Source organism: Lawsonibacter hominis (assembly GCF_014287895.1).
GTDB classification, from domain to species: Bacteria; Bacillota; Clostridia; order Oscillospirales; family Oscillospiraceae; genus Lawsonibacter_A; species Lawsonibacter_A hominis.
Genome location: NZ_JACOPP010000019.1, coordinates 1 through 57,241, shown reverse-complemented (window position 1 = coordinate 57,241; position 57,241 = coordinate 1). Strand labels below are relative to the sequence as shown.

The window sequence follows — 57,241 nt, the reverse complement described above, 5'->3', positions numbered from 1 at the left end:
TCACGGTCGCTTGGCATAAATGTACTCCCTTCCACGGGAGCGCTTCCGTATTTTTGAGCTCTGGTTAATTTTACCTCAATACCAGTAATGTTGTCACTGGAAATATTTTCTCCCATCGCATCCGCCTTCCTCCGCGCCACGGCTCCCTTGTCAGTGACATCAGTATAGAACGCACGTTCTAATATATCAAGTTGGAAATTTAGCCAAAAAACGTACCACTTTTTCTAAATACAATCACTTTTGTAGGGTTTAATAGGGCGGATTATAGGACAGGTCGCTTGTTATCGTACCAATGCCGCCGGATGGCGGTAAAAATAAGAAGATGGGATGTACAAATGAAAAGGCAATGGAAAGGCTTCGTGTCGGGCATTATGGTTACGCTGCTGCTGGTTGGCCTTATCGGGACAGCTGTGGCAGCCGGGTATCAAAAGCAAGCCACTCTGGACTACACCGGCATTAAAATTACGCTCGACGGGAAAGAAATCACTCCAACAGACGCCAACGGTGCCGCGGTAGAACCGTTTGCAATCAGCGGCACTACGTACTTGCCGGTCCGCGCCGTGGCGAACGCTTTTGGCTTGGAAGTCGGATGGGATCAGGACACATCAACGGTTACGCTTGATACCCCACAGATTAAAAAGCCAACCTACATCACCAGAACCGGGTCGAAATACCACAACGATCCGACCTGTAACGGAGGCACTTATTGGGAGGTCCCATATTCTACCGCAGTTGGGATGGGCCTTGAGCCATGCGATAAGTGCGTACATTAATGGAGGGTTCTGTAATGAGTTTTGGCGGTTTTAGCTGGAAGCGCGCCTTCGGCGTTACAAAGGCAAAACGCAAGATCGCAAAGGCAACGGGAATCCCGACAACAAAAGCAGGTCGGAAGCGGAAGGCGCAAAGCCTATTGTGGAAATCCTTGTTTGGGAAATAAAATCCGCCCCCGGTGTGCGGATACCGGAGGCGGCTAGGGGAAAGACAGTAAGTTTGAGCGCCTACTGCTCCTCTAGTTTACCAAAGATTGGGGGAATGTGCAAGATGAAAAAGAAACTTCCGACGCCGCAATTGCTTCCATCCGGGCAATACAGATGCCAGGTGATGGTGGAAGGGAAGCGGGTCAGCGTAGTGGACGGCGACCCGGACGTGGCCCAGGCAAAAGCTGTGGCGCTAAAAAACGGATTGCTCCATGAGGCCAAGCGGCCCGAGTCGCTTACAGTTGGGGAGGCAATCGACAGGTATATCGAAAGCAAGGATTCTGTCCTGTCTCCCTCTACGATATACGGGTACAAAAAGCTCCGGAAGAACACCATGCAGGGTATCATGAAAACGACGCTTTCCGCCTTGACGCAGGAGAAGGTACAGCGCGAGATGAATAGCATGTCCAGGACGCTGTCTCCTAAGACCGTCCGGAACGCTCACGGCCTGCTTAGCGCGGCGCTGGCCGAATATCATCCCGCGATGACACTGCGTACCACCTTGCCTCAAAAGCGGAAATACGAGGCGGGGATACCGACGGCAGAGGATATCGCCAGGATCATTGAGGCCGCGAAGGGTACTCCGGTAGAGTTGCCAATCCTGCTGGCCGTGTGGCTCGGCTTAAGGGCGTCAGAAATCAGAGGCTTAACATGGGACTGCATCGCAGACGACATGCTGCACATCCGGCAGGCCATTGTTAACGGAGAGGACGGTCCGAAGCTTAAGGGCACAAAGACCTACAGCGGGGATCGAAGGATAAGAATCCCAACCTATATCAAATCCTTAATCGAGGATCAACCGCACACAGATGACTATATAATACATCTAAGCGGGCAAGCCATGTATAAGCGGTTTTCCAGGCTTTGCGAAGGAGCCGGGCTGCCACATTACCGGTTTCACGATCTGCGTCACCCGTATGTCAAGCACACGACAAAAATTTTTAGCTTGCGCTTGATGGGTTTTCAAGCACAGGCTTATCCTGATGCTCGGCGAAAAACTCGCGGAGCTTGTCAGCTTCATCGGGGAGGACAAAGCCGAAGCCCTGTCCGTCCACTCTGCAATAGAAAGCGATTTTCATGTCTGCCACCTCAAGCGAAAATGTCTTGGATTTTATATGCAATCTCAATGCGCTTATCAGGGTACACCAGCACCCGGTCGATTAGCAGCTCGGCCAGCTCGGTGGTCAGCGTGTCCGCATCGAAAATCGCCTTGGACGCTTTCTTGCGGCTGTCCTGCCGTGCCTGTTCGTCTTGCTTCTGCTTCGCCTGTGCCAATACTGCGGCATAGGCATTTTTCGTTTTCAAAAGCAGCTCGTCACACGCGCCCTTTTCTGCTTTGTAGGTATTCAGGTCGATCTCGTCCATGAGATAGCGTTCGTAAAGTGTGCGCTTGCCGTCTTGCAGCGCCTCGATCTGCTGCTCATATTCGGCGCGTTCCGGTACGGAAGCATCTACCCGGAGCGTACCGCCAGGGGCAAGCGGTGCGGCGGCTTCCATCTGCTTTTTCAGAGTCAGGAATACCGTCTGTTCCAGCTCTGCGGCGTTCAGACGCATCTTGTGGCAGCGGCTTTCTACGTCCGCCTCGGAATGGCGGCAGTGATAGTATGAGGTTTTCTGCATGGTGCGGGACAGCGCATGACCGCAGCAGCCACAGAAGGCTTTGCCTTTCAGCGGGTAGTCCCGCTTTTTCTTGTTTGGCTGGGAAAATCGGAGCTGGCTGGCCTGCACGGTATCAAACACAGCTTTCTCAACGATGGCCGGGTGATGGTCGGGGATGATGTACCACGATTCTCTGTCCTTCAGGCGGCTTCTGGTGCCGCCTACTTCGAGAACCGCCCGCTTGCCGATTACATACACGCCGGTGTAGCGTTCGTCCTCCAAAATGCGGAGAATAGTGGATGTACTCCAAATCCCGTGACAGCGGGAAATATCGTGGGTGTGATTGCCGTGCGCCGCTTTGTACTGGCCGGGGGTAGGGATGTTCCTGCGGAACAGCTCCCGCGTGATGGCGGTGGCGTTGATGCCCTCGGCGGCAAGCTGGAAGATGAGCTGCACAACGGCAGCGGCCTCCTGGTCAGGCTCCATTCTGCCATCGGCGCTTTTGCGGTAGCCGTAGGGACAGATTTTACTCTGATACTCGCCGCGCTGCATCTTGGCGTACTTGGCACTCTTGGTCTTGATGGACATATCGCGGCTGTAATATTCGCTGATGAGATACTTGAATGCTACGTCCATGCCGCCGGTGTCGCCCTTGAATTTGCTGCTGTCAAAATCGTCGCTGATGGAAATGAAGCGGGTATGGAACAGCGGGAACACACGCTCGATGAAATAGCCGGTTTCAATGCTGTTTCGCCCGAAGCGGGAAAAATCCTTGACGATGATGCAGTCGATCTGATTGGCCCGCACCAGCTCAATGAGCTTCTGTACCTGCGGACGCTCAAAATTTGTGCCGCTGTACCCGTTGTCGATGAACTCCATAATCTCCGCGTTCAGAGCTTCCGGCATGGAAGCCGCGTACTCGTGGAGGACGAGACTCTGGTTTTCAATGCTCAGGCTGTCGTACTTGTAATCCTCGATGGAGAGGCGGATGTAGAGGGCGATCACATATTTCTGCATTGTTCCAGCACCTCCGCATAGGTTTCAAACTCGCTCTGGAAGCGATAGCGCACCGTGATCTGCTTATCGTGGGATACCTCGATGCGGTCGATCAGTCGCTCGATAAGAGCGCCGGTCAGCGCACGGTCGGTCTTGATCTGCGCGGCGTCCTGCTCCAGCGCCCGGTGCTGCTCAATCTGTGTATCCATCGTCCGCAGGCCGTCCTCCAACTGCTCCATTTCCACGGCGAGATCGGCAATGCGGCTTTCGTACTTCTCCTTGTAGTCGAAGTATTCATCCTTGGTAAGAACACCTTGGACGAGGGTTTCATATAAACTCCGCACGATACCGCGAAGCCGCTGGATTTCCTGCTTGCGGCTGGTGATCTTCTCCCGCAGCTCAGCGCGGTCAGCGGCCTGCCGGGGCAGCTCCGCAAGCGACAGGCGGTAGTCGCCCAAAGCGGTGTTGAGCGCTTCCTGAAGCATATCCGCCAGCATATCCAGCAGCGCATCCTCGCGGATGGTCACGCCGGGGCAGGCATCCTTGCTGATTCGGCTCTGGCTCAGACAATGGTAGAAGTACACATCGTCGGACTTCTTGCGGATATTCCGCTGCCGGTGCAGGCTGCCGCCGCAATGGGCGCAGAACACCTTGCCTTTGAGCAAATTCGGCGTGTAGGCTTTGACCTCCCGTGCCTTGGCGCGGCTGGCGGTCTGATTGAGAATTTCCTGCACCGCCGCGAACTGTTCCCGGCTGATGATGGCCTCATGGGTGTCCCGCACCACCGTCCATTCCTCGGCATCGGCCTTGACCTGCCGGTGATCCACGGTTTTGGTTTGCCCCTGCACCAAATCGCCGGTGTAGACCTCGGAGCGGAGAATGACGCCGACTGTTCGGGTCTGCCATCTGCCGCTGCCGAGCAAATTTTCGTGGGTGATTTTGCTCTGCATCTTCTTGTAGTGGCTGGGGGTGAGGATGCCAGCCTCGTTCAGCCGCACGGCGATGGTATTGAGGCCAGCGCCCTCGGAAGCCCATCGGAACATTCGCTGTACCACAATGGCGGCAACGGGGTCGATGATAAGCTGGTGGCAATCATCCTCCGCTTTCAGATAACCGTAGGGAGTACGCGCACCGATGAACTTTCCGTCCTTCATGGCCTGCCGCTGCTGCGCCCTGATCTTGCGCCCAATGTCCAAAGCGTAGGCTTCGTTTATCATGTTCCGCAGCGGGATGATGATACCAGAATGGGCATCTTCCGGGTTGGCGGTGTCGAAGTTTTCATTGACCGCAATGAAGCGGATGCTGCGGATGCGGAAATACTGCTCGATGTAGTAGCCGGTGTCGATGGTGTTCCTCCCCAAACGGGAGAGGTCTTTCACAATGACGCAGTTGACATGACCGGCTTCAATATCCGAGAGCATCTGCTGAAAGCCCGGACGGTGGAAGTTTGTCCCGGTCGCGCCGTTGTCGATATAGGTATCGTATACGCTGATCTCCGGGTACTGCTCCAGATAGCGGGCAATAATCATCTGCTGGGTTTCAATGGATACGCTGTGCGTGTGGGTATCCTCCACAGAAAGGCGGACGTAGATCGCGGCGCGGCAAGCGGCGTCGGCCTCCTGCACGACTACCGCAGCCGTTTCTTTTCTGCTTTTTCTCGCCATGCTCACCCCACCTTTCTCTGTTCGTAATCTTTCTGCTGCGCTGCCAGCGCCAAAAGCTGCAACGCCTTTTTGTATTCGTCCTCATGGGTAAAGGTAATATCCAGCTCCTTTTTGCCTCGGACGCGGATGCTCTGTACCATGTGAATGAGCGCCCTGCGGTCTAAGGTTTCCAGCGTGGAGAACTGCGTAAACTGCGAAATCCAGCGGTTGCGCTCACTCCGGTTTTCCAAAACCTCCGTGAGTTTTTCCTTGAGAACGCGGATGCTCTCGCGAATGTCCTCGGCCTGCTTGGTGTACTTTGCCTTATAGGAAGCGTATTCTTCCTTGGTAAGCATACCTCCCACAAGGCTCTCATAAAGCCGTGCCTTGAACTCCAGCACCTGCTCCAACCGGCGCTCGTTGTCGGTGATGTGGTCGCTGTATTCCTTGGCAAGCGCCTGATTGATGCTGGTCTGGTCAATGCCGGTCAGCAGTGCCTCCAGAGAAGCAATATTGCCGATATAGGATTTCAGGCTGTCCCGCACACAGTCGATCAGGCTGCTTTCTTTCAGCATGACCGGATGGCTGCAACCCTTTTTCTTGCCGGTGGGACAATAATAGTAGTGGTACTCCTTGCTGTTTGCACGGTTGGTCTTGCGGGTCATGCGGCTTCCGCAGCACCCGCAGATCAGAATACCGGAGAACAGGTACACCGTGTCCTCGTTGGGAGAAGTGCGGGTGTCCAGTCCCTTAATGCGCTGCACCAGCTCAAAATCCTGACGGGCGATCAATGCTTCGTGGGCATCCGGGACACGCACCCACTCGGAGGCGGGACGCTGCTCCATCTGCTTGATCTTGTAGTGTGGCGTACCCTGTTTGCCCTGTACCAGCGTTCCGGTATAGGTTTCGTCCTGCAAGATGCGGATGATGGTGGTTGCCGACCACTTGCAGTCGGCCTTGTCCGCATACCCCTTTTTCGCGTAGGGCAGGCCGTTGTTCTTCTTGTACGCCAGCGGGGAAAGGATACCCAGCCGGTTCAGCTCTGATGCGATCTTGGAGGCGCTTGCGCCCTCCAGCCGCATACGGAAGATGTCGCAGACAACGCGGGCGGCGTAGGGGTCAGGGACGAGCAAATTCTTGTTGTCCTCGGCTTTCATGTAGCCGTACACCGGGAACGCGCCGACGAAATCGCCGTTGCGCCGCTTCACGTCCAGAGAAGAACGGGTCTTGATGGAAATGTCCCGGCAATAGGCTTCGTTCATAATGTTCTTGACCGATACGGTCAGATCATCGCCGCTGTCGTGGGCGGTGTCGATGCTGTCGGTGATGGCAATGAAGCGCACCCCATAGGCCGGAAATACCCGGCGCAGATAGCGGCCGGTTTCAATGTACTCGCGCCCCAGCCGGGAGAGGTCTTTTACAATGACGCAGTTGATGTTGCCATCGGTGACATCCTGCATCATTTCCTTGAATGCGGGACGGTCAAAGATGATGCCGCTATAACCATCGTCGATCTTTTCGGAAACGACCTCAATATCCGGGTTGCGCTCCACAAAGTTCTCAATGAGCTTGCGCTGATTGGAAACGCTGTCGCTTTCGCTGGAATGATCGTCGGTGTAGGACAGGCGGATGTAAGCGGTAGCTTTGTATTTAGGCATGAAAAAGCACTCCTTTCTCCCGGACTGCTCCCGCATGAAAAGAGTGGTTATCTGGCTATTTGGTTTTCATCCTTTTCCACACCGATCATAGCACTCTCTGCGGAAAAAAGCGAGGATGTCGCTCAGCGCAAAATGCCTTGCAGACATTCCTCCAACGTAACGCCGTTCCCGGCGAAGCAGGCGTTTACCACGAAATCGCCGCAGCGGAAGCGGTAAGGATTTTTGATCTGGCGGATAAAGGCGGCAATGCGTTCTTCCTTGGGAAGATTTTTGTCTACGGATACTTCCCGGATGTCCACCAGTTCATCCGTGTGGGTTCGGGTTTCGTTTGGCGTTGGCTGCATCATGGCGATCTCCTTTCTCGGTTTGGTGGGTTTCCTCAAGGTCACATGAATGCGCTGACGGGCTTTCCCGTCAGCGCATGGTATCTGACTTTGAGAGGCGGCTGCGCGGGTAGAATTTGAGCCACATAACATAATGGCGAATACCGGCGCAGCCGCTCTGCTTGTCCATTTGAGAAGATCCATCCTATTTGCCACGCGCCCCGGATAGTGGGCATGATGCAGGCCGCCCTTGGCAGGGCTGTCATAACTCCACGATACCGCTGCACCAAAGGGCTGGCGCATACCGCAGGGTTCCCCCTCAAGTCTGTGGGAGGGCGTGAGCAAGTTTCATTATCCGCCGCGCTGTCATCGCGCCCGATTTGCCGAATCGGGTCTAAGGCTGCGTAGATCGCTCGGATGGCTTTTCCGGAATCACCTCCTTGAAGCCATCGTCGTGGCGGCGCACCTTATGCCGCTATCACGCGGGTTTTGTGCCTGCATCATGGTCTATTCAGTTTTCAACGTTCAACGAAAGGCTTCGTGGAGAATGTCCCTTCACCTATCATCTTTTTTAGGGCATTTTTGCACCCTGTTTTTGAGCTTACGGGAAAAATTTTTTGATTTTCTTCATTGCGGAGCCAATGCTTTTGGAAATGTTCTGGTGTCTGATGCCCTCAATCCGCCCAATTTCATCAACGGTCATTCCGCCAACGTAGTACATCCAAAGTCTGCGGAACTGTGTTTCCGTCAGCTTGTCCCTGATCTGAGAAACCATCGTGGAAGCCATTCTGCACCGCTCAGATTTTTCGTGCTGGCGCTCCATAACCACATCAATGGCAGGAATGGAAAGTGCGGCTTCGGACAGGTCATCAATGGACGTATTGTGTTTCCCCTCTACCACATCCTGATTGTCCTCAGTGTGGTAGTTTCCATCCGACCAAGATTTCCATTTCAGAAACTCTTCCTCGCTGGCAAAGTCCTCGCGGGTCAGGCGGATGATGACTTCATTGGCATCCATATAAACGATGGCATCGGAGTCTTTCTTATTCAGCGCATAGATGCTTTTTCTATTAAACATTTTGTTCCTCCGTTTCGGTGTTGGGTGGTTGGTGAGCCAAGCCAACACCGGCGGAGAACGACAGCCGACAGAAAAACGAAAAAAGGCGCTCGCACGGACATCATTGCCCGCACGAGCGCCTTGATTGTGCGCGAAAGCGCAAGGGAATACTGCTGCCCCCGGAGGAGCTAAATCACGGATGAACCATACTGCATAAAAAGAGAGCTGCAACTCACTTCTGTGAGTGCAGCTCGTCTGCGGGATCGCCGCGCGCTTTTTTGCGTGGGTGGCTACTCTGTACTTATGCTTTTTTACATGGCCGCGAGCGGTCTTAGCGCCATCTCCTGTTCATCCGTGTTCTCATAAAATAATCTTCAGTTCTTTGAATGTGATTTATAGCTCATCCAATATGAGTTACATGTAGATTTAAGTGAAGCGAAGCTCACTCTACAATATAGTAGAGGTGATTTCCAATGAACTTTCTTGACCTTTTTGCCCTCAAACTTCGGGAGAAGCGAATCCAGCAGAAGATAACACAGCGTGGACTGGCTGAAAAACTGAACATGTGTACGCGCACGATTATTGAGATTGAAAACTGCAAAAGCAATCCGAAGTTTGAAACCGTGGCTCTCATTTCCAAGGAGATGAGAATCAGCCTTGACGCCGTGGTGTTTCACGACGAAAACCCGCGTGAAATTCCAAAAGTTGTGGCAGATTTCTTTGCCGGAAAGAGTGATGCAGAAGCGGAGCGGTATATTGCATTGTGCCAAAGCGCAGAGAATTTGAGAGACGATAAATAAACACTGCCCCGCGTAGTCGGAATTCTCTGGATACAGTAAAAGCGGTCATCCTGCACGGATGGCCGCTCTTACTCTCGAATGACCGGCAGGTATGGGGATATAAACTTTACCGCCGACTACCTTTTGGCTACTAGTGTGAAGCGACGGTAGAATTTAAGTTTTACCTCTCCTGTTCGTGTGCACGCCGGATTTTTTCAAAGCTGTCCTGACTGATAGTGTGTTCAATCCGGCAGGCGTCGGCCTCCGCAGTTTTGGGATCAACGCCTGCGGCGATAAGCTGCTCGGTAAAGAAACGGTGGCGTTCATAGATTCTTTCAGCCACCTCGCGGCCCACATCGGTCAAATGGAGAAAGTGATCTTCGTCCATCATAAGAAAGCCGCCGTCCCGCAAGGTAGCCACTGCATGGCACACGCTGGGCTTTGACACCTCCATGTGCCGGGCCACATCTACGGAGCGCACCATACCGCGTTTCTTTTGGAGAACAAGGATGGTTTCCAGGTAGTCCTCCCCGGACGCATGAAGTTTCATCTGAACCTCCTTTACTGAGCCAGCTTCCAGCCGATGGCCTCCTGTCTGGCCGATACAAAATCGGCATACAGGCCCTTTTGCTGGATTAGCTCCGCATGAGTGCCGCGCTGGACGATATGAGCGTTGTCCAGTACAAGGATCTGATCGGCGTTGCGGACGGTTTTCAGACGGTGGGCAATCATGATGATAGTCTTGTCATGGGTCAATGCCTCGATAGCCCGCTGCAATTCATCCTCATTCTCCGGGTCAACGCTGCTTGTTGCCTCGTCCAAAATGATGATAGGTGCGTCCTTCAGCATGGCGCGGGCGATGGAAATCCGCTGTTTCTCGCCGCCGGACAAAGTACCGCCTCCCTCGCCAATCACGGTGTCATAGCCATCCGGCAGGGCAGAAATAAAGTTATGGCAGCAAGCCTTTTTCGCCGCTTCAACCACTTGTTCATGGGTAGCATCCGGGCAGCCAAACTTGATATTGTTCTCAATCGTATCTGCAAATAGGTACACGCTCTGGAACACCATCGAGATATTCTTCATCAGGCTGTCCAGCTTGAAATCTCGTACATCCGTACCGCCTATGGTAATCTTCCCGGCATTCACATCCCAAAAACGGGCAATCAGGTTGCACATCGTTGTCTTTCCTGCCCCGGAAGGGCCGACAATGGCCGTAGTCGTTTTTTCGGGAATGGTAAAGCTGACCTGATCTAATATCTTACGGTCTGCGTAGGAAAAATCCACCTTGTTAAACACGATCTCGCTGGACTTCGGCGTAATATCAGCGCCTTTCTCGTCCATTACCGGCGTGTCATCAATGGAGTTTGCCGTATCCATCGAGGCCGCCAGCATTTGCAGCAAAGAGGCCATATTCCCGGCGTTCTCCAAATCGTTGAACACCATGAAAGAAGCAATTACCAAAATCAGGCCATAGGCCAGCGGCAGGGAGCCGTCCAGCCAGAACCAGACCGAGGCCAAAAGCAACAGGACGCTGAACACTCGGACAACAGCCTGTTTGATAGCGTCATAGGGAACGCTGGCCTTTGTCAATTTCAGGTTATCCCGGCAGCTCGCCTTAATTGCACTGCCGATAGACTGCGTGCTGTCCCGTTCCAATCCAAATGCTTTGACAATCCCCATCCCCTGAATGTACTCCAACACAGACTCCACAAGGGACTCCTGTGTGTGCTGGCGTACCCCGCTGAGCGCGGCAGATTTGCGAAGCGCCAGTTCCGCCGCCGCAAGGTAAATCAGGACACCGGCAGCGGCCACAAGACCGATCCGCCAGTCAAATACCAACAGGACAATGACGAGGGCAACCGAGTTGAAAAAACCGCCCAGCACTGACACCAGGACACGGGCTGCTGAGTTCTCTACATCACCCAAAGTTGTTGTGACAATGGCGGTAATATTCCCGATACTATTCTTGTTGAAGTAGCCCATCGGGATGTAGCGCAGCCGATCTCCGATGTGGATACGCTTTTCCGCCACCATGCAATAGCCGGTTTCTGTCTGCTCCATCGTGGAGAAATAGGTCATGATGATACGCCCAATGAGGGAAACGGCCATAATTCCCAGCGAAATGCAGATAAACTTTCCGTCCCGGTTGTCAGATACTAACGCGCCGATCACTACAAAGAGGGCGGCAAACTGCATGGCTGAAAACAGCCCGGACAGGAATGAGAATAACAGGGATTTTTTTAGAAGCCCCTTTTTGCTGCCTGCAAAAGCAAAGATTTTTTTCAATGTTCCATACATCTGACAACACCCCCTTACATCTGGTCTTTCGCGCCGATGTGCGCCTGCCACATATCCCGGTAGAGGGGGCAGGTTTCCAGCAGCTTCTCATGCGTGCCCTGTGCGTGGATGGTTCCATCCTTCACCACAACGATGTTATCTGCGCCAACAATGGTAGACAGCCGGTGTGCGATCACAATCAGGGTCTTGCCGACAGTTAAAGTGGAAATGGCTTTCTGCACCAGCGCCTCATTCTCTGGGTCGATATAGGCAGTTGCCTCGTCCAAAATGACAACCGGTGCATTTTTCAGCATGGCGCGGGCGATGGCAATCCGCTGGCGTTCACCGCCGGAAAGATGGGAACCGGCGCTGCCGACAACCGTATCATAGCCATTATCCAGCTTGCGGATAAAGGCGTCGCAGCCGCTTTGTTTGGCTGCCTGCTCCACCTCTGCGTCCGTGGCACTGGGTCTTCCCATGCGGATATTCTCCCGGATACTGCGGTTAAACAGGTAGTTGTCCTGAGATACATAGGAAATCTGGTCTGCAATTTCAGACAGCGGCATATCCTTCAGCTCATGGCCGCCGAGGGTAGTGCTGCCGGATGTAACATCCCAATACCCGGCAATCAGCTTCGCCACCGTAGACTTGCCGGAGCCGGACGGCCCTACAAGGGCGGTCATGGTTCCGGGGTGGATGGCGAGATTCACATCATGCAAAACCTCTGTTGTCCCGTCATAGGAAAACGACACAGACCTAAGAGAAATGCCGGTATCTTCCAGCTTGATCGGCGTTTCTTTATGGTTCAGTTCTTCGGCGTTCAGAAGCTGGCTGATTTCTTCCACATTTGTCCCCAGTACAGCCAAATCGTCCGTAAAGGTAAAGGCCGCAATAATCGGCCCAACAAGGCCCAGAGAGAAAATCACAATGGACAGGAAGGTGGAAAGTTCCAGGCTTCCGGAGAGCCAGAACGAAAAGCCGCAGGGCAGTACGCAGATCAGCACCGAGGGCAGGATGGCGTTATAGGCGCTCATGGTTTTCTGATTTTCCCGCATCCAGTCCACATAGTAGTTGGCGTTGTAATTCACCGCGTCAGAATATTTTTTGTAGGAACCGGCGGATTGGCTGAACGCTTTCACCACCTCAATGCCTCCGATATATTCCACGATGGCGTCTGTCATCTGCTTGCCTGCCTTGACAGCACCCTCCCACTTGACGGGATAGTTTTTCATACCGGCGGACATAACCACAAGGCCCACCACGAGAGTGACAAGGGACAAAAGCGCCATACGCCAGTCCAGAATAAGCAGGTACACGACAATCACAATGGGAACCAGCACATTTGCGGTCATTTCCGGGATCAGGTGTGCAAAGGTCGGCTCCATTCCCTCCACCCGGTCAACAATCGTTGTTTTGTACTGGCCGGACGGAGTATCTAAAATCGTCCCCATCGGGACGCGGGCCAGCTTTGCGGTGATATTCTCTCGCAGATCGCGCAGCGTGTAATAGGTCGCCGTGTGGGAAATGACTGTTGAAAGATTGACGAAAACAACCTTTCCCAAATAACCGCACAATGCAACGATACAGGCCGTCATATAACTGGAAAAATCCTGCTCTCCCGACAGCATCAGTGTGACAATATGCGCCACGCAGAAATAGGGCACCATCTGGCAGGCCACGCCTAATACCGCAAGGATAATACTGCCGATGAATTTCCCGTGATAGGGCTTGCCCCATCCCCATAAGACGCCTATGGGCGACTCTTTCTTTTCTTCCTTCATTTTGTAGGCACCCCCTTTATAAAATAGTTTCGGATTTTTTCAAGACCGGCCTCATCCATTTGAAATTTGTCGATGATGGAACCGTCCTCAAAATGGACAATATCCGTACAACAATCTAAAAGCAGCTCAAGATCATGGGTAATGACATACAAGGTAATGCCTGCATCCCTGACTTGTTTCAAGACATTGGCAACCTCTTTCATGTGTTTGTAATCAAGACCGCTGGTCGGTTCGTCAAAAAATAAGATAGAACGCTGGGATGCGATTGCCGAGGCAATTGCTACCCGCTGCTTTTGGCCGCCGGAAAGGGACATAGGGTGTCTGTCTTTGAAGCCGATTAAATCTAACTCGGCAAGGATTTCCTCAGCCCACTCCTGATTTTCCTCCTCCATACTGATCAGGACTTCATCCAGCACAGTTTCCGTGAAAAGCTGGTGATTGACTTCCTGCATCACCATGTAGCAGGTATTTAGTCTGTCTTTAGGCCGATAAGTTCTGCCGTTCCAGATCACCTCACCGCAACGCTTTTCAAGGCCGCAGAAACACCGGGAGAAGGTGGACTTTCCAGCTCCATTATTCCCGATGATCCCGACAATACGATTTGCGGGGATTTTACTTTCCCGGATGTGCAGCGTTTCCGGTTCGTTTTTGTAGGCAAAGCAGAAATTGCGAAGTTCCATTTGCTGACCGGCCTTGGGCAATGCTTTCGGCGGCAACAAATCTTCAAGAATAAAGGTACGCAGCCCCAACTTGGCTCTCTGTTGCTCCGTCAGGCTCTCAAACTCCGCTGCGGAGTAATCTTTTTCCACCTTTCCGCCGGTAATATAGATAAAACGATCCGCAAGACCGCGCAGATAGTAGAGCCGATGCTCTGACACTATAATTGTTTTCCCCTGCGACTTCCAAAACGCAAGTATTGCTCTCAGATCCAGGATAGAGGAAGCATCCAGGTTGGATGACGGCTCATCCATAACCAGCACATCCGGCTCCATGATGGATACCCCGGCACAGGCAATTTTTTGCTTTTCCCCGCCGGAGAGATGAAAGATATTGCGTCCCATCAATTTCTCCAGACGTAAATCCCGGATGGTCTTATCTAATCGTTCCCGAATACTTTGCTCCGGCTGGCCGAGATTTTCACACCCGAATGTGATTTCGCTGGTTGTGTCCACATTGAAAAATTGTGAGCGGGGGTTTTGAAACACGCTGCCAACCGTTTTCGCGGTATCATAAAGAGGCTGTTCCGAAACCTTTGCCCCATTTACCCACACTTCTCCATTCATTTTTCCTTCATAGTAATGGGGAATCAGACCGTTGATCAGCCTGGTAATTGTCGTTTTTCCACTGCCGCTTTCGCCGCAAAGTACGACGCATTGACCGTCCTCTACGGTCAGATTTATATCATGGACTCCACCAGCGTTCTCGTTTTCTTCTCCATAAGAGAAAGTCACATGGTCAATCCGTATCATAGGTTCACCCCCTCCCGTCAAAAAGAAATCTGCTGCTGAAACAAAAACAAGGCAAAACAGATAACGCAAAACAGAATCGCAATCAAATCTTGAACATGGAAACCGATCTGGCACACGTTTGTACGTTTAACGGGGGCTCCAAGCCCCCGTGTCAACGCAGCAGCAGAAAGTTCATCACCAATCTTCACAACGGACACCATCAAAGGAACAAGGCGATATTCCAACATCAGGAAAGGATTTTTCCCGCCGAATCGTATGCCCCGCATTTTCATTGCATCCCGGATGGCCTGATATTCTTCGCTGATGGTTGGGAAAAAGCGAAAAATGACAGACATTGGAATCACGATTTTTTCCGTGATGTGCATACGCTCCATTGCGCCGATAAACTCACTGATCGAAGTGGATGAGATCAGATAGGCACCTGTCATAATGCCGGGCGCAAACCGCGTCATGATAGATGTCACTGCCAGCACGATGAACGAGAGTAATCCACTCAAACTCGTAAGGGCAATCCGTTCCAGTATAAAGCAAACCGCATATAGCACCAGATATTTTCCTGCTGTTTTGAAACGGCGTTCCGACAAAATCAGAGCAAAGGGGACAAGGCTTAGACACGGCTTGACGATGTTCATAATTCCTTCGTTACTGGTACTGAACATCAGTGTTGTAATCGTCAGCAGCAGAATGAGCTTTGTCCGGGGATCAAGCAGGATTCCTTTTCTTTTTTCGGTTGTTGCTGAAAATGATAGCCCGTTCATCACACAATGCCCGCTTTAGCAAAATGCTTTTTCAGAAGCGCCTTACCTAAAAGTCCGCCCAGGATCGCAAAAATGAAGATTCCGGCGATTACCAGAATAATGCTCCACATAGGCATAACAGCCATTACCCTGTCAGCGTATTCCTTACCAAAGCTGGCCGCAAAACTGGCCCAGGAATCCTCAACCATGAAATACATGGGGATATATGTACCAACCATCCAAAGGCTGAACACCGCATACCCAATCAGGATCTTCTTGGCGCTTTTATAACCGCCGGATTTCAAGATCAAATCTCCCAGCAGACCAAAAATCGCGCCCATCGGTACGCCCCAAAATCCCATGCCAGTCAGCCCCATCAGCAGGCCGCTTAAAATTCCCATAATTGTAACCATGCCGAATTTTTTAACTCTGGTCAGGAACAGCATGAACGGGATGCCGGTAATCAAAGACCACAATGCTCCGAGGATCGGCAAAAAGATAGGTACAAAGCCGATGGGAATGGCGACACAGCAGCCAATCACAAAGTAGAGAACGGTGAACAGGCCGAGGTTAATCAGGTCTTTTGCTTGTAACTTGTTACTCATAACGAATACCTCCATTCATTTGCTGGTTAGCGTCTTCTAACCCCTCTATAAGATACCATAGTTAGCAGTAGCTCTCTACAACCAATCATCTTTTTAGCTCCAAACAGCAACGAGTTTTTTTATTGACTGACTTCGCTTACAATTCTATAATATGATTAAAATCAAGGGCAATGAGCCAGACAAATCGACAGGAGTTAAAAATGAAGATTGATGATATTTTTAGAAAATGTATTGAAATTCCCGGCGTTTCAATAAAACGTAGCGAGTTCAACGCAGAACTACTTATGAAAACTAAGGAGGGAAAAGGGTCTATGACGTTTTTTCAACTTTTCCCCGGACTTACTATTGCGTATATTTTTATAAATTCTCCGACATGGGCAGCTCCAAATTTGGGTGAAGATAGTTTCATTAAAAAAGGGCCTTTGCTCCTAAACTATTGCGTGACTGGTCGTTGCGAGATTATCTTGAATAACGGAAACTTTGTATATGTGAAAGATGGAGATATTTCTCTCACGGAGTGTTTTGCCCAAAAGCAATATGTCTATCCTCGCCGTATCTATGAGGGAATGGAGCTTTTTGTTGATACTAATACACTGGCAACAGAGAGTACATGGATGCAAAAAGAGTTTGGCATAGACATCCCTAAAATCATTGAACTTTTTTGCCCAAACGATAACACTTATATCTCAGCAGTTACTCCTGAAGTTGAAGAAATATTGATTAAGCTCTGGGAGCTTTTTGATATTGCGCCTCCGTTTTCGATTTCTCAAATGAAGATCTATGTTCTGGCTCTATTTTCATTACTGCAAAATCTTAACAATATCCCCCCATCGCAAGCCTGCACATTTTTTACTGAAACACAGGTAGATATAGCAAAACGTGTTGAAAAAATTATCACTTCCGATTTGCGGCAACATCATCCTGCATGGGAATTGGCAGCTCAGTTTTCTGTCAGCGAAACCAGCTTAAAAAACTATTTTCGTGGCGTTTTTGGTCAAAATATTTCCATCTATCTACGGGAAGTCCGAATGAAAAAAGCTGCAGAGTTACTGACTTCTACAAGATTGTCCGTTGCAGAAATAGCCGAGTTGGTCGGCTATATGAATCAAAGCAAATTTGCATCAGTTTTCAAAAAACAATTCGGCCTATCGCCATTGGAATACCGGCGGTCAAAAAAACTGGAAAATATATAAGATAAAGCCGGGATTGCTTGCTGGCTTGCAAAATCCCGGCTTCATCTATGCCCAAAATCTGATATAAACTAATTCCTGCAACAGCACTTCCTCCACCTGCGCTTTCAGCGTGTTCATCAGCCCCGCCCAGCGCATGGGGTTGCGGGCTTTCAGTTCCTCGGTGACGCCTGCCGCCCCCATCATGCGGAATAGCGAGAAAGGTGGTTATTCCAAAATTATCTTGAATTCGGGGATAATACTGGCAAGCAATGCAAAGCGGTACCCACTTTGCGAAAACAGGCGGATTCCGTTTACACGGAACCCGCCTGTTTCATGCTTGTTGGGGCGTTGCCCCAATCCCCTCAGAACACAAAAACTGTGTTCTGGAACGATGGATAAATCCATCGGCTGCGCGATTTTGCAAATCGCTTATGGGCGGGCAGCTCAGCGCTGCTCTGCCTCTTTTTCCCGTCGTTCATTCGCTTCCTCCTGCTCCTTATCCAACTCCAGAATACGGTCGATATTGGCCTTGGCCGTCAGCAGCTCTTTCATTTCCTCACGGGCTTTTCGGTAGTCGGCGTAGGCCGCTTTCTTCTCCGCCAGCAGCTCGGCGTACTCGGTATTCAGCGCCTTGATGGTGGGCAGCTTCTTGAAGCCCAGTCCATCAAAATAGTTCTTTGCGGCCTTGTGGATCGTGATCTCGCTTTCATGCTCTGCAAGAAATTTCTTAGAGTACCCGGCCTTGCGATAGGCAACGTAGGTATCGTGGGTCTTGGCGTAATTGACAATATGCTCCCGCAGCACCGCAATCTCGGCCATGCGTGTTTCCGCAGATTTGATCCTTGCGGAAAGCTCGTTGAAGTGAGCGGACGCTGCCGCCGCTTTCTCTGAGAGAACGGCGTAATCTAAAAGCTCATGGTCTTGCAGATAGGCCACCGTCTGTGCCATCTGCTTCAAATTGAACAACGTCGCCCAACGCGTATAACCGGCACCCTTGCCAGCGCGTAATTTTGCCTGAATGTCCACCAGCAGATTCCCGCTGCGCTTTTCCGGTTTGACCGGCGCGGCGGCGTTCTTTCGCGGCGTATGCGCCTTTTCACCTGCAATCACCGCGCGGAGATCTGCGGGAGTATAACCGTCACCGAGGGTATCCATGCGAATGGACTTTTTCTGTTCGCCGCCCAACAGGGACGGGACTTTCTTGCCCTTGACCTCATACCCGGCCTGCCGCAGCAGCTCCAGCAGCGCTTCAAAGCTGTCGGGCTTTTGCGCCAGTGCATCGTCAATGGCTGCGCAGATTCGCTCCCGGTGGGAGGGCTTCTTTTTGTCACCCAGCCACTTGTTGTAGCTCTTGCCGTGGCACTTTGGATTCTCCACGATGGAGCAGCCGTTCTCGATGCAGATGGTATCGTTGAGCCGCCGCACGGCGCGGCTGCTGCCCCAAAAGTTTCGGAATTTTCGGGTCTGGCTGAGCGCGGTGGAGTTCCAAATCACATGATTGTGAATATGGGCTTTGTCAATATGGGTGCAGACGATGTAGGCGTGATTGCCCTTGGTGAAGCGCTTGGCCAGCTCACAGCCCAAACGGTTCGCGTCCTCCGGTGTGATCTCTCCGGGAACAAAGGATTGCCGCAGATGGTAGGCGATCACATCATCCTCGCCGCGCACTCTGCCGGTCTTTTGGGTGTATTGATTTTTGGCGAAAAGGAACTCGGCATCGGCGATCCTGCTGTCGCACTGCCAGCTTGTTATCAGCCTGCCGCCGTCTGTCTTTTGCGGATTTTCGGTGTAGTCGATGATAGCGCTGATGGCCTGTCCCACTGTGCGGCCTTTGCCGGTGTGCAGAGGCATCAGGCGCGTGGTTGCCATGATGGACACCTCCTTGAAAAGTAAAACGGCCTGCCGTAGCAGACCGTTTGAAGTGTATGATGTGCAACATGAAAGGTGAGATGAAATTTTTAATACTGCTTATTTTATCAGTTCATGAATGGCCTTCACAATCGTAAGTCCATAGTCAACAAGGAAGGTCTTTTGCTCTTCGGAATATGTCTTCCTTTCTGCTATTGCTTCGTCTGTGCAATGTCTGAAACACTGCATTTGCTTTCTGTAGTTTTTTACTATCGTATCGTCAATGAACCCACAACACACTTTTTCATATTCTGGCGTAATAAATTTTCCATCTTGCTTCAACATATTTTCAATAAGATTTGCAATCTCAGCAATTTTCTCGTCTGTATGCATACAGTTGAAAGACGCCTGTCTGGTAGAGATTTCGATGAATTTTTGGTTTATAGAATCGCTCACCTCAATGTTGCAAGACTTTTGCATAAATGTCAGCTCCGCAACAAAGGCTCTTCTGGTTGCATAGCGGACGGTTCCATTATCGTCTCCACCCAGCGCGATAATTCGGTTCCTAATTTCTCCGTATGTGAAGTCAGCCGGTTCAGCAGGTGGTCTTGCTAATATTCTGGGAAATTCTTTTATCTCATAGCCAAGTGTATTCAGATAATATGTTATTAGATAAAACCAACATTTGTTTTCCGGTGAAAAATTAACATCAGGCTGGCACAGCTCTTTGAATTTGGTGATTGCTTCTTCGACATCATAAATCTCGAATTGGTAATCCTGAGTTTCTTCTTCACCTGTGAAGAGGTTGTATGTATAGTTCACTTTTTTTACGGAATTCAGAAAGCGATGATGATATTCAGATTCCTTTATATTTTGAAAATAGAACTCTTTTAAGTCCATCAAAGCATCCCCTTATCTTCAAAGATTTCAATTTGCTGAATGTTTGCTACTGCGCCAGCCGATAAAGGCTGCGGATGGATTCCATGACCGTATGCCACGACAGGTCGGCAGCATAGGAAAACTTCTTCTGATAAGCCCGCCACAGCTTTTCCATGTTTGGGTCGGCCTCAACTTCATCAAAGGCCGCAGGCGCATCGGCAAGATACTTCTCTGTACCGCGTTTCCTGGCCGTCGCAATGAGCGCCGCACGGAGATCGGCTGGGACGATGCTCTGGCCGTGGAGCTGGCTCAGAATGTGCAGATCATAGAAATCTCTCATGCGGGTGTTGGTGGTGGCGCGGGACACGACGGTTTCCAGCTTCTCGGCCAGAACGGTTTCAAGATTGTATGCCCAAATTTCGATGGAGCGATCCTCTAGCATCAGCTTGAAGCTGTAACGCACCTCGCGGGGCGTGATGGCGTCGCCGGTGGAAATGTCGATCTTGAGCGGCGTTATTACGCCGTCAAACTCCGTTTCCATGCTGACGCGGATGCCCGGATACTCGGCCTCGTCCATGATCTCGGAAACGCACTTCACCCGGAACGTCACGCCATCGTCCACCAGCACGGAGGTGATGGAGGCAATCATATTCTCCACTTCCTCGATGCCGACCGTCGCACCCTTTACGGTCGCGTCAATGTCCATCGTGGAGCGGGCGTCAAGGCCGACCATTGCAGCCACCAGCATCCCACCTTTGAGGATGAACTTGTCCCGATATTCCGAAAGAGAAATGCGCTCCAGAAAGCGCTCCATCATGTAATTGCGCATCAGGATTTGCGCATCTGCGGATTTGTCCTTGGAGAGATTGCGTATCAGGTCTTTGAGCTGCCGTGCAGTCTTTATCATAAGAGTACCTCCAAATACTGCCGAAGGAGTTTTTCAACACGGAACATCTGTGCATAGCGCATCAGCTTCCGTAAGTCCTTGTCTTTTCGTTTTGCGTATTGCTTGAGTGCATCCTGAAAGGTCTGCATCTCGATCCCACTGCGGCTGCGGATCAGATCGCAGATGGTGCGATCCATATCATAGACGGGAACGGGATTCCCGAACGGCGTGTTCATCGTGACGATCCCCACATCATGCAATTCCTTCTTGATGGTGTAGACCTTGATGCCATCCGCTTGCAGGCTGGCAGGATTGTAGCCGGTCTTGACGGTGATGGAATACGGACTCGGCTCCCGGTCGGTCAGGTCATGGAAAAACAATGCGCTTTCATGGGAGAATACGGCCTGCGCACAGCGAAGGTGCAGCAGGTACATGGCGTCCGTCCATGCGTCGGGCGAAACATAAACGCCGTGCGCTACCTGCTCCACGCCGCGCTGCTTGGCATAAGCGTAAAACGTGGACTTGGCAATACCGATTTCCAAAACCTGCGCGGTTTTGACGATCCCATTGTTTTGCTGAAAAAGCAGGTCAAGCCGTTCATAGGCGGTCATGTTATCACTTCCTTCTTGCTAATATTATATTCGATATTAGCAAGAAAGTAAACAACGATTTTAGAAAAGCAAGCCGAGGCGTTCGCCCCGGCTTGCGCTTTTAACTATGGATGAAATTTTTCATGGCGGTGTTCACGTCTTGCAGCTTGCCAAGTCCCTGCACAGCCAGCAGCGGAAGTCCCATCGGGCTGATCAGAAACGCCAGCACAAGGAGGATGATGCCGTTCTTTGCGGAGTAGGTAATCAGCACGGCGAAAGCCAGCAAGGAGAGCAGTCCGCTTGCCAGCTTGAACACGAAGCCGGAACAGGACAGCAGCCCCGCGCACAGCCAAACGAACAGGGACAGGATAAGGGACAACGGCGCAAAGAGAATTTTCAGGATGAACATTTTGCGGCCTCCTTTTCACAAAGTGCGGTCAGCGCGTCACGCTCTTTGGCGAGCTTTGCTTCTTCCTTTTCGGTCAGATCACGATCTCCACCCGTAATCTCCATCATGCGGAAATTCTCATAGGCATCCAGCAGAGAATCCAACAAATCTTCGGGCATAGGGCAAAAGTCCACGGTGTTCCAGTCCTGCCGGTAGCAGTCAAAGCCCATGACCGTGTAGCCTCTGCTGGTTAGGACAACTTCAAAATCCGTATCGCGGTTGAGGTAGTCGGAAAATACCTTCAGCACAATTTCGTTTGTCAGCATACGTTCCGCAGCTCCTTTCCAAGCGGTCAAATCTTTTTCTGATATTAGAATACTTTGCTCATTGGTGTTTTGCAAGGATGCGGCAAAGTCATACGAATAGTTTTCGCCTTTTGCCCGACATCTAACCATATCACAGAATCTCGCTTTAGTACAGCTACCTGAACTAATTTTCTCCAGATGGGAAATATAATGTTGGTACAGTTACAGGGACGGGAGGTGTGGTACTTGCAGTTGAATGAAGCCGTCAGCAGGCGTTTGGTTGAGCTGATGCAGGAGCGGGGCATGACGCAGTATCAGCTTTATATGAAAAGCGGCGTGCCGAAGTCCACCATCGGTAATCTTGTGAACTGCGCATACCCGTCTATGAAGCTGCGGATCATCCACGAGCTTTGTCAGGGATTGGAGATCGACCTGAGCAGCTTTTTTGCCTCGCCGTTATTCGATGAAAATAATCTGGAACCGTAGAAGCTCCGATGCTGTTTTGCGTCGGAGCTTTTGCTTTTGTATAGACAGGGGCGGCGGTTATTCCGCCGCCCCTGCGACTTATTTCAGCGCCGCCAGCGAGGAAACGATTTTCTCCGCCGCCGTCCATATCCGTTCCTGACTTTGCTGAATGTCCTCCAGATCGGTTTCGTAGATACGGCCTGTTTCGTGGGCGCGGCGGGTGAGCTGGTTGAGGTTGTTGCTGGAATACCGAAGCAGGGACACCAGCTCCCGCAGCTCCGGAAGGTCGAGCTTCACCACATATCCGTCAATCGCCATCTTGCGGAGATACGCCGCCATGTTGGTGGTGCCGAACTGCGCCATCTTTGTTTCGATCATTTCCCGTTCCTGCGGCGTGACGCGGAATTTAAGCTGAATATCCCGCTTGCGTTTTGCCATCGCTCAGCGCTCCGGGGCTTTGGACTTCGCCGAAATTTTCGGCGAAGTTGTTTCAGGCGGCTTTTTCAGCTTATCCCGGACAGAGGTTTTCTGCCGCTCCTGCGCGTAGGCTTTGCGGGTCTGGCTGAGAAACAGATCGACCAGACCGGGATGGCTGTTGACGGCCAGATAGCAGTTGCGGTCAGTACCCCATGTGTCGGGATTGGCGGGGATGGACATGGCGTTTGCCCATGCCCGGTTGTCGGGTGAATACCGTCTGTCCCAATCCGCTTGACAGACGGTGATGGCAAGGACATGGAACGTGCGGTCATAGCCGAACTGCTGCACCACCTGATCGACCGCCGCTGCATCCAGCCGGTTATCCCGGTAGTGGTCACGGATGGCGGCTTCAATCGCTTCCTTGCAGGCCGTGTTCGCTTGATTGGAAGCGCGGTAGGCCGCAAGCTCGTCATGCTCTCTGGCGTAGGCTGCCGGGTGCTTGTAAACGGGGAGATTTTTCATTATCGTGCCTCCATTTCTTTTTTGTGGGGCTTTTCCGGTGCGCCATGAACAGGCGACGCTTTCAGCCTATCCAGAACGGAAGGCCGCGCAGATTTTGCAATCGCCTGCTCAGGCTGCGGCTGTCCCTTGCCGTCCAGATTCAGCTCCATATCCAACTCAATGAGCCGCGCAGTTTTTGCGGCCAGCTCCTGCTCCTGCGGGAACGGCTTACCGACCTCGGCCTTTGCCGCTGCCTGCTGGTTATAGAGGTTTTCAAGCTGCTCCTGAACGCTGCGCAAACGCTCCGGCATTTTATCCAGCGCGTTCTCAATGCGGACAAGGTTGCCTCTGGCATCCGAACCGAGTTCAACGCGATGGGTCATCTGGCCTTTCAGCGTCAGAGTGTACGTTTTCCACATGGAATCAAAAGCAACGGACATGGTAAAGCCGCGATAGCTGCCGATCTGTACCGGGTCTTTGCCCTTGACCTCCTTGCAGGTATCCAGCAACGCGGCACCGGCGTTTTCCTTATCAGTGAGCCGGTCGCCGCGAATCTCCATGCCGACAAAGCCCTCTGCCGGGAGCGGATGCGCCGCGAGGGTCTGCATATCCGCCTCCAGCCCACGAACAAAGCCCTTGTGTTCCTCTATCTTTTCCGGGAAGTATTTCAGCAGACTGTCCTCCAAGCGGAATTGCTTGCTGTTGTGGTCTGCTTTCATAATTTTGAGCTTGGACACCTCAATGTCCAAATCCATGCGCTCTTTGATGCGGGGATCACCGGCGCATAGCGCTTTGATCTCCGCAAAGGACAGCGCCGTAGCGTCCACGTCCTCACAGGAGCGAACCGGAGATTTTGAGGTCATGATCTGAGAGATGAATTTCTGTTTATTCTCCACCGTTTGCCAGAGGTAGGCGTCAAACGTCCCCTCGGTCACATAGCGGCAGACATGAACGAGCTTGTTCTGATTGCCCTGACGCTCGATGCGGCCTTTTCGCTGTGTGAGATCACGGGGACGCCACGGGCAATCCAAATCGTGAAGTGCGACCAAACGATCCTGCACGTTGGTGCCCGCGCCCATCTTGGCCGTGCTGCCAATCAGGACGCGCACCTGACCGCTGCGTACCTTTGCGAACAGTTCCCGCTTTTTGACCTCCGTATTGGCATCGTGGATGAACGCGATCTGTTCCGGGGGCATACCGGCGTCAATGAGCTTTTGGCGCACATCCTCATAGACCGTGAACGGCGTTTCCGCGCTTTCCTCCAATGAAATCGCGCTCTCCAGCGCATGGATTTCCGGGCTGTCCAGCGTACCGGGGGAAGCCTTTGCCGCCCGCTGCGAGGGCGTGGCCTTTGGCGTAGAAATGTCGCAGAACACAAGCTGTGTCAGTTTTTCCTCCTCGCCGTCGCGCCAGTATTGGAGAATGTTCGCCACGCACTGATTGACCTTGGTGGTTTCCTCGTCGGGGAGCATAGGATTGATGATGCGCTGGTCAAGCCCCAGCTTGCGTCCGTCCGAGGTGATTTTGAGCATATTGTCCACATCCGGGCTGACCGCACCGCTATGTACCTTGGACGCTCGTTCCGAGAGGGCTTTCACCATGTCCTGCTGGATCTGCGTGGGTTTGGTGGCGATGGTGTGGTACGCGACCTCCGGCGTGGGTAAGTGGAGCTGATCCGCCGTTTTGATGTCGGCGACCTCTTTGAACAGGTTCATCAATTCGGGCAAGTTGAAAAACTTTGCAAAGCGTGTCCTTGCCCGGTAGCCGGTTCCCTCCGGGGCAAGCTCCAGCGCGGTGGTGGTTTCACCAAAGCGGCTTGCCCAGCAATCGAAGTGGCCCATACCCATCTCTCGCAGCCGGTCATGCTGCAAATAGCGCTGGATGGTGTAAAGCTCCGTCATGGAGTTGGAAACCGGGGTGCCGGTGGCAAATACCACGCCGCGCCCGCCGGTCAGCTCATCCATGTAGCGGCACTTGGAGAACATATCCGAGGATTTCTGCGCATCGGTGGTGGAAAGCCCTGCCACATTGCGCATCTTCGTATAGAGGAAAAGATTTTTATAATTGTCCGACTCGTCCACAAACATCCGGTCTACGCCAAGTTGTTCAAAGTAAATCACATCATCCTTGCGGTCGCTGGCTTGCAGCTTTTTCAGCCGTGCCTCCAGTCCCTTTTTCGTGCGCTCCAAACTCTTGATGGTGAAGCTGTTGCCGCCTGCGAGCTTGGTATCCTGAATACCATCGGTGATTTCCTCAATCTGCTGGTGAAGGAGCCGTTCCTGCCGCTCCGGACTGATGGGGATACGCTCAAACTGGCTGTGGCCGATGATAACGGCGTCATAGTCGCCGGTGGCGATACGGGCGCAGAATTTCTTGCGGTTGTGGGTTTCAAAGTCCTTCTTGGTAGTGACAAGGATGTTGGCCGAAGGGTAGAGCCGCAGAAACTCGGATGCCCACTGTTCCGTCAGATGGTTCGGCACGACAAAAATGGATTTCTGGCACAGTCCCAACCTCTTAGATTCCATCGCAGAGGCTACCATTTCAAAGGATAGCGATAGGTAGTCCTTTGGGCGGGATATGCAGCCGCAGGCTGCATATCCGTTCCTCCAGATTTTCCCCCGCTCCAAACCGTGCGTGACAGTTTCCCATCACACGGCTTTCCATCGTCAGCACTTTTTATGACAATCTATACATCAAACAGATTTGCCCTTTAGAAAACGAGTTCCAGCATTTCTGCCATCACACGAAGTTTATTGAGCTTTGCCAACTGCTTTTTATCCAGGTTTAGCACTTTCAGATATTTTCGGATGGTGCGCTCATTACTGGAATGAATGAGAATGTGAACCACAGCGGAGACAATAATCAGGTTTTGGTAGCTATCATTGCCCCCAAGCACCAATGGCTTTTTGTGGTGACAGTCCACTTGCTTTGCTTCCAGTTCCACACCGGAGACGGCACATTTTCCTTTCTGTGCAACATAGAGCGCAATGCGGTTATCGTTGTATTCCACACTTTGCTTACCGCATGGATTGTTCATCAGATGATAGAGTACTGCCATATTGATACCGGCAAGATTCTTATGAATCTCAACCCGTCCTTCTGGCGTGTACTTGTTTACCCGACTTTTCTTATCCATAGGTACTCTATGCTGAACATAGGCAATCGGGACGATGGCATGACCATTCAGATAACGCACCTCCCGACTTGTGCCGTATTTCTCCTTGATATACCTGTTTGTGATTTGACCTTTCTTTTGCAGTCTGTGCTTCAATCTGTTGTAAAGGCTCTTTTTGACATCGAAAGCGATTTTGTGAAAGTCAATATTCACATGGGTTGCAATGCTGTAATAGTTATGAACGCCCATGACATAGGAGTTGTATTTCTGTATCAGACGATATTCCATTCCTGGGTCATAGGTCTGCCGTATCTGCCCAATGATTTCCTTGCTTTTCTCCCGGATTTTCAGCAATGCTTTATCCTTGATATGCACTTCTACTACATACCTTGGCTGTCCATCTGGCTTCTTTCCCTTTGTTCGAACTTTCAGCTTAAAGCCAAGAAATTCAGAGTAATGGCGTTTCAGATTTACGATTTTCGATTTCTCCGGGCTGGTTTCCAGTCCCAGACGTTCCAAAAGCCATTGTTTCGTTGCCTCGAACAGCTTGACTGCATCTGACCGCTTTTTACAGAAGATTTTGAAATCATCTGCATAGCGGACAACATAGCACTCTTTCAGATTCGTGTAGTTGCGCAGGGTTCGGATGGTACTGCTTTTATCAGGGGTTCCATTCGCATAGATTCTGTGTACATAGTTCCTTTGGGTAGGCATTTCTTCCCACTGGCTGACAATCCACCAATCCAGTTCATTCAGGACGATGTTTGACAACAGTGGGGAAATGATACCGCCCTGTGGCGTACCCTTTTCGGGAAAACCGATTCCAGCCACTTCTGCCTTTAGCATGGCAGAAATGATAGACAGCAGCTTTTTATCCCTAATTCCGAGTGTCCACATCTGCTTCAGCAGTTTTCCGTGGTTCACATTGTCAAAGAAAGACTTGATATCTATATCAATGACATAGTGGCAACCTACGTTCTGTATCATTCTCTCCGCTTGGGCAATGGCATTTTCTGCACTGTGGTTTGGTCTGAAACCATCGCTTCGCTTGAAGAATTTTGCTTCACAGATAGGTTCTAATACTTGCAGAATACATTGCTGAATGAGCCTGTCCATAATCGTAGGGATTCCAAGGGGGCGGGTTTTACCGTTGTCCTTTGGTATCTCAACTCTGCGGACAGCATTAGGAACATACCAGTCCAGCTTACGCTGAACATGGGCGACCAGAGCATTTTCGTTCCATTTGTTCAAATCGCTTATTGTCTTATTATCCACACCCGCCGTTCGACTGCCGCTGTTCTTTCGGATATTTCTGTAGGCCAGCTTGATGTTTTCGGGGCGTTTTATTAGTTCCACCAGATTGCAGAACCGTTGCCCCTTGACACTTGCGGCATACAATTCGTCAAGAGCGAGCTGCATATCGTAGTATTCGGAATTGCGGATTTTTTGTTTCTTCAAGGGTTTCTTCTTGTTTGCCAAAGTCAGGTACTTTCCTCCTTGTATGGGGGATTTCGCTTTTCTTAGTCATACTCGAACCTTTGTGTCTGTATAGTTTTCAATTTATTGATTGCTGACGACTAATGGCCATCCCTCCACCGTATTTCTACGGCTTCAACGGTACTGTGCCATCTCTCTCAGCTGGATAAAGGATTGTTATACGCAATGCGCTTTCCAATCCAACACCTCATAGCCTGTAACTGGCTCCGTGTTCCAGCCTTTCCACGTTCCAATATTCCTATCTGTACATATCTGCCCTTAGGTGTCCCTCTGAGCCTGTATGCTGGGCGGTGCCTGTAACACCGCAAGGACTTTCATAGTAAAAATTCTTACTCATCCTCACATACTTCCGTAATCGGAAAGGAACATTTCTGCTCCTGCGCCTTTTAGACCCGTACATTCGGGATTTCGTCAGTCATCGTGACATTCTGACCATAGGCAGTTTTTAGACCTCCGGCGTATCATGCACACATCCCACCGCTGAGATGCTTTCCACGGCATAACCTGTTTGGGTACATTTCCGCCGACTTTAGCGAGCGTTATACCGCAATCCTTGTTACAGAGGACTGCCGCATATCGCAGTTTATAAGGTAGGCGTTTCAGGGCGTTACCCCATCATTCCACCTATCGGAATATTAGTTCTCCAAGTCTTTTCAGGGACTCCTTTCCAGTTCCCGATTCTATTGTTAGCTGACTTGTGCGTAACCTTTTCAGTTACGAACGTGTCGCACTTTTTCCCGCGCCAACTTCGTGTGCCAGCAGCGTATTCCCGCCGTACAGCACATGGGCGATGGCGTTTTTCTGATGCTCTCGGAGGGTGATTTCCGGGTTCATCCCAGAGAAAACGATGTGGCTGCCGTCATACTCGCGGGGACGAGTGCTGTTCATTTCCTCGTTGTATTGCCGTACCAGCGTTTCGCGCCGCTCCGGGTCTTTCCAAATCCAGTCCTTGAACGCATCCCGGATAAGCTGCTGCTTCTGCGCGGCAAGGGTGGTTTCCTTGGCGTTGAGGACACGGCGCTCCCGTCCGTCTGCATCCTCAATGGTATCGTAGATGCGAATGTCGCGGAGGTTCAGTGCATCCTCCAGCAGCCGATAGGCGCTGGCGCGGTCTGTGCCGTAGGTGGTGAATGCCGCCACGTCGTTGTAGCGCACCATGCTCTTGCGGGAAACCTGCCATTCTGCGGTGTACGGGACATAGCTGATCTCGATCTGTCCGCGCAGATAGCGGGGCGTTTCAAAGGTTTCGTACATGAATTGCTCGATGTACTTCTTATCAAACCATGTCGCACCCAGCCGCACCTCAATCTCACTGGCTTCAAGGTCTTTCGGCTGGGCAGCAATCAGGGCGTCCACATTCCCAGCGAAGAATGGGTCGCGCGCTGCCACGCGCTGCGCGGTACGGAGCTTCTGCCGGACGTTGCCGGAGAGATATTCGTCCGCCGTCTGCCAGCCCTTTGCCCAATGCTCGCCGCCGTCCTGCAAGTCAAACGGACCACTGTTGGGTTCCTTGTAAATGACGCCCTTCAAATCCTCAACAATCTGCGGGATTTTCTCGCTGCCGCCCATGAGGGAGGCCATGAAGTCGAGATCGACGCAGGCTCTTTCTCCGATGCAGACAGCAAGGGCTTCGCTGGCGGTATCCACAGAATCTACGCTGCGCTGCTGCTTGATGGTGCGCTTGTGGAACATATCCGCCTTGCGCTCCAGCTTTCCGTCGTCGTCCAGCACTTCCAGTGAACACAGGAGGTAGTAAGAGGAATCGTCAGAGAACGCAAGACGGTTCGCACGGTCATTGATTAGGCCATGTTTTGCGGAGAACGCATCATAGAGGCGGTTTAGCTCGGTCTGCGCTTCCTGAATCCGGCTTTCTGCGCTGTACTCGTCCATTTGCAGGGCAATCAGCTCATTCACGCAATCCCGCAGCGCGACCATGCCCTTGACACGCTCGGCGGCGGTGGCGTTCAGCTCCGGTTTGACCATGCGGCTGTTTTCCCGGTAGTACACCTCGCCGTCCACCACGGTGTAGGAGTAGTTTTTCACATTGGGGTCTGCGGGGATGGACGTGTCGATCTGTTCGCCCTCGCCCAGCTCTGGCAGTTCCGCCTCCTGATAGGTGCCGCGAATGTTTTTCACGGCATCATGGAGCTGATCTGCAAGCTCCAGCCCCTCAATGGGGACAACGGTGAAATCCTGCTTGCCGTATTGGGTGCTTTCGGAGGTCTGCCTGCCTAAAATCATCTCCGGGTGGTCAACAAAATAGCGGTTGATAGCAAAGCCATCCTCGTTCTGGCCGAGGTGTACCCAATCCGGTTCGATCTCAATGGGACGGTCACGCTTTTGGAGAAAGAGAATGTCCGAAACCACATCCGTACCGGCATTGGCGCGGAACGCATTGTTGGGCAGACGAATGGCACCCAGCAGCTCCGCCCGCTGCGCGATGTACCTGCGGACTTCGGGCGATTGCTTGTCCATCGTGTAGCGGGAGGTCACAAACGCAATCACGCCGCCCGGACGCACTTGGTCGAGGGTTTTGGCAAAGAAGTAGTCGTGAATGGAAAAACCGAGCTTGTTATAAGCCCGGTCATCTACCTGATATTGTCCGAACGGGACGTTGCCCACGGCGAGGTCGTAAAAGTCTTTTCTGTCCGTTGTTTCAAAGCCCGCGATGGTAATGTCCGCCTTGGGATAAAGCTGCTTGGCAATACGTCCGGTGATGCTGTCCAGCTCCACGCCGTAGAGCTTGCTGCCCTGCATCTGCTCCGGCAGCAGGCCAAAAAAGTTGCCAACGCCCATAGACGGCTCCAGAATGTTACCGGTCTGGAAGCCCATATTGCCGACCGCTTCATAGATCGCCTTGATGACGGTAGGGCTGGTGTAGTGGGCGTTCAGCGTGGACGCACGGGCGGCAGCGTATTCCTCCGGGGAAAGTGTGGCGTACAGCTCTGCAAACTCGTCCGACCAGTTTGGTTTATTTTCATCGAACGCATCAGCCAAACCGCCCCAGCCCACATAGCGGGAGAGGATTTCCTGCTGCTCCGGGCTGGCCTGTAAGCCCTCAAACTCCAGCTCTTGCAGGAGGTGGATCGCCGCCATATTTGCCCGAAACTTTGCTTTTGCGCCGCCGACGCCGAGGGCATCATCGGTGATGTGGAAATTCTGCGCGTCGCGGTGGCTCGCCGCCTTGAAGTCAGCGTAAGCGGCCTGCTCCGCAGCGGCAACGCTGGGAAAGCCCTGCCACTCGCCGTCAACGGGGATAGATACCGCAGGGCGGTGTGCGGGAGGCTCGTCGATCTCGGCCTGTGAGATGGCATCATCAGAATCAGGCACAAACTCGCCCATTTCCGAAAGCGCCGCGCGTCCTTCCTGCTCCAGAATCAGAGCTTCTTCCTCGCTCATGGCAGGCGGTTCAGGCTTGGCGGGTTCCGCAGAGGGCGGGTCATGCTCCGGTTCCGGGATGTGCAGCGTTTTGATTTCTATGTCGTAGGGCAAGTGTGTTTTCTCGGCGGGATAGAACGCGACGGGTTTGGCGATGGGCTGCGGCTGCTCCTGTTCCTGTTCTTCAACAAACGAGCGTACAAACGCAATGTGTTCAGCGCGGAGGATGGGAAAGCCCTGCCTGTTTTGAAAAGTCACATCGCGCAGAGATACTTCATCTGCGCCGAAATTCACGCTGTCAATGACAAACTTCCGTCCGTCAATCTCCAGCTCCATGCCAATGGGGATATACTCCTTGGCATCGGCCTCGTTGATAACATCATAGCCGTCGGTTTCATTTGGCTGTGCAAACACGAAGCTGTGTCCATGCTCCAGCAGCCGCTTTGCGCCGCTTGCCCATTGTCCAAAATCATAGCCGGTCACAGCGGTTTCGCCCATACCGGGAATATCGCGTTGCAGCAGGCGGCGATTCAAAGCGCTGGCGGCTCGTTCTGCATCCGCGCCATAAAAAAGCAGCCGTTCTCCGACGCGGACACCGATGAGCTTTTCGGGATGCTCTGCACGAAGCGCCTGATATGCCGAAATATTCGGCGCAAGCTCACGACCCTGATCTGCAATTCGTGTGAGGACAGCAGAAACCGGTTCGGTTCTGTGTTCCGGATCGTGATTGCTCTCGCTGGAGGATGAAACGACGCTGAGATGCGCGACAGTTTCATCTGCGGAATCAACATTATAGAGCTTACCATCAATTTCCACGCGCTGCCCCATAAGGTTTTGAACCGCTTGCGGCGTCTCCGGGGTTGGCTGTTCTGTGTGCTGCGCCGCAATGACGCGCTGCGGCTCCGGTTCAGAAACCTCGAAATATCTGGTGTCGAGGTAGCGTTCAAAGGAATTGCGGTCGATGCTGACAGGTTCCTGTCCGGGTACGTTCGGTAACGTGTGCCAGACGTGATCTTCATCTACACGCGCGATAACGCCGACTGCTGCTATGTGGTCTAACTCTATGGATGAAATGCGATCTCCAATATGATAGGTATAGCCAAGCGGTGTTGTAAACGCCGGAGGGGATAGCTCAATTCCCATATCCCGTTTGATGCCATCCAAGTAAGCAATGGCGTTATTCTGTTCTGCAAAGCGGAGAGTTTGTTCCCCATCTCCGCAGAACCGTTCCAACACCTCATCCCAAATGCCGGTAATTCCGCCCTCGCCGGGATGCAGACGAATGGAGTATCGGTCAGGTGAAAATAACCGCAGTCGCTCATTCTCATCGTAAAATTTATTCTCGCGGATGAGCTGTGCCAACCGCCGCTGTACCTGCGCCTATGTGAGCGTCACCGGCTCGGCGTTTCCTACACGGATATACATGGGAGTTTTGCTATCTTCCCAGCCATATTTTGCAGCCAGCCATGCGGCGGTGCTGCGTTCTCGCCCATGCGCCTGCATATATAGTGCGACTTCCTGCTTGCCCTTTAGGTTGTTGAGCCAATCCAGAAGCGCGTTGTCAATGTCCTCCTGTGTGATCTGATAGGGAGAGGGTGCGACCGTCGCTGCCAGCGTGGGATACAGTTCCTCCAAAAGCTCCTGATGCAGCCGGTTATGGAACGCGGGCATATCAAAGTACAGGCGGACAAGCTGGAGATCATCAGATGCCGTGACAATACGACGGATAGCGTCCGCACCCTCCAGATAAGCGTTCTGGCGGTCTGAATTGCGGCAGGCATTGACAAAAGCCGTATCTTTGGAAAGCGCGTTGCCAACGGTCAGCTTGTACCCGTCAAACAGCTCCCGTACCGTGGGCTGCGGCGCGTCGGCGGCAGGATCGCGGAACACCCTCGTGCCGTCCGCGCCGAACTCTGCTTCATAAGCATTGATGGCCTGTTCTGCCTCGTGGTCGATGGACGGAAGCGTATATGCCGTGTGTTCATGGCCGGAATCGCCAATGCGCGAAATTGTTACATCATGCTTTTCCCGCAGCTTTTCAACGTATTTCTCCAAATCCTTTGCAGGGAAGCCGCACATGGTAACACGGCCTACTCCCTCCAAATTGCGGCGCGTCAGCTCAAGACTGAGATCATCTGCAACTGCCCGCGCATCCTCGCCATACAGCTCGAAGAAGTCCCCAACCTGATACAGCACAATTTCATCGGGGTGCGCCGCCTTTACGTCGTTATAGTCGTTATAAACCGCGTTCCGCATGGCGTCCTGCGCCATTTCCTTGTCATAGGCTGCCTGCTCATCCGGCGTAAGGTAGCGATTCAACCGAACCAGCTCCGAGATGCGCGAAGCGACCTTGTTCCAATTCATCTGAATGTCTGCACAGCCGTTCTTTTTCAGCACAATGCCTTTGCTGCCGTGATCTTCATAGCTGCCGCTTTCTCTGGATACGGCATGGGTATGCCCGCCGATGCCGTACTCCTTTTTCAGAAAATCGGCATTCTCCTTGGGAGTGTGCGAAGTCTGGAAAAACGCATAGATGCGGGTCTTTCCACCCTCAAAGCTGCTCCCGTTTGCAAGAGAAGCCGCAATTTCATCTTCGGTGATAAACCTGCCGGTTTCTGGAATAGCCTCCATATCGGAGCGGAATTCCTTTCGCGGAAGGGACAAATCTTCCAAACGTGTGAGAAGTGCCTGCGACTTGTGGTAATGGAAGCGCAGCAGCGCACGGTTTTCGCGGTAAGCGTCCATGAATACCTTGTATTCCGACAGGAGCCTATCCCGGAACGCCGGATTCAGCAGATCGTCCGTCAGACGCTCCGTTTCCTCTGGAAAGCTGGTGCTATGGATATTACCCAAGCAGGACAGATACCCCAGCGACTTTGCTTCATCCGAGAAATCGTGATAAAGGTTCCAGACATCCACAGCAATACCCAGCCGCTCATAGCGCGGGGCTTCCGTGACCTCAAGATTGGTGGCAAATGCGCCGCCGTCCAGAAGCTCCTCAATACGCTCCGCCGCATCTGCCCAGCCTATCACTTGGGCAGAACGAAGATAGCGAGAGGTATCTCCGGTTGCAATATGGATACCATCGTCCCCGTACCATGCGGAAAGCCTGCCGTTATCCGTAATCAGGCCGTTGCCGCCGTAGTAAAGAGCTTTCAGAAATGCCGCGCAATCCTCTAAAGGTTTTTGCTTGGAGAATTCCGCAGCAATTTTCATCCGCGCTGCATCCGCATTACCGCCCGCGCGCAGGATGTGGTCAATATCATCCTGAGAAATGAACATAGAAAAAGCGGAGTGTGTTACACTCTCCGCTTCTGCGATGGATTGAATTTGTTCTGCCTCTGAGGGGAAGAAGGACATCTGCGCCCCAGCAGGGGCATCGAACATATTTAGCTGAACACCAGTTCCGTGAGGATCGTTTCCTCGGCCTGCGCTTTCAGCGTGTTCATCAGCCCTACCCACTTCATCGGGTCGCTGGCTTTCAGCGATTCCGTCACGCCCGCCGACTTCATCAGCTCCGGCATCATCTGTTCCAGCCGGTTGTTCGCCGCCTCGTCGATCTCCCGCAGATGGGGGTACAGCTTCCCGGACAGCAGCAGGCTGTTCCACAGCACCGGACGATGCTCCTTCAGGTAATCCTTCCGCATCCTGCCGTACTTGCCCAGCGGGGCTTGCGGCTGCTCTGTCAGGCTCAGGTCGGGAATCAGATAATCCCCGCTGCGGGTGTAGGTCAGTTCGCTCATGGCTTTCGCTCCTTTCCGCGATTTTCTCGCGCTCATAATTCTTGATGGTGACTTCGATCTGCCGCAGCACCAGCTCGCTGGACTGGCTGATGGCCGTTCCAAGAGCGGCGACGGTCTGCGGGGTATTGAAATCAAAGACATTCAGAAAATCCTCATGCTCGAAGTAATCTCCCGGCTGCATCCCGCAGCGGGACAGCAGCGCATAGGTGGTGCTGACAACGGCGGCGTTCCGAAAAGCGGCTCCGATGTTGAACTCATCATAGTCCTCCAAAAAGGAACCGTCAACGATGCCGACAATATCGCGCCAGTTGTCGTGCCAGTATTCATCTACAAGCTGCGCCGCCACACGCTCCATCTGATCGGCAAGTCCGTTTTCACCGGAAACGTCGAAGCGCTGTTCCAGCGCCGCAGATACCACCTCACGATGCTCCTGCCGGTATTCCCAAAGATAAGGGCGGCGAGAGTTCTCGCCGCCGCTGGTATCGGAAACATCGAATACATATCGGAGTTTGGGTTGGTCGCTGCTGGTATCCACAAGGGCGATGCCCTTGCTGCCTCGCCGCACATAGCGGCGCATCTGCTTATTCCAAAGATCGTATTCCGCGCAGGCCGTGGCTTCCGGGCGCTGGGCGAAAATCATGAGCTGTTCATTGTAGGGGTACTTATACAGCCTTGCGGCGGTGGTCAGAAATGCCGTCCACTTCTGGTAGCTTCCCGTGATCTGCTCCGCCGTGCGGTCTGCCATCTGCGCATAGAGCTGTACTTTACTCGGCATCCATATCCTCCTTTTCAAAATCGGGGAACAGGTCGAGCGCGTCATATTCTGCGTCGCTCATCCTGCGCAGCTTTGCGATGGCGCTGTCCGTCAGCTCCCGCAGCTCCGTTTCATCCGCAGCGAGGTAGCCGCGCATTTCCTCCAGCGCCGCGATCAAGCCCGTGCGGGTACCGGTGTTGTAGAGGCTCATAAGCTGGCGTTCTTCAAAGGTGATGTTCATATCAAAGCTCCTTTTCCGCGCTCTTTTTGGGCGCTGTTTTGTGTGGACGTTCTTGGGCCGGTTGGTTTTTGAGCTGCTCCAGCACAGATTTCTTCTTTTCCCGGTGTGCCGCCTCTGCCAAATCCATCAGGGAGATGGACATACCGGCCTTGACCTGTGCCTCAAGGTCGGCGACGGTGGGCTGTTTGGGGCCATTGTTGATAATGCCGTCGATCATGCCGTAATCATCTTCCATCGACATCTCGGCGGCTTTCAGATAATTCTCCGGTTTCTGAAAGGCGGGCAGCTCCTGAAATCCCATGCTGTCACAGTAGTGATAGGATACCTTGCCGTCTTGTTTCAGCGCAACGATGTCACTGACGGAGAGGCTATGTCCCGCAAAATCGCCGGGGCGCTCATCGTTGAAAATGTAGTAGAAGTTTTCAAGGATTCTGCCGGTATCATCGTCCGGGTACACCTCACGGGTATAGACAGCTTCATAGTTGGCAGGGTCAGGCGGCGCGGCCAGACTGCCGAGATTGGCAAAACGCAGCTCGACCGGCGCATCCCGGCACAGTTGGTAGATCGCCATAGCATCGGTGGGACTGTTCAAAAAGCGCTGCTCCACATCGCGGGGCGGGATATGGCCTTTGACCGCATCCCAATCCGGTCTTGTGATCCCGAACATTCCGTCGTGCTTGATGATGTCCTCGGCCTCAAAGACCATTTCCTCGGTGTTGCCGGGATGGAGCATATAAACCGTGATGTCATGCTCCAGCAGCTCCAGCGCCCGGTCTTTGGAAAGCGGGAGCATATCGCCGTCCAGATACCCATAGCTGCGCATATCGTCCACCGTCAGCTTGGGGTCGGGCATCGGGGTGGCCTGTTCCAGCTCTGGCGAAGTTGGAAGTGTGCCTGCGGCACGAGAACCGGCCTCCTCGTGAACAACCTGATTGTCGTCCGATGACAATTCGAGTGAGTACAAAATCCCTGCAAACTTGTTTGACAAAACTTCAAACGGCACGGTCTTATCATAGCCATGTGTTTCGCAGATACGAATCGCAGCCGCCAAAAGAAAGTTTACATCATCGTCATGTACTGTTCCGCTTTCCAGAAGGTGTAGAGTGTCCTTGTCGTAAAGTTCATAGGCATATTTTGCACCATCTTCTGTTATGCGAAGATGCTTGCTCCCACCATCAACCGCATACCAACGCTCATTAGCGTCGAGTTCCTTTAAGGAAGTGTGACTTTTCTGAAATGCCTCAACTTCCAACAGCAGCTCATTCGCTCTGTGCGCGTATTCATCGCTCTGCTCAAGTGTTTCGGACAGGAAGCCTTTTATCTCATCTGCTCCTGTCAACAGATCTTCGTAGAAATGCTGGAGGCAATCTTCCTGACTTGCAAATTCGCTGAGAAAGGCAAGGCCATTCGCATCGAGATACAGCTCTGAAATGCTTTTTGCCAAGTCAGCCGCAGACATATTGCTGTTCTCTTTTAATTGGCTTTCCGCTTGCTCGGATTTCTCCACAGAAATGCCGCGCTCCTTGCAAATCTCCGCAAAGTGCCGGTCAATGTCCGTAATCAGCTCGGAGGCAGTCTTGTTGATGGTTTCCAGACTGGCGCGAAGTTCTTTCAGCTCCTTGCCCTTTGACCATGTGGCGATATAGCCGAAGCTGTTTTCTCCCGTTTCAATGCCGTAATACTGGCAGACCGCATAGGAGATGCTTTCGGCCTCGACCTCCTCGGTGTTGCGGCTCTTTTCGCCGGGGACAAGGATCGTCTCACCATCGTCCGCAAGCTCCGTCATGTGTTCGTAGTCGTGGAGCTTGGCGTGTGCAATCTCATGGACGGCGGCACATACCGTCTGCACCTCGCTCATACCGGCGCGGATGGTGATGCTCTGCGCCTTAATGCTGAAAAAGCCGTCCGTATCCCGCGCAACGGGCTTTATCTCCATCGGAACGGGAGAAGCACGGCGCAGCGCCTCCATGAAAACCTCATACTGCTGCACATTGCCGCTCAGATCGGCGGCAAGCTGGGGCAAGGGCTTTCCCGCAGTCTGTGACACATCAAAGACGGACACCACCTTGAACATAGGAATACGGATTTCCTTTTCCTCAATGATGGCCTTGCCGTCTGCATCCAGTATCGGCGCGTTGGTTTCGGGGTCGGTCTTGATTTCCTCGACCTTTTTCTTATAGGGAGTAGGAGCGATGATGCGAATGCCTTTTTCGCCTTTCAGGACGTTCCTGCCGAACTGATCGCGCCACTTGTTGAAGCCCGCCACATGGGTGGCGTCGGGGCGCTGCATATAGATGAGCATGGTGTTGTTGACCGAGTAGCGGTGAAAGCGGCTCATGGTGGAGAGATACTGCTGGTACTTATCGCTCTCGAACAGCTCCTTGATGCCGTTTTCGATGCTGTCAACGATCTCCCGCATCCTGTCTTTGTTGGTTTGTTTTTCAGCCATGATGATCTCCTTTCAGAAAAAATAGCGCCCCTGCGCAGAAGAAAACACATCCTGCACAGGGGCAATTCTCCGCAGATAGACGTTGTTTTTGAGCTTGCGGATAGAATGACGCAGCCCCTTGTGATTCCGCATGGAAAAAGCCTTGCGGCACGGGGCTTTTACGCCCTCTATTTGCGGAGGTTCCAGTATTGTTCACGCTTTCGTTTGGCGTCCTGCTTTCGGCGCTCCTGCTTGGCGCAGGCGGGGCAATATTTGGCGCGATTGGAGGAAGAATAGACCGGCTTACCGCAGACGGCGCAGCGCTTCCCCGGCCTTTCCCGCATCACGTCGGCCAGCAGCTCATGGTCGGCGGGAAGTACCGCGTTTCGGAACCAGTTGCACAGCAGCGAGTAGGAAATACCCTGTACGCAGACGCAAGGCTCTCCATCATCCAGCGCGAGGCAGTTGCCGTGATCGTAATTACAGCAGAGCTTCCGAATGAGCTTCTTGGCGCGGCGGAGCTGCTTGTGATCCATACGCGGCGCATCAGCCATTGTCGAACACCAGCTTATAGCCCGTGCGTTGCCCATCGTCCTCCAGAAGAACGCTGGCATCATAGGTTTTCCCGGTCTTTTCGGAGTAGCAGCCTTTCAGCGGGACGCGGCCATTTTTCAAAAGCGCAGCGGCAAGGGATTTTGTCAGCACCTTTTTCTTGGCTGTGAAAAAGCGGCTGTTTTTCCAGAGAACAAAGGAACAGGCACGGTTCTCACAGAAAAAGCCTTTCGGTGATTCCGTCACCTCGGCTCCGCAGCGGGGACACCTGCCGACTACCTCACGCCCGGAGGGGAACAGGACTTCCGTACCGGGGATGGGTTTGTAGGTCTGCACCAGCTCATGTAGCATGGCGGCGATCCCATCCATGAAGCTGTCCGTGGCGATTTCACCGCGCTCGATCTCTTTCAGGCGGTGTTCCCATTCGGCGGTGAGCTGCGGTGACTGGAGCTGTTCGGGAAGAACCGTAATAAGCGCCGTGCCGGTAGAGGTGGGCAGCAGATTTGTGATCTTCTTGGACTTCCTGCGCTCCACAAAACCGGAGGACACCAGCTTTTCAATGATACCGGAACGGGTCGCCGGGGTTCCGATGCCCTTGCGCTCGGCATCATCTGGCATATCCTCCTTGCCCGCGTTCTCCATCGCAGCCAGCAGCGTATCCTCGGTGAAGTGCTTGGGCGGCGTGGTTTTTCCGATCTTGACCGATGCGGCAGATACGGAAAGCGTCTGATTCTCCGTTACCACCGGCAGCGCGGGCGCTGCCTCTGCCTGCTCCTGCTCATAGCGCTTCCAGCCGGGAGCAAGGACGGTTTTGCCCTTGGCGGTGAAGCTCTGACCGGCACAGTCCACCGTAATGACCGTTTCTGCGTAGCGATGTGGTTCATCCACCGCACGAAGCAAGCCCCTTGCCGCCAGCTTCAGCACCTCGCGTTCGCCCAGCGGCAGAGAGGCCATATCTACCTTTTCCGCGCTGATGGTGGGAACAATGGCGTGGTGATCGGTGACTTTTTTACTGCTGCATACCTGCTTGGCGCAGATGGTCAGCGGCTTCTCCATGCCGCAGACAGCGGCAGCGGCGGCGACAAGGCCGGGGACGCTGCCCTCCATATCGTCGGTCAGGAAGCGGCTGTCGGTGCGCGGGTAGGTACAGAGCTTCTTTTCATAGAGCGCTTGGAGATAGTCGAGGGTCTGCTGAGAGGTGTAGCCGAGAACGCGGTTGGCGTCGCGCTGGAGGGAGGTCAGGTCATAGAGTGCGGGCGCTTTCTCAGATTTTTCCTTGCGCTCCACGCTTTTGACGGTTACTGCCTTGCCCTTGCAGGTGTTGGCGATAGCGTCGGCGTCCTTTCTGTCCTTCATTCGGCCTGTCGTGGCGGGAAAGCCGCAATCGAGCTGGGCGGTGTAGAACGGTTCTGCCACAAATGCGGAGATCTCCGCCTCGCGCTGTACCAGCAGCGCCAGCGTGGGCGACATGACGCGCCCGATGTTCAATGTGCGGCCATACGTCAGGGAGAAATACCGCGTGGCGTTGATACCAACCAGCCAATCAGCCTTGGCGCGGCACAGGGCAGATTGATGCAGGCCGTCATAGTCGCGCCCAGACTTAAGCTGCTGGAAGCCGCTGCGGATGGCATCATCCTCCATTGAAGAAATCCAAAGCCGCAGAATCGGCTTGGAGCATCCCGCAAGGCAGTAAACCGTGCGGAAGATCAGCTCACCCTCGCGCCCAGCGTCGCAGGCGTTGACCACTTCGGTCACATCCTCCCGGCGCATCAGCTCCCGCAGAATGTCAAACTGCTTCTGCTTTTCAGAGCGGACGATGAAGCGGAACGAGGTAGGAATGATGGGCAGCGCCGCCAGCGTCCATTTGGCATCATCGGCATTGTAAACGGCGGCGTCGGCCAGCTCTGCCAGATGCCCGAAACACCACGACACGATGTACCCGCCGCCCTCCAGATACCCGTCATGCCGTGATTTAGCACCCAGCACGGCGGCGATGCTCTGCGCCACGGAGGGTTTTTCGGCGATCACAAGGCGCATGGTGCAGCCTCCATTCTCTTTACATCACGGTAGCAGGGGCGAACGCAGCTCTGTCCGAAGCGCTTGCAGCCGTAGCAGAAGTGTTCCTTGGCAGCGTCGGGAGGGCTGTCCTCCCGCGCTGCTTTCGGCTTCTGCATCATCAGGCGTTCCAGCGGATTGTTGGTGAAATATTTCATGCGTCCGTATCCTCCGTAGTATCCTGTTCCGGTTCGTCCTCATACGGCTCAAACTCATATTCGTCCTCGTCCTCGCCGTAGTCATAATCGTCCAGATCGGCGCTGCCTTTGGTCTGCGGCTTGGCCTTTTTCTGCTTGAAAATGTAGAACGCGGCACCGCCGCCCAGCGCGACGATCAGCAGAACGACAAGGATGCCGCCCACGCCGCTCTTTTTCTCCGGTTCCTCGGCGGCGGGTTCTGTCGGCTCGGTGGGGGCTTCGGGCTTTGCCTCCTTGCCCACGCACTCGGTCATGTTGACCGCGCAGACGGGGCAGGATGTATTGACCGTACCGGCCACGCATTTTGTGGTGCAGGAGCAAGTGGCGGGCGTTTCTTCCTCGCCAGTCAGCGCCATCAGGTCGGCCTCATCCACCTGATTCAAGAAGTGGACGGTTTCTTCGCCCTCATCGTCACGGTCAATAATCAGGTAAAATGTATTGCCGTTCTTGCTTTCCAACGTAATGAACTGTTTTCCTGCCTTGGTGCTGGAGCCAATATCGTCGATCAGCGTCAGATTGCCGTCCGGTGTCAGCGCGTCGCTGCCGCCCGTCATGCTGCCAACAAGGAGCTGCCAGAGGTCGGTCAGCTCTTTTTCATCAAGCGGAAGCGTAATGCCGCCGATGCTCACGGTACTGTCGGCGGCGTCGGTGACGGTCAGATAGCTGCCGTACACATAGCCCACACGGGCAGGCAGCAGGATTTTTACCCAATCGCCGTCCCTGCCAATCACATCGACCACCGTGCCGTTGGGGAGCTGCGTAAACGCGGTGTTGTCCCGTCCCGCGCCGGTGCGGACATTCAAGTTGCCGCCGTTGGTCGTGACCGTGCCGATCTGTTTTGTTTCCTGCGTGTCTGCGGCGCTGCTTTCGGCGGCAGGCAGCGTATCATCGGGATAGTCGCCGCCGCTGGCAAAGGCGGAAACGGGGAGAATCCCGATACACAGGAGCATCAGCAGCAGGCTGATAAAAATGCGCGGTGTGTTCTTAGTCATGGTTCAACGCCTCCTTTTCCAAAGTGGCCGGTGCAGGCGCGGCCTGCATACGGCGGAACAGCTCGGCAAACTGCTCCATCGTCATGCCGTTCTCACGCACCATGCCGATGATGTCGGTGTCCTCCAGCTCACGAATCTGCTTTTCCAGCTCGCGGTTGCGGCCTTGCAGATCAGAGATTTTGCCTTTGTTCTTCTCCAGCTCCCCACGGAGCTTCATGATTTTCGGGTTCATATCGTTCACTCTCCTTTACGGCAAGCGCCCATAGCGGTAGAAATGGGACTGCCAATAGCTTGAATTTAAGTTCGCATAAGAGATCGGATCTCCGCAGTGGATCATCATATTGTTGCCAACATAGATACCCACATGGCTGACACCGGGGGTATCATACGTTCCGGTGAAAAACACCAGATCGCCCGGCTTGACGTTAGCAGAGGATACAGGCATACAGATGTTGCAAAGTCCCTGCGCGCCCAGTCTGCCCACATCCCAACCGGAATGATTGATGACCCAACTGACGAAGCCCGAACAGTCAAACGAGGTGGAGGGACTGCTGCCGCCCCAAACGTAGGGGTAGCCGAGATACTTTTCCGCTTCCTTGATGATGGCGGCAAATACCTCATCGTCCAGCGCCTCCGGGGGAATGTCGTAGTCGGTATAGCTGCCCTCCACATACTTGCCGATGTAGCCTGAACCGGGGAACAGGTCGGGACGGTTGCCGAGGGTGGCCATATAGGTGGCGTACATTCCGAGCTGTTCTTCGCTCATAATGTAAACGGGAACATGAGAGAGATTGAAGTTTTCCAGCGTGACCGTGCAGATGTAGTAGTCATACGGCACCTGATAGGTGTCCGTATGGGTGTTGCCGTCCGCGTCCGTCCATGTGTCGGTTTCTGTGCGGTAGCGGGTTTCCACCACCACATCCTCGGTCAAAATGTACTGGCGGTCAAAGAGCATTTGGAGCGTACCCTGCACCTCATCCAGCGTCCATTCCCCTTGATGCAGCGCCGTAATCATGGAAATGAGTACATAGGGGTCATGCTCGATGGTGTCCAGATCAAAGTGGTACTCATCGTAGTCGTGGGTGCTTTCGTAGGTGTCGAGGTAGCGCTGAAGCTCTGCTTCCATCGCGCAATACTGCGCTTCCGCGCCCAGCATATCGGCGTCCTGCGACGGATAGGTACTGGCCGCGATCCCGGAGCCGACGCCATCCATTATCACCGAGCAGGAGGACAGGCCGTTGAGCAGAAATGCCAGCATCAGCAGAATCGCGGCGGCAATGGCAAAGCCGCGCCGGTGTTCCCACACATATTTGCCCGCTTTCTCAGCCTTTTCAGCGGCTTTTTTCGCGGCCTTGGCGGTATTTTCTGCCGCCTTTGCCGTAGTCTGCGCCGCCTGATTGTGCTTGGCAGCGGCATACTGCTTCTTAATTGCCTGCTTCTGCTGCCATTTGGAAACGGGATTGCTGGTGGGGCTGTCGATCTCTGCTTTCTTCTGGAGCGCGTCAAGATTGGCCTGTTCCAGCTTTTTCTCTGCACGGATGGCAGCGCGATAGGGTTTGAGCTGATGGGCGCGGTGGGCAGACTGCACCAGCCGCCCGCCGCTCTCCACGGCTTGCTCTACCTTGTGCGCGGCCTCTACGCCTACATTGTCATCCTCGCTCTGCCGCACCTCCCGGTGAACCTGAGAGAGAACAAAGCTGGCGGGGGCATCCTGCACGGCATGGGTCAGCTTTGAGGGCGGCTTTTTCTTGTCCACCTCCTCAAACCGGAGCTGCGTTTTGACCTTGCCGGTGGCAGGATCAAAGCCGCGTTCCTTTTTGACCACGGTTTTCTTGGGGATTTTCGCCTGCGCCTTATCCGCCTTGGCCTCCGCTTTTTTCACCCGCTTGATGGGCTTTTCCAGCTTCGGCTCGGCAAGATCGGCGTCGGAAAACTGCAAACGCGGTTCTCTTTTCATGCCGACGCCACCTCTTGCGGTTTGGTGGTCATGACGCGGTACAGCTCGGTGTCCTTTGGGAAGTGGTCAATGAAGGGCAGGATCGTGTTGCCGTAGAACAGCAGCCCCTCGCCCTCGCCGGAGTGGGTCACATAAGAAAGCTGATGCGGCGAAATGTTGAGCTGCTTTGCGAGAATCTGCCGGTCGCCAGCGGCCTGATTGAGCATATAGATGAAATCGCTGTTCTCAAAAATGTTCTCAACCTCGCGGCTGGATAACAGGTCTTTGACATTTTGCGTGATCCCGGTGGGGATGCCGCCCCATTTGCGATAGCGTTTCCAGATTTCGACACTGTACGAAGCCGTCTGTTCCTCCTTCAAAAGAAGATGGAACTCGTCAAGATAGTAGCGGGTCGTTTTATGGGCGGCGCGGTTGATGGTCACACGGTTCCAGACCTGATCCTGCACCACCAGCATCCCGATTTTTTTGAGCTGCTTGCCCAGTTCCTTGATGTCGTAGCAGACGATGCGGCTATTCACATCCACGTTCGTGTGATGGTTGAACACATTCAGAGAGCCGGTGACGTAGATTTCCAAAGCGGTGGCGATGTACTGCGCTTCCTTTTCATCCTGCGCACGGAGGGCGTTATACAAGTCCTCCAGCAGCGGCATATTCTCCGGTTTCGGGTCATTGAGGTAGTCCCGGTAGACGATGCGAACGCAGCGGTCGATGATGGTCTTTTCCACAGGGGCAAGCCCATCCTTGCCGCCGACGATCAGCTCGCACAGCGACAGAATGAAGTCGGATTTCAGGCTCAGCGGGTTATCATCGTCGCTGTAATCCAGATTCAAGTCCATCGGATTGATATAGCAGGGCGAACCGTCGTAGCCCTTGCCGGTGGGCGACAGCTTAATGACCTGACCGTGCAAACGCTCCACCAGCGGTGTATATTCGCCCTCCGGGTCACAGATGATGATGTCATCCTTGGGGCAGATAAGAAACGCATTGGTGATCTCGCGTTTTGCCGAAAATGACTTGCCGCTGCCGGGAGTGCCTAAAATCAGGCCGTTGGGATTTTTCAGCAGCTTCCGGTCTACCATGATGAGGTTGTTGGAAAGGGCGTTGATGCCGTAGTACAGCGCCTCCGAACCGTTCTGAAACAGCTCCTGCGTGGTGAAAGGCACAAAAATCGCCACGCTGGAGGTGGTCAAGCCCCGCTGAATCTCGATCTGATTCAACCCCAGCGGGAGACTGCTCATCAGTCCTTCCTCCTGCTGAAAGTCCAGCCGGGTCAGCGCACAGTTATACTTTTGCGCGATGCTGGAGGTCTGGAAGATGTTGTTGTCGAGCTGCCGGGGCGTGTCCGCTGTGTTGAGAATGAGGAAGGTCAGCAGGAACATTCGCTCATTGCGGGACTGCAAATCCTGCAACAGCTTTTTGGCCTCTGCACCGTAGGTGGCAAGGTCGCTTGGAATGATGTCCATGTCGTACCCTGCACGGACGGCTTTCTTCTGTTCCTCAATTTTGGATTTGTCGAGATCGGTGATTTTGCGCTTGACGGTCTTGATGGCGTTGACCTGATCCACAGACTGCACATGGAGATTGACGAGGACGCTGCTCTCCATATCCAGAAAGTCCGCCAGCATCCGGTCATTCAGCTCCGGTGCCAGAATCTGCACGAAGCTGACCGCGCCCAGCTTTTTGCCCATACGAAACTGCCTGCCGGTCTTGAACTCAAAGGAGCTGGGCGCGATAAAGTCCTTGGTGGACAGTCCGGAGGGAGCCAGCCAGTCCCACGAAAAGCGGAACGGTTCCTGCTCGTCCATCCGCAGAATGTCGTGCATGACGTGCAGGCGCTCAAAGCCGTTCAGCGGCGCAGCCACAACGCCCAGCCGCTTGAAGTTGTTCAGAAGGTCGGTTTCGATGCGCTCCAAACGGGGCTTGGCAGCGCGGAGGTTGTCGGCCTCAACGCCGAACGTGAGATACTTGGTCTTAATGAGGCCGTTGTTGCCGCGGGCAAGCTGATTTTGCAGCATACCGGCGTACTCGGCGCGGATGCCGTCAAACTCGTCCCCGCAGGGCGGAATGGAAATGCTCCGTGCAAAGGTTTCCTGCGAAGCCGAGAGGTTCACAAAGGAAAGCTGGAATTGCACGGAGCTGTCAAAGTAGTTCAGAAAATCGCACCACGCTTCAAAGATGGCGGTCTTGTCCTCATTCTGCGAGAGCTGGTAGTTGATGTCCTGATACTGGATCGTTTTGGTGTAGCGCGTGTCGGTCACACGGCAAATACCGTCCGGCCACATACGTTGATACGGGATGCTGTCCTGCGCCGATTTTTCTTTCTTATCCGTTCGGTTCGCTCTTGCGATGGCGATTTCGATCTGTTTTCGTTCGGCGCGGGTCAGCTTTTTCTTTTCGGACAATTTGATACACCTCCCGGTCTAACTGGTTTTGCCGCTCCAGAACGGCATAAAAATTGTTGGTCTTATACGGGCGCTGCTTTGACCTCTGGAAGCACACGCGGTAGATGTTGCGGATGACGACCTCCAACGGCTGACCGTTCTTTTCATACATGGCGAACAGCATGGCCGGGATCATCACCACCATCATCACCATGGCGGCAGGGCTGGTGCCGATGCTGCCCTTGAGCAAGAAGAAAAGCGGTACGCCGATGAGCGCGCCGCTTCCGAAGCAAATGAGCTGTCGTTTCGTGAGGTTGAACAGCACCTTGGTTTTTACTTTGGTTAAGTCCTTTGGGACGTTGACATAGGCCATAGAAATTCCCCTTTATAAGAGCTTTTCATATCGAAGTTTCATCTGCGCCGGGTACAAAGCGGAGGCGGGCTTACGGCTGCCTGTCCAGCATTTGCCGCCTGCCAAGCCTGCGCAGTTCCAACCAGCGGCGCGGAGACTGCTGCCGCTCTCGCTATCCAGCGTATAGGTGATGATCTTGCGGTATCCCATTGCCTTTGCCGCCCGCGCGGATGCGGCATAAAGGATGCTGCAAGCGTTCTTCTCACCGGTGGTGCAAAGGCGATTGACCTCCAATGTCCAGCCATCATCCAGATACCGGCTTACAGGACGGCCTACGATTGCAACACCGACAAGCTCTCCATCCTTGGCACAGCCGATGGAAAACTTATGCCCAGCAGTTGCCTTGTGGTGCCGGTGATGCGCATTAACAAAAGCGTTCGCTGTTGCAAGCGCGACGGGCGTGAGTGTCAGCATAGTATCACCCCCGTTAATGTGCATTGAACACGGACTTGGCAAGGCTGCTCGTTTTGAACAGGCAGAAGCACAGCAGCACCGTGTAGCCCATGCAAGTCCAGATGGCGTAGATGATGTCATCCACAAGCGCGATGTTCTGCACCAGAACGGCGTAGATGGCAACGCAGACGATAATCAAGAACGCTTGGAAGCCCAGCGCCAGCAGGGAACGGATGTAGTTCTGTCCCATGCCGCCCCATTCCTTGCCCATCATGGTCGCCATCGGAATGGGGGCAACAGAGGTGACGAGATATATTTCAATCATTCTTCCGAATGTGATAATGAAAATACAGATGGTCAGCGCCCACATGGTAATGCCCACGAACAGAGACTGGAACCATAGGCCGAAGAGCGGCCCCAGCTCCATCTCCATCAACCGATCCTCAATGCCCACCATGACGCTTGAAATGTTGATGCTGGTGTCGCCGATAATCAGCCCGGAGGCGCTGGCAACGACGCTTTGGGCGGCATCGAACACGCCCATCACAATCGTCCATGTGTTTGTTACAATCAGGACAGCGGCAGCGGACTTGAACGCCCACTTGAAGAATATCCATGTGTCCATGTCGTTGAGGTTATTCTTGTCGGTAATGAGCTGGATCAGCTCCAGCGTCATCACAAAGGCGAGAATTGCGCCTGCGATGGGGACGATCACGGTTTCCGACAGGTTTTGTATCATGCTGAAAATGCTGCCGTTCCATGCCTGCGGCGATAAGCCCACCTGACCGGAGATCTCGGCAACCTTTTGATTGGTTGCATCGAACATCCCGGACAGATTGCTCACGATACCGCCGATGAGCATTTCTTTCAGCCATTCCGTGATCTTATCCCATAAGAAATCCATAGGGTTGCCCTCCTTTCGGGAGGATGCCGCCAGAAAGCGGCACCCTCCGTGGATTTATGGGAAGCAAACGAGCTGCCTGATTAGCCGAACAGCCCGGACAGCAGCGGCACGAGGGTAATGCCAATCAAGGCCACCCCGCCCCCGGCCATCAGCTGCTTCATGCCCTGAGATTTAGCACCAGATAGCCATAGGTAAGCATTTGATATGATCTCCAGCTTTTCCCCGGCTCCACACCGTGCGTGCAGCTTTCACCGCACACGGCGTTCCATCGAATTTGGTCATACAGGGCTTGCGACACTTTGTGCGTGCTTCTTTTGCCAAATTCGACTTGTGGCCTTTCCTCCACCGTTTACTTTTTCACGGCTTCATAGGTACTACGCCACTACTTTCACTGAAACAAAGAATGGTTATTGCCTTCTCACGAAGGTATTCCCATCCACCATCTCGCAGCCTTGCAACAGGCTAAATGTTTTCAGCTTCCTGCGTTCCGATATTTCTATCATGGGCCGCATTTAGGTTCTTCCTCTAAGCCTGTATTCAATTCTTTACGAATCGTGCCGCCTGTAACGGCACATGGACTTTCATAACAACCATTTTTACTTGTCCACGAATACCTCCGTATAAGGAGTACCACCGTTTCGATGGTATCAACGTTTAGACTTGTACATTCAGAAGTTCGTCAGTATTTCCATACATACTAACCATGTGCGGCTGACACCCGGCATATAGGATGCGCTATCCACCTCTGGACAGCTTTCGATTTCAGCCTTGCAGCCAAAACTACGGCATCTCTCTGCCGACTTCACCGAGCTTCTGACAATCGGCGGTTGCGCACCTATGCCAGTCGGAGTATTAGTGTGGACGCTTCGGGGCGTTACCCCCTCATTTCATCCATCGAAATATCAGTTCTCCAAGGTTTTGGACTTCATTCGTCCTTCGACCTGTGCCTGACCTTTTCAGTCAGGAACGCATCGCACGGTTGTCGTTGCCGTAGCCCTCCAGCAGATTGATCGCACCCCAAATGCCGAGGCCAGCGCCCAGCGCCACAACGAGGGTCTGAAGAACACCAACAGCAGAATTAAAGAAAGCCATAAATAGTACCTCCGAAAAATATGTTTTTAGATTTTGGAGGGTACATTTCTTCCACGAAGTTTCATCGAGTCGTTGTCAAAACAGGCTGCCGCCGTCAGGCGACAGGTTCACCGGAAAGGTCTGCCTGATACACCTCAACTGCATCATCCGGCTTGAGCTTGAGGCGATGGGACAGAAAACGCTCTATGTCAAAGGCGTATTTCTTGTCATAATCCGCTGTGTAGCGGTAGAGGGGATGCTTGGTGAGATCATATTTGTTGGACAGAAACGGGCGGACGCCGCGAAGCTGCAAGATGCACTTGCCGCCATCCAGCACGGCAAGCTCATCCACGCTCATCAGCTCCTTGCCCAATTTCTGATAGTTCAGCGAATGGGAAACCTCGCGGCCACGGCTCTCGCCGGTGTTATAGCTGTCGATGGTTTCCTTACCCAGCGCCGCCGCCAGCTCTTTCAGCGTACCGGGTTCCTTACCGCCCAAAAAGATGGAGCAGTCCATGTTGCCGATGATCGTATCCGCGCTGTCTTTATACAGGGCTTTGAGCTGGCTCTGCGCCTGCAAGACAAGGCAGCAGGAGATTTCTCTGGAACGGATCGTCGCTACCAGCTTCTCAAGCCTCGGTATCTGGCCGATATTCGCGGCCTCGTCGATCAGGCAGCGGACATGAACCGGCAAGCGTCCGCCGTACACATCATCCGCCTTTTCACACAACAGGTTGAAAAGCTGGGTATAGCACATGGAAATGAGAAAGTTAAAGGTATCATCCGTATCGGACATGATGATGAACAGGGCGGTTTTCCGGTCGCCCAGCGTGTCCAGTTGCAGCTCGTCATAGGCCGTCAGCTCCCGAAGCTCCTGAATGTCAAAGGGCGCAAGCCGTGCGCCGCAGGAAATAAGTATGCTTTTCGCGGTCTTGCCGGCACTTAGCTTGAATTTGGCATATTGGCGGACGGCGAAGTGGTCTGGCTTGCGCTTTTTCAGCTCGTCGAACATCAAGTCCACCGGATTTTTGAAGTCCTCATCGTCCCCGCGCACCTCCATCGCATTGATAAACTCAATGAGCGTAGAGAAATTCTGTTCCTCCACCGGCGCTTCATAGTGGATGTACCCGATAAGGGCGGTGTAGAGCAGCGTTTCCGCTTTCACCCAGAAATCGTCACCGGCTTTGCCCTCGCCCTTGGTGTTGGCGATCAGCGTCGTGACCAGCTTCAAAATGTCCTTTTCCGAGTGGATGTAGGCGAACGGGTTGTAGTGCATGGACTTCTTGAAGTTCAGGGAATTGAGAATCTTGATCTGATACCCGTTCTTTTGCAGCGCATGGCCGCAGGAAACCAAGATGTCCCCTTTGGGATCGGTGACGACGAAGCTGGTGGGATAGGTTTTTGATGTGCATTGGAGCAGATTGGGCTTCAACCAAAAGCGGGTCTTGCCCGAACCGCTGCCGCCGACGATCAGGACATTTTTGTTCCGCGCCGTTTTCGGGTCTTTGGGGCGGCTATTCATCGTCAGCCGCTCCGTCTGCGTGAGAATGATGTTGTTCTCAAACGCAGGATCGACGTAGGGCTTGATGTCCTCGGCGGTTCCCCAACGGGCGCTGCCGTACTCCAGATTTTTGCGGAATTTCTTGGCATTTTTGCCCTTGATATAGACCGCCAGTCGAATGGCGATGGCGGCGGCAACGCCCACGCACAGGTCAATGGGATGAAAGCTGGGGACAAGGGAGTGGAACGCCGTGTTCAGGCCGGTCATAATGTTCAGCAGCTTCGTGGAAGCGTCCGAACCGGGAGCCAGCCGCACCGCCTCGCTGACCTTGGTGGCCAGCAGCGCGATGAACACATACGGGATGTTGGGAAGAATGAGCTTTTTGACGTTGACTTGCTTCATCGTTCCAGCTCCTTCCGCTTTGTCCTGTCCACCACAGCCGCCTGAATGAGCGACTTGAAGTGTTGCAGCTTTTCCAGCACCGAGGGGCGTTCCGCCTTCCTGACCTGTTTGGCAGTGTATTCCTTGAACGCGGCGGTCATGGCGTCGGCGTCCGGCGCTTTGAAGAACACCATGTATCGCTTTTCGCCCTTGACCTTGAATGGAGCGAAGTCAATGCCATACTTCCGGGCAATCCGGTTGAATGAGCCGATATTCTGATCGGTGACTTCAATGCTCTGCAATCCCTTATCCTTGGCGGCAAGCTGCTTGACGGTCATTTTTCCGTGGGGATTGGCCTTGCCGTGCTGATATTTCTGATAATCGTTTTTTAGCTGCTCCAGCAGCTTGGCAACGGCCTTGCGAAATTCCTGTTCACCCAGCTTTCCGCAGGAGATCATCAGGGATACGATTCTCTGTTCAACTTCTTCCTGCATGACTTATCACGCTCCTTTCCTCCGATTTGCAGGGAGAATGCCGGGACACTAAGGCGGTACCACCAGCCGGTGCAGAAGATGCTCATTCATTTCTGCGCCCCTGCCCCTTGACGGTTAGGATGCCGTCCAGCGTGGTGGCGGTGATCCGCAGGCGCTCGGCCACGGCGATGTCATTTTTCACGCTTTCATCTACGGTGCTGCCGCAAACCACCAGCACACGAGCGCGGCGTAGATACTCCCGCGCCATGTCGATGCAGTCCTTGTGCTCCTGCGGAATCTCATCGTGTAGGAACAGTGGCAGAAACAGCGTGGGGCAGATGGGCGAAAAGCCCGCGTCATAGACCGCCCTGCAATACTTGGCGGCATTTTCGGTGTTCTCAAACTCGTTCTCGCTCCACGGAGCGGTGATGTAGGCAAGGGGGCGTTTCATCGGTATCAAATCCTTTCTCCCGGAATCGGGCATGAAAAATGACGGCCTTTAGGGGCCGCCGTGAAAATCGTGATTGACCAGCATGGCGTAGTGGTTGTCGATGGTGGAAACGGAATTGAACAGCGCCGCCATGAGATAGGCTTTCGTGTTCCAAACGCGGGTGGTGTTCTCGCGGATACCGTCCATGACCTTTTCGATGTGCATGGAGGTGATCTTTTCAAAGCGCTGTTGGACGAAGCCGGTGGGATACTCCGCATCCCGCCCGATCTTGACCGTGGGGCTGCGGTTCATAGCAACCTCCAGCATAATCTCCACCAGCTCATCAAGCTGCATCCGGTCATACTGCTGACAGAGAATGTCGTATTCGATTTGCTCTCTGATCTCCGCTTTTTTCTCAAATCCGTCCGTCATTCCGTCCGCCGCAGGCAGAAAGAATGAATGAGTGCTTGATAGATCAGTATTTGATTTTTGAGTATTAGATTTCTTAGTATTTAATTGCGCGGGATTATCCGTATCCGGTGCCTCCGTATCCGGGTTATCCAGATACGGGTTTTCCGTATCTGGTAAAGTCGTATCCGGTGGAGAGGGCTTTCGGGGCTTCTCGAAGATGGTGTACTCCGTGTCGGAAATGCGCCCGTCCTTGCCGCGAAGCTGACGGCGGATGATGTAGCCCGCCAGCTCCAGCTCCTTGAGCGTTTTCCCGATGGCGTCCACGCCCTCCTTGCAGATCGCAGCCAGCCCCCGCGTGGTGTAATTCCACTCGTCGGGGAGGGAGAGCATCATGGAGAGCAGCCCCTTGGCTTTCAGGGAAAGATTGCTGTCTTTCAGGTGATGGTTGCACATCACCGTGTAATCCCGCGTCCGTTCAACGCGAAATACAGCCATATTGCTTCAATCCTTTCCGCAGGGCAGTCAACCTGTTTGGCCGTCCTCCTCGGCAAACCGCGTATCCAGCCGCTCTACGCTCCAGTTCTGCTTGAACTGTCCCAGCGGGCCGGTGCCGAACTGCGCCAGCGCACGGCGATCCAGCTCCATCAGCTTTTCCCACAGCTCCGGGTGATGCTTTCGCAGCTTCCGCAGCTCGTCGATACGCTGGAACGGGCAGCACCAGCAGGACGCACGGTGGTAAATCTCATACAGTCCGCCGAAGTCAAAGCCACGGTCGTAACAGGCTTGGAGCGCCTGCGCCTCCGTGATGCCCCATTCCACGAGGGGATACCGCTCATCCTTGCAGCGCCACGCTTCATCGGCGGCGATACCGACATAGTGGATCGCGCCCAGCTCGCCTTTGAGCCGGTTGACCTCCTTGGTGATGAGGTGCGTTTTGAGCTGCCCGGTACACCAGCGGACGCGGATTCCCGGCCAGCCGTTGCCGTAGGGCGGGATGCCCAGCTTTGCACGGTTTTCCAGACTGCGGGGCTTCTGCTTGGGTTCGTCGAACATCAGGTATTCAAAGCCCTTGGGATGCCGCAGCGTGGTAATATGGATGCCGCGCTCCCGGAAAAGATGCTCGTCCAGTTTGGCAAGGTGTTCGTACATTTCCGGGAACTCCATGCCGGTGTCCGCTGACAGCACCATGTCGATGGGCATATCCCGTTCGATCATCAAAAGCAGCATGGCGGTACTGTCCTTGCCACCGGACAGGCTGACGGCGTGAAACTGCTTGCCGTTTGCGTTCTGAATGGTTTCCCGCATGGGGAAGCCGCTTCGTTTCCACTCCTTTCCCACATCACAGCTCATAGATGGGCTGCTCGTGTTCGTAGTAGGGATCGCACAGGGCGGCAAGCTCGGCCACCAAGTCCTCCAAATCCAGAGAAATCTCGCTGTCTGCCCAATCGCTGCCCTTGTAGACGCGATACTCGGTGACGTATTCGCCTTCTCCGGCGTTCACGCTGAATTTGGCAACGACGGCAAAGCCCATATCCTCCAGCAGCCACAACTCCATCGACCGGGCGGCAAACACCGCGCCGATATAGCTGTCGCCCACGTCCTCATAGAGAAGCGTCGCTCGCTGCTTGAACAGCTCTGAGCTGCGATAGTCCAGACTCAGCGCATTTTTGCCGTCTGCGCGGTAGGCATAGACCGTTTCAGCCTTGTTCCAAACGGCTTGCAGCAGGGCGTGATAGTCGATGTTTTCCAGAAACTCGTCAATCTCCGTTTCCGTGTAGCCGACCTCTGTACCCTTACGAAACAGCGTGGTCAGCGCTTTTTCCAGCTCTGTAACTCTGCTCATGGTAATTCCTCCAATCATTTTAGTGACGCCGCTTTTTCCGGTCAGGGAGGATATGCCCCTCAATGACGTCGGCGTGTTTGCGAATTTTGATTTCTCCGCGCCTCTCGGATGCCTGCGCCTTGGCATATCCCACGTCGGAGAGGAACAACCTCAGCCGTTCGCCCTTTTCACCCACAGGGGATTTCCACGACAGGACATCAAAAATAATCATGTGGCTGGTTTCGTCCATAAAGCGCTCCAGCGCAAGGATGCTGTGCCCGCCGACAAAATCATCAGCGTTCATATTCGGCACCTCGCGCTCTGATCTGAAAGGCGGCAAGCCCATAGCGGGCGATCAGAGTGGCGTTGACGACCAGGCGCAGCGCCTCCGGGTCAATGACCTCCGGTTCCGCCAAGTCCGCCATCGTGACGGCCTCCGTCTTGTCGCAGAGGTCGCGCGCTGCCATGAACAGTGCGTAGTTGTGCGGCGAGGTGTTTTTCAACACCGCATAGCCGAACTCAATCCCGTCCTTGCAGAAGCAGTTTGCCGTGCGGCGGTAAATGTCGTCGTTGGAGGTCAGCAGGTACATGGCCGCATAATAGGCGTTGGTATCCCTGCGGCGGCGGTAGCCCTGCACGGCGCACTGATACTGCATTCGGCGCTCATGCTGCTCGTTGCTCCAGAGGCTTCCGGGATAATGCTTGATCAGCAGGTTCAGGCGCGAGGACAGGCGGCGGTCGCGGGGGAATGTTTCCATGACGGCCTCGCGGTAGCCGACCACACCGGCCTCAATGCGCTCGGCCAGCCACGGGCAGCGCAGGGCGGTACAGCCCAGCTTTTTCACATACTCGGTACAGAGCTGGCAGCTCACATCTTTGGGCGTGTATTTGAACGTGTTGATATACATGGCGTCCTCCTTTTGGCATGAAAATAGCGGACAAACAAACTGCTTGTCCGCTCAACGGCTCTGGTCGCGCTGGCGCTTTTTCTGCCATGCGTCCAGTAATTTGAAGATGGTGTTCTCGATCTGGAACGGGGTATAGGAACGCGGGAAGTATTTGCGGAGCTTTTCACCGGAAAGGGTGATGTCGTTTTTCTCCGGTTTCTTCTGCTCCATCATAATGGAGAGCATGGTGTCCTCGTTCAGCTCGCCGCTCTGACTGAGCTTTTTCATCCGCTGCGCCTGCGAGAGCGAGGGGGTGGTCTGTTCGCTGTCGATGGTTTCCAGAAGCAGCCCCTGCTCCTTGGGTGTCAGCGCCGCAAGCTGATAGGCGGGACTGAGGGCGATTTTCTTCTCGTCCACCATCTGCTGAAGCTCCGGGACTAACTGCGTCAAGGCGATGTAGTTGCGGATGGTATCTCCGCTCACACCGGCATCCTGACCAACTTCATCATCGCTGCGGAACTTCGCCGAAATTTTCGGCGAAGTCAGATCCGTTCGTGCGCCCTGCCGCTTGATGGCCTCCATCTTCATCTTGTAGGCTTTGGCGCGTTCGGAGGGGAGAATGTTCTCCCGCTGAAGGTTGCTGTCCACCATGATAATGGTGGCAGCGTCCCGGTCAATGTCGCGGACAATGACGGGCATGGTGGCCAGCCCAGCCAGCTCGCAGGCGTGTTTGCGGCGGTGGCCTGCAATCAGCTCATAATCGCCGTCCTCCCGTGGCCGCGCCAGCGCGGGGACGAGGACGCCGTATTCCTTAACGCTTTCGGCGGTTTCCTGCATGGACGCATCCTCCCGCACCTGAAAGGGGTGATCCGGGAACGGATGCAGCTCAGAGAGCGAAATCTGAACAACTACTTCCTGCTGCGGTTTCGGCTTTTTGGATGGCGCGGGCTTTTTGCCCGGTTCTTTCTGCGCTGTTTTTTCAGTCATCGTGTTCCTCCTGTCGGCATCTGATTTTGGGTACAAAAAAAGGACATTTCTTCTTTTCAGAGGAAATGTCCTGATTTGTTGGACGGGCTGACAGCCCGCCCAAACAATATTTAGTTTTTGTCGTTACTATAACACCCCCTACGATATAACTACTTCGCGGCTCGATTTTTCGGTTTGGAAAAGGATGAAAAACCTTGCCAGATAACCGAAAACCCTTGATATACGGGGCTTTTCCGGTTTGTCGTAATTATACCGTAAGGGCATGCTAATGCTTCCGTCATGCTGGCCTTGAATGTGCCAGACAAATATGCGATGGAGCGAATGGGGCATGCCACAAACAATATGCTCAAGAACGTCTACCAGCACACCATGAAGGACAAGCAGGAAGAGGTGGCCGATCTGGTAGACACTTATTTCGAAGAAAAATTGCACACGATTTTGCACACAAAATAATCTTTGTAATTGCGGCACAATCGGTTTGAAGATTTTATAGGCGGGTTCGACTCCCCCCGCCTCCACCAAAATGCACCAAGGCGAACCCTGTAAGGGGTTCGCCTTTGGTGTATCATACATCAGAATGGCTGTCCTGTACGTGATACAGGACAGCCAGGTAGTGTCAAGGATTTTGCGCAAATTGGTTTGCAGGCTCTGGAATGAATGAAGTCAGCCAGCAATGGAGGCGTCCTCAACGGCAGCCTCCAGGTGCTTCATGTTCATGTACTTTTTGTTGCCCCACTGGGTGCCGGCCACATGGCGCAGGCGGGCACAGACCAGCATGAGGGCGGAGTTACCATCCGGGAAACTACCCACCACACGGGTGCGGCGGCGGATCTCCCGGTTGAGCCTCTCAATGACATTGTTGGTGCGGATGCGAGTCCAGTGTTCGCTGGGAAAATCGCAGTAGGTAAGAGTCTCCTCAATGCCATC

Annotated in this window: 53 protein-coding genes and 7 pseudogenes; 7 read left to right on the top strand and 53 right to left on the bottom strand. The window is 53.5% G+C overall.

What is annotated here, in order from left to right:
* Window positions 1–335 precede the first annotated feature (335 nt).
* The 3 genes and pseudogenes from H8S57_RS12550 to H8S57_RS18080 form a co-directional block, all read left to right on the top strand.
* Complete coding sequence (locus tag H8S57_RS12550; RefSeq protein WP_207723790.1) at window positions 336–773, top strand: stalk domain-containing protein; 438 nt, start codon at window positions 336–338, stop codon at window positions 771–773.
* A 14-nt stretch (window positions 774–787) separates the two neighbouring features.
* On the top strand, window positions 788–937 hold the full coding sequence (locus H8S57_RS12545) for a hypothetical protein (RefSeq protein ID WP_186908371.1): 150 nt from the start codon (window positions 788–790) through the stop codon (window positions 935–937).
* A gap of 95 nt (window positions 938–1,032) precedes the next feature.
* Window positions 1,033–1,881 (top strand): annotated as a pseudogene (locus H8S57_RS18080) (tyrosine-type recombinase/integrase); the annotation flags it as partial.
* A 37-nt stretch (window positions 1,882–1,918) separates the two neighbouring features.
* Here H8S57_RS18080 and H8S57_RS12540 read toward each other — a convergent pair.
* The 6 genes from H8S57_RS12540 to H8S57_RS12515 all read right to left on the bottom strand — a co-directional run bounded on the left by H8S57_RS12540 (window position 1,919) and on the right by H8S57_RS12515 (window position 8,484).
* A complete protein-coding gene (locus H8S57_RS12540) occupies window positions 1,919–2,056 on the bottom strand; it encodes a hypothetical protein (protein ID WP_186908377.1) in 138 nt (45 codons plus the stop codon).
* 10 nt (window positions 2,057–2,066) lie between these two features.
* Window positions 2,067–3,593: a recombinase family protein gene (locus H8S57_RS12535; RefSeq protein WP_186908370.1), complete on the bottom strand. Its 1,527-nt coding sequence runs from the start codon at window positions 3,591–3,593 to the stop codon at window positions 2,067–2,069.
* A complete protein-coding gene (locus H8S57_RS12530; RefSeq protein ID WP_186908369.1) occupies window positions 3,578–5,236 on the bottom strand; it encodes a recombinase family protein in 1,659 nt (552 codons plus the stop codon). Before H8S57_RS12530 ends, H8S57_RS12535 begins: the two co-directional genes overlap by 16 nt.
* Before the next feature lie 2 nt (window positions 5,237–5,238).
* On the bottom strand, window positions 5,239–6,873 hold the full coding sequence (locus H8S57_RS12525; protein ID WP_186908368.1) for a recombinase family protein: 1,635 nt from the start codon (window positions 6,871–6,873) through the stop codon (window positions 5,239–5,241).
* A gap of 122 nt (window positions 6,874–6,995) precedes the next feature.
* Window positions 6,996–7,499 carry a DUF6870 family protein gene (locus H8S57_RS18250; RefSeq protein ID WP_440131169.1) on the bottom strand — a complete coding sequence of 168 codons (504 nt, stop codon included), beginning with the start codon at window positions 7,497–7,499 and terminating at the stop codon, window positions 6,996–6,998.
* A 298-nt stretch (window positions 7,500–7,797) separates the two neighbouring features.
* On the bottom strand, window positions 7,798–8,484 hold the full coding sequence (locus tag H8S57_RS12515) for a sigma-70 RNA polymerase sigma factor region 4 domain-containing protein (protein WP_186908367.1): 687 nt from the start codon (window positions 8,482–8,484) through the stop codon (window positions 7,798–7,800).
* Window positions 8,485–8,726: 242 nt separating this feature from the next.
* Here H8S57_RS12515 and H8S57_RS12510 point away from each other — a divergent pair, with 242 nt between their 5' ends.
* Window positions 8,727–9,053, top strand: coding sequence for a helix-turn-helix transcriptional regulator (locus H8S57_RS12510; protein ID WP_186908366.1), 327 nt, complete (start codon window positions 8,727–8,729; stop codon window positions 9,051–9,053).
* A 160-nt stretch (window positions 9,054–9,213) separates the two neighbouring features.
* On the opposite strand, the gene H8S57_RS12505 is transcribed toward H8S57_RS12510, so the two are convergent.
* The 6 genes from H8S57_RS12505 to H8S57_RS12480 are packed head-to-tail and all read right to left on the bottom strand — an operon-like array spanning window position 9,214 to window position 15,901.
* Window positions 9,214–9,582, bottom strand: coding sequence for a metal-dependent transcriptional regulator (locus H8S57_RS12505; RefSeq protein ID WP_186908365.1), 369 nt, complete (start codon window positions 9,580–9,582; stop codon window positions 9,214–9,216).
* 11 nt (window positions 9,583–9,593) lie between these two features.
* On the bottom strand, window positions 9,594–11,330 hold the full coding sequence (locus H8S57_RS12500; protein WP_186908364.1) for an ABC transporter ATP-binding protein: 1,737 nt from the start codon (window positions 11,328–11,330) through the stop codon (window positions 9,594–9,596).
* Between the two features lie 14 nt (window positions 11,331–11,344).
* Entirely contained in the window at window positions 11,345–13,090 is a 1,746-nt protein-coding gene (locus H8S57_RS12495) for an ABC transporter ATP-binding protein (RefSeq protein ID WP_186908363.1), read from the bottom strand.
* Window positions 13,087–14,559, bottom strand: coding sequence for an ABC transporter ATP-binding protein (locus H8S57_RS12490; protein ID WP_186908362.1), 1,473 nt, complete (start codon window positions 14,557–14,559; stop codon window positions 13,087–13,089). Before H8S57_RS12490 ends, H8S57_RS12495 begins: the two co-directional genes overlap by 4 nt.
* Window positions 14,560–14,576: 17 nt before the next feature.
* Window positions 14,577–15,317, bottom strand: a complete 741-nt coding sequence (locus H8S57_RS12485; RefSeq protein ID WP_015524598.1) for an energy-coupling factor transporter transmembrane component T — start codon at window positions 15,315–15,317, stop codon at window positions 14,577–14,579.
* Window positions 15,317–15,901 (bottom strand): MptD family putative ECF transporter S component, encoded by a 585-nt coding sequence (locus tag H8S57_RS12480; RefSeq protein ID WP_186908361.1) that lies wholly within the window; start codon window positions 15,899–15,901, stop codon window positions 15,317–15,319. Before H8S57_RS12480 ends, H8S57_RS12485 begins: the two co-directional genes overlap by 1 nt.
* A gap of 200 nt (window positions 15,902–16,101) precedes the next feature.
* Here H8S57_RS12480 and H8S57_RS12475 point away from each other — a divergent pair, with 200 nt between their 5' ends.
* Window positions 16,102–17,094 (top strand): AraC family transcriptional regulator, encoded by a 993-nt coding sequence (locus H8S57_RS12475; protein ID WP_186908360.1) that lies wholly within the window; start codon window positions 16,102–16,104, stop codon window positions 17,092–17,094.
* 45 nt (window positions 17,095–17,139) lie between these two features.
* Here the strand turns inward: H8S57_RS12475 and H8S57_RS12470 are convergent, their stop codons facing one another.
* From H8S57_RS12470 to H8S57_RS12435, 8 genes are all read right to left on the bottom strand, one after another.
* Window positions 17,140–17,277, bottom strand: coding sequence for a TnpV protein (locus tag H8S57_RS12470; protein WP_186908359.1), 138 nt, complete (start codon window positions 17,275–17,277; stop codon window positions 17,140–17,142).
* A gap of 21 nt (window positions 17,278–17,298) precedes the next feature.
* Window positions 17,299–17,478 (bottom strand): hypothetical protein, encoded by a 180-nt coding sequence (locus tag H8S57_RS12465; protein WP_186908358.1) that lies wholly within the window; start codon window positions 17,476–17,478, stop codon window positions 17,299–17,301.
* A 39-nt stretch (window positions 17,479–17,517) separates the two neighbouring features.
* Complete coding sequence (locus tag H8S57_RS12460) at window positions 17,518–18,942, bottom strand: relaxase/mobilization nuclease domain-containing protein (protein ID WP_186908357.1); 1,425 nt, start codon at window positions 18,940–18,942, stop codon at window positions 17,518–17,520.
* Window positions 18,943–19,041: 99 nt separating this feature from the next.
* Window positions 19,042–19,821, bottom strand: coding sequence for a hypothetical protein (locus H8S57_RS12455; protein WP_021633216.1), 780 nt, complete (start codon window positions 19,819–19,821; stop codon window positions 19,042–19,044).
* A 46-nt stretch (window positions 19,822–19,867) separates the two neighbouring features.
* A complete protein-coding gene (locus H8S57_RS12450) occupies window positions 19,868–20,707 on the bottom strand; it encodes a nucleotidyl transferase AbiEii/AbiGii toxin family protein (protein ID WP_186908356.1) in 840 nt (279 codons plus the stop codon).
* On the bottom strand, window positions 20,704–21,297 hold the full coding sequence (locus H8S57_RS12445) for a type IV toxin-antitoxin system AbiEi family antitoxin domain-containing protein (RefSeq protein ID WP_186908355.1): 594 nt from the start codon (window positions 21,295–21,297) through the stop codon (window positions 20,704–20,706). The genes H8S57_RS12450 and H8S57_RS12445 overlap by 4 nt, the downstream gene beginning before the upstream one ends.
* A gap of 100 nt (window positions 21,298–21,397) precedes the next feature.
* Window positions 21,398–21,685 carry a CD1845 family protein gene (locus H8S57_RS12440; protein WP_186908354.1) on the bottom strand — a complete coding sequence of 96 codons (288 nt, stop codon included), beginning with the start codon at window positions 21,683–21,685 and terminating at the stop codon, window positions 21,398–21,400.
* Window positions 21,673–22,065: a hypothetical protein gene (locus H8S57_RS12435; protein ID WP_186908353.1), complete on the bottom strand. Its 393-nt coding sequence runs from the start codon at window positions 22,063–22,065 to the stop codon at window positions 21,673–21,675. The genes H8S57_RS12440 and H8S57_RS12435 overlap by 13 nt, the downstream gene beginning before the upstream one ends.
* Window positions 22,066–22,215: 150 nt before the next feature.
* Between H8S57_RS12435 and H8S57_RS12430 the strand changes: the two genes are divergently transcribed.
* Window positions 22,216–22,455, top strand: coding sequence for a helix-turn-helix domain-containing protein (locus H8S57_RS12430; protein ID WP_035301310.1), 240 nt, complete (start codon window positions 22,216–22,218; stop codon window positions 22,453–22,455).
* A 78-nt stretch (window positions 22,456–22,533) separates the two neighbouring features.
* Here H8S57_RS12430 and H8S57_RS12425 read toward each other — a convergent pair whose 3' ends face one another.
* The 32 genes and pseudogenes from H8S57_RS12425 to H8S57_RS12280 form a co-directional block, all read right to left on the bottom strand.
* Window positions 22,534–22,872: a plasmid mobilization protein gene (locus H8S57_RS12425; protein ID WP_055270735.1), complete on the bottom strand. Its 339-nt coding sequence runs from the start codon at window positions 22,870–22,872 to the stop codon at window positions 22,534–22,536.
* A 3-nt stretch (window positions 22,873–22,875) separates the two neighbouring features.
* Window positions 22,876–23,373, bottom strand: coding sequence for a DUF3849 domain-containing protein (locus H8S57_RS12420; RefSeq protein ID WP_186908352.1), 498 nt, complete (start codon window positions 23,371–23,373; stop codon window positions 22,876–22,878).
* Window positions 23,373–25,901: pseudogene (locus H8S57_RS12415) on the bottom strand (helicase-like domain-containing protein); the annotation flags it as partial. The pseudogene H8S57_RS12415 and the gene H8S57_RS12420, both read right to left, overlap by 1 nt.
* A 161-nt stretch (window positions 25,902–26,062) precedes the next feature.
* On the bottom strand, window positions 26,063–27,946 hold the full coding sequence (ltrA, locus tag H8S57_RS12410) for a group II intron reverse transcriptase/maturase (RefSeq protein ID WP_186908351.1): 1,884 nt from the start codon (window positions 27,944–27,946) through the stop codon (window positions 26,063–26,065).
* A gap of 747 nt (window positions 27,947–28,693) precedes the next feature.
* A pseudogene (locus H8S57_RS12405) lies at window positions 28,694–31,681 on the bottom strand (DUF8437 domain-containing protein); the annotation flags it as partial.
* Between the two features lie 66 nt (window positions 31,682–31,747).
* A pseudogene (locus H8S57_RS18245) lies at window positions 31,748–32,170 on the bottom strand (MutS N-terminal domain-containing protein); the annotation flags it as partial.
* 552 nt (window positions 32,171–32,722) lie between these two features.
* Complete coding sequence (locus H8S57_RS17410; RefSeq protein ID WP_243204815.1) at window positions 32,723–33,598, bottom strand: MutS N-terminal domain-containing protein; 876 nt, start codon at window positions 33,596–33,598, stop codon at window positions 32,723–32,725.
* A gap of 1,133 nt (window positions 33,599–34,731) precedes the next feature.
* Window positions 34,732–35,085 (bottom strand): TnpV protein, encoded by a 354-nt coding sequence (locus H8S57_RS12395; RefSeq protein ID WP_186908349.1) that lies wholly within the window; start codon window positions 35,083–35,085, stop codon window positions 34,732–34,734.
* Window positions 35,086–35,849: 764 nt separating this feature from the next.
* Window positions 35,850–36,080, bottom strand: a complete 231-nt coding sequence (locus H8S57_RS12390) for a transposon-transfer assisting family protein (RefSeq protein WP_055270739.1) — start codon at window positions 36,078–36,080, stop codon at window positions 35,850–35,852.
* A 1-nt stretch (window position 36,081) separates the two neighbouring features.
* Entirely contained in the window at window positions 36,082–36,651 is a 570-nt protein-coding gene (locus tag H8S57_RS18240) for a YodL domain-containing protein (RefSeq protein ID WP_440131170.1), read from the bottom strand.
* 939 nt (window positions 36,652–37,590) lie between these two features.
* Window positions 37,591–38,532, bottom strand: a pseudogene (locus tag H8S57_RS18235) (ArdC-like ssDNA-binding domain-containing protein); the annotation flags it as partial.
* 164 nt (window positions 38,533–38,696) lie between these two features.
* The gene (locus H8S57_RS12380) at window positions 38,697–39,044 is read right to left on the bottom strand and encodes a cysteine-rich VLP domain-containing protein (RefSeq protein WP_440131168.1); all 348 of its coding nucleotides are present in this window, start codon (window positions 39,042–39,044) and stop codon (window positions 38,697–38,699) included.
* Window positions 39,045–39,054: 10 nt separating this feature from the next.
* The gene (locus H8S57_RS12375) at window positions 39,055–41,097 is read right to left on the bottom strand and encodes a DNA topoisomerase 3 (protein ID WP_186908347.1); all 2,043 of its coding nucleotides are present in this window, start codon (window positions 41,095–41,097) and stop codon (window positions 39,055–39,057) included.
* The gene (locus H8S57_RS12370; RefSeq protein WP_186908346.1) at window positions 41,085–41,273 is read right to left on the bottom strand and encodes a hypothetical protein; all 189 of its coding nucleotides are present in this window, start codon (window positions 41,271–41,273) and stop codon (window positions 41,085–41,087) included. The genes H8S57_RS12375 and H8S57_RS12370 overlap by 13 nt, the downstream gene beginning before the upstream one ends.
* Window positions 41,270–42,304, bottom strand: a complete 1,035-nt coding sequence (locus tag H8S57_RS12365; protein ID WP_186908345.1) for a CD1107 family mobile element protein — start codon at window positions 42,302–42,304, stop codon at window positions 41,270–41,272. The genes H8S57_RS12370 and H8S57_RS12365 overlap by 4 nt, the downstream gene beginning before the upstream one ends.
* Window positions 42,297–42,536, bottom strand: coding sequence for a DUF4315 family protein (locus H8S57_RS12360; protein ID WP_118625738.1), 240 nt, complete (start codon window positions 42,534–42,536; stop codon window positions 42,297–42,299). Before H8S57_RS12360 ends, H8S57_RS12365 begins: the two co-directional genes overlap by 8 nt.
* Window positions 42,537–42,551: 15 nt before the next feature.
* Entirely contained in the window at window positions 42,552–44,261 is a 1,710-nt protein-coding gene (locus H8S57_RS12355; protein ID WP_186908344.1) for a C40 family peptidase, read from the bottom strand.
* Window positions 44,258–46,663: a VirB4-like conjugal transfer ATPase, CD1110 family gene (locus H8S57_RS12350; protein ID WP_186908343.1), complete on the bottom strand. Its 2,406-nt coding sequence runs from the start codon at window positions 46,661–46,663 to the stop codon at window positions 44,258–44,260. Before H8S57_RS12350 ends, H8S57_RS12355 begins: the two co-directional genes overlap by 4 nt.
* The gene (locus H8S57_RS12345; protein WP_186908342.1) at window positions 46,584–47,015 is read right to left on the bottom strand and encodes a PrgI family protein; all 432 of its coding nucleotides are present in this window, start codon (window positions 47,013–47,015) and stop codon (window positions 46,584–46,586) included. Before H8S57_RS12345 ends, H8S57_RS12350 begins: the two co-directional genes overlap by 80 nt.
* Before the next feature lie 12 nt (window positions 47,016–47,027).
* A complete protein-coding gene (locus H8S57_RS12340; protein ID WP_186908341.1) occupies window positions 47,028–47,468 on the bottom strand; it encodes an XF1762 family protein in 441 nt (146 codons plus the stop codon).
* Between the two features lie 13 nt (window positions 47,469–47,481).
* A complete protein-coding gene (locus H8S57_RS12335) occupies window positions 47,482–48,351 on the bottom strand; it encodes a VirB6/TrbL-like conjugal transfer protein, CD1112 family (RefSeq protein WP_021633196.1) in 870 nt (289 codons plus the stop codon).
* 80 nt (window positions 48,352–48,431) lie between these two features.
* Window positions 48,432–48,530, bottom strand: a pseudogene (locus tag H8S57_RS12330) (Maff2 family mobile element protein); the annotation flags it as partial.
* 784 nt (window positions 48,531–49,314) lie between these two features.
* Window positions 49,315–49,443 (bottom strand): annotated as a pseudogene (locus H8S57_RS12325) (Maff2 family mobile element protein); the annotation flags it as partial.
* A gap of 94 nt (window positions 49,444–49,537) precedes the next feature.
* A complete protein-coding gene (locus H8S57_RS12320; protein ID WP_186908340.1) occupies window positions 49,538–51,325 on the bottom strand; it encodes a VirD4-like conjugal transfer protein, CD1115 family in 1,788 nt (595 codons plus the stop codon).
* On the bottom strand, window positions 51,322–51,798 hold the full coding sequence (locus tag H8S57_RS12315) for a PcfB family protein (RefSeq protein ID WP_186908339.1): 477 nt from the start codon (window positions 51,796–51,798) through the stop codon (window positions 51,322–51,324). The genes H8S57_RS12320 and H8S57_RS12315 overlap by 4 nt, the downstream gene beginning before the upstream one ends.
* 82 nt (window positions 51,799–51,880) lie before the next feature.
* Complete coding sequence (locus tag H8S57_RS12310; protein ID WP_186908338.1) at window positions 51,881–52,228, bottom strand: DUF7768 domain-containing protein; 348 nt, start codon at window positions 52,226–52,228, stop codon at window positions 51,881–51,883.
* Window positions 52,229–52,276: 48 nt separating this feature from the next.
* A complete protein-coding gene (locus tag H8S57_RS12305; protein ID WP_055270785.1) occupies window positions 52,277–53,113 on the bottom strand; it encodes a DUF6017 domain-containing protein in 837 nt (278 codons plus the stop codon).
* Window positions 53,114–53,140: 27 nt separating this feature from the next.
* A complete protein-coding gene (locus H8S57_RS12300; RefSeq protein ID WP_186908376.1) occupies window positions 53,141–53,923 on the bottom strand; it encodes a phosphoadenosine phosphosulfate reductase domain-containing protein in 783 nt (260 codons plus the stop codon).
* A 34-nt stretch (window positions 53,924–53,957) separates the two neighbouring features.
* Window positions 53,958–54,461: a hypothetical protein gene (locus H8S57_RS12295; RefSeq protein WP_147358449.1), complete on the bottom strand. Its 504-nt coding sequence runs from the start codon at window positions 54,459–54,461 to the stop codon at window positions 53,958–53,960.
* Between the two features lie 19 nt (window positions 54,462–54,480).
* Window positions 54,481–54,744: a DUF5720 family protein gene (locus H8S57_RS12290; protein WP_186908337.1), complete on the bottom strand. Its 264-nt coding sequence runs from the start codon at window positions 54,742–54,744 to the stop codon at window positions 54,481–54,483.
* Window positions 54,734–55,348 carry a hypothetical protein gene (locus H8S57_RS12285; RefSeq protein WP_186908336.1) on the bottom strand — a complete coding sequence of 205 codons (615 nt, stop codon included), beginning with the start codon at window positions 55,346–55,348 and terminating at the stop codon, window positions 54,734–54,736. The genes H8S57_RS12290 and H8S57_RS12285 overlap by 11 nt, the downstream gene beginning before the upstream one ends.
* Before the next feature lie 51 nt (window positions 55,349–55,399).
* On the bottom strand, window positions 55,400–56,314 hold the full coding sequence (locus H8S57_RS12280; protein ID WP_186908335.1) for a ParB/RepB/Spo0J family partition protein: 915 nt from the start codon (window positions 56,312–56,314) through the stop codon (window positions 55,400–55,402).
* A gap of 321 nt (window positions 56,315–56,635) precedes the next feature.
* Here H8S57_RS12280 and H8S57_RS17715 point away from each other — a divergent pair, with 321 nt between their 5' ends.
* The gene (locus tag H8S57_RS17715; RefSeq protein ID WP_256413624.1) at window positions 56,636–56,767 is read left to right on the top strand and encodes a hypothetical protein; all 132 of its coding nucleotides are present in this window, start codon (window positions 56,636–56,638) and stop codon (window positions 56,765–56,767) included.
* A gap of 210 nt (window positions 56,768–56,977) precedes the next feature.
* Here H8S57_RS17715 and H8S57_RS12275 read toward each other — a convergent pair.
* The coding region (locus H8S57_RS12275; protein WP_186908334.1) for a transposase at window positions 56,978–57,241 on the bottom strand (264 nt) is incomplete at its 5' end.

Coding starts and splice junctions, on each gene's coding strand:
- H8S57_RS12550 (WP_207723790.1), top strand. CDS start 336: ATGAAAAGGCAATGGAAAGGCTTCGTGTCGGGCATTATGGTTACGCTG.
- H8S57_RS12545 (WP_186908371.1), top strand. CDS start 788: ATGAGTTTTGGCGGTTTTAGCTGGAAGCGCGCCTTCGGCGTTACAAAG.
- H8S57_RS12540 (WP_186908377.1), bottom strand. CDS start 2,056: ATGAAAATCGCTTTCTATTGCAGAGTGGACGGACAGGGCTTCGGCTTT.
- H8S57_RS12535 (WP_186908370.1), bottom strand. CDS start 3,593: ATGCAGAAATATGTGATCGCCCTCTACATCCGCCTCTCCATCGAGGAT.
- H8S57_RS12530 (WP_186908369.1), bottom strand. CDS start 5,236: ATGGCGAGAAAAAGCAGAAAAGAAACGGCTGCGGTAGTCGTGCAGGAG.
- H8S57_RS12525 (WP_186908368.1), bottom strand. CDS start 6,873: ATGCCTAAATACAAAGCTACCGCTTACATCCGCCTGTCCTACACCGAC.
- H8S57_RS18250 (WP_440131169.1), bottom strand. CDS start 7,499: ATGCGCCAGCCCTTTGGTGCAGCGGTATCGTGGAGTTATGACAGCCCT.
- H8S57_RS12510 (WP_186908366.1), top strand. CDS start 8,727: ATGAACTTTCTTGACCTTTTTGCCCTCAAACTTCGGGAGAAGCGAATC.
- H8S57_RS12505 (WP_186908365.1), bottom strand. CDS start 9,582: ATGAAACTTCATGCGTCCGGGGAGGACTACCTGGAAACCATCCTTGTT.
- H8S57_RS12500 (WP_186908364.1), bottom strand. CDS start 11,330: ATGTATGGAACATTGAAAAAAATCTTTGCTTTTGCAGGCAGCAAAAAG.
- H8S57_RS12495 (WP_186908363.1), bottom strand. CDS start 13,090: ATGAAGGAAGAAAAGAAAGAGTCGCCCATAGGCGTCTTATGGGGATGG.
- H8S57_RS12490 (WP_186908362.1), bottom strand. CDS start 14,559: ATGATACGGATTGACCATGTGACTTTCTCTTATGGAGAAGAAAACGAG.
- H8S57_RS12485 (WP_015524598.1), bottom strand. CDS start 15,317: ATGAACGGGCTATCATTTTCAGCAACAACCGAAAAAAGAAAAGGAATC.
- H8S57_RS12480 (WP_186908361.1), bottom strand. CDS start 15,901: ATGAGTAACAAGTTACAAGCAAAAGACCTGATTAACCTCGGCCTGTTC.
- H8S57_RS12475 (WP_186908360.1), top strand. CDS start 16,102: ATGAAGATTGATGATATTTTTAGAAAATGTATTGAAATTCCCGGCGTT.
- H8S57_RS12470 (WP_186908359.1), bottom strand. CDS start 17,277: ATGATGGGGGCGGCAGGCGTCACCGAGGAACTGAAAGCCCGCAACCCC.
- H8S57_RS12465 (WP_186908358.1), bottom strand. CDS start 17,478: ATGGATTTATCCATCGTTCCAGAACACAGTTTTTGTGTTCTGAGGGGA.
- H8S57_RS12460 (WP_186908357.1), bottom strand. CDS start 18,942: ATGGCAACCACGCGCCTGATGCCTCTGCACACCGGCAAAGGCCGCACA.
- H8S57_RS12455 (WP_021633216.1), bottom strand. CDS start 19,821: ATGGACTTAAAAGAGTTCTATTTTCAAAATATAAAGGAATCTGAATAT.
- H8S57_RS12450 (WP_186908356.1), bottom strand. CDS start 20,707: ATGATAAAGACTGCACGGCAGCTCAAAGACCTGATACGCAATCTCTCC.
- H8S57_RS12445 (WP_186908355.1), bottom strand. CDS start 21,297: ATGACCGCCTATGAACGGCTTGACCTGCTTTTTCAGCAAAACAATGGG.
- H8S57_RS12440 (WP_186908354.1), bottom strand. CDS start 21,685: ATGTTCATCCTGAAAATTCTCTTTGCGCCGTTGTCCCTTATCCTGTCC.
- H8S57_RS12425 (WP_055270735.1), bottom strand. CDS start 22,872: ATGGCAAAACGCAAGCGGGATATTCAGCTTAAATTCCGCGTCACGCCG.
- H8S57_RS12420 (WP_186908352.1), bottom strand. CDS start 23,373: ATGAAAAATCTCCCCGTTTACAAGCACCCGGCAGCCTACGCCAGAGAG.
- H8S57_RS17410 (WP_243204815.1), bottom strand. CDS start 33,598: ATGCGGAACGCGGTTTATAACGACTATAACGACGTAAAGGCGGCGCAC.
- H8S57_RS12395 (WP_186908349.1), bottom strand. CDS start 35,085: ATGAGCGAACTGACCTACACCCGCAGCGGGGATTATCTGATTCCCGAC.
- H8S57_RS12390 (WP_055270739.1), bottom strand. CDS start 36,080: ATGAACATCACCTTTGAAGAACGCCAGCTTATGAGCCTCTACAACACC.
- H8S57_RS18240 (WP_440131170.1), bottom strand. CDS start 36,651: ATGGCGATCTACCAACTGTGCCGGGATGCGCCGGTCGAGCTGCGTTTT.
- H8S57_RS12380 (WP_440131168.1), bottom strand. CDS start 39,044: ATGGATCACAAGCAGCTCCGCCGCGCCAAGAAGCTCATTCGGAAGCTC.
- H8S57_RS12375 (WP_186908347.1), bottom strand. CDS start 41,097: ATGCGCCTTGTGATCGCCGAAAAACCCTCCGTGGCGCAGAGCATCGCC.
- H8S57_RS12370 (WP_186908346.1), bottom strand. CDS start 41,273: ATGAAATATTTCACCAACAATCCGCTGGAACGCCTGATGATGCAGAAG.
- H8S57_RS12365 (WP_186908345.1), bottom strand. CDS start 42,304: ATGACTAAGAACACACCGCGCATTTTTATCAGCCTGCTGCTGATGCTC.
- H8S57_RS12360 (WP_118625738.1), bottom strand. CDS start 42,536: ATGAACCCGAAAATCATGAAGCTCCGTGGGGAGCTGGAGAAGAACAAA.
- H8S57_RS12355 (WP_186908344.1), bottom strand. CDS start 44,261: ATGAAAAGAGAACCGCGTTTGCAGTTTTCCGACGCCGATCTTGCCGAG.
- H8S57_RS12345 (WP_186908342.1), bottom strand. CDS start 47,015: ATGGCCTATGTCAACGTCCCAAAGGACTTAACCAAAGTAAAAACCAAG.
- H8S57_RS12340 (WP_186908341.1), bottom strand. CDS start 47,468: ATGCTGACACTCACGCCCGTCGCGCTTGCAACAGCGAACGCTTTTGTT.
- H8S57_RS12335 (WP_021633196.1), bottom strand. CDS start 48,351: ATGGATTTCTTATGGGATAAGATCACGGAATGGCTGAAAGAAATGCTC.
- H8S57_RS12320 (WP_186908340.1), bottom strand. CDS start 51,325: ATGAAGCAAGTCAACGTCAAAAAGCTCATTCTTCCCAACATCCCGTAT.
- H8S57_RS12315 (WP_186908339.1), bottom strand. CDS start 51,798: ATGCAGGAAGAAGTTGAACAGAGAATCGTATCCCTGATGATCTCCTGC.
- H8S57_RS12310 (WP_186908338.1), bottom strand. CDS start 52,228: ATGAAACGCCCCCTTGCCTACATCACCGCTCCGTGGAGCGAGAACGAG.
- H8S57_RS12305 (WP_055270785.1), bottom strand. CDS start 53,113: ATGGCTGTATTTCGCGTTGAACGGACGCGGGATTACACGGTGATGTGC.
- H8S57_RS12300 (WP_186908376.1), bottom strand. CDS start 53,923: ATGCGGGAAACCATTCAGAACGCAAACGGCAAGCAGTTTCACGCCGTC.
- H8S57_RS12295 (WP_147358449.1), bottom strand. CDS start 54,461: ATGAGCAGAGTTACAGAGCTGGAAAAAGCGCTGACCACGCTGTTTCGT.
- H8S57_RS12290 (WP_186908337.1), bottom strand. CDS start 54,744: ATGAACGCTGATGATTTTGTCGGCGGGCACAGCATCCTTGCGCTGGAG.
- H8S57_RS12285 (WP_186908336.1), bottom strand. CDS start 55,348: ATGTATATCAACACGTTCAAATACACGCCCAAAGATGTGAGCTGCCAG.
- H8S57_RS12280 (WP_186908335.1), bottom strand. CDS start 56,314: ATGACTGAAAAAACAGCGCAGAAAGAACCGGGCAAAAAGCCCGCGCCA.
- H8S57_RS17715 (WP_256413624.1), top strand. CDS start 56,636: ATGGGGCATGCCACAAACAATATGCTCAAGAACGTCTACCAGCACACC.